36 protein-coding genes, 7 tRNA genes and 1 pseudogene are annotated in these 40,640 nt (G+C 59.4%); 9 read left to right on the top strand and 35 right to left on the bottom strand.

Annotation, left to right across the window (positions count from 1 at the left end; genetic code table 11):
- Positions 1-114 precede the first annotated feature (114 nt).
- The 5 genes from DWX63_RS10080 (at position 115) to DWX63_RS10060 (ending at position 5,510) form a co-directional block, all read left to right on the top strand.
- Positions 115-882: a mechanosensitive ion channel family protein gene (locus DWX63_RS10080; RefSeq protein WP_117635370.1), complete on the top strand. Its 768-nt coding sequence runs from the start codon at positions 115-117 to the stop codon at positions 880-882.
- Positions 883-976: 94 nt separating this feature from the next.
- Positions 977-2,899: a BMP family ABC transporter substrate-binding protein gene (locus tag DWX63_RS10075; protein WP_117843612.1), complete on the top strand. Its 1,923-nt coding sequence runs from the start codon at positions 977-979 to the stop codon at positions 2,897-2,899.
- The gene (locus DWX63_RS10070) at positions 2,896-3,606 is read left to right on the top strand and encodes a metallophosphoesterase (RefSeq protein ID WP_117639531.1); all 711 of its coding nucleotides are present in this window, start codon (positions 2,896-2,898) and stop codon (positions 3,604-3,606) included. Before DWX63_RS10075 ends, DWX63_RS10070 begins: the two co-directional genes overlap by 4 nt.
- Before the next feature lie 232 nt (positions 3,607-3,838).
- Positions 3,839-4,399 carry an RNA polymerase sigma factor gene (locus tag DWX63_RS10065; protein WP_117583099.1) on the top strand — a complete coding sequence of 187 codons (561 nt, stop codon included), beginning with the start codon at positions 3,839-3,841 and terminating at the stop codon, positions 4,397-4,399.
- Positions 4,380-5,510 (top strand): DUF4179 domain-containing protein, encoded by a 1,131-nt coding sequence (locus DWX63_RS10060; RefSeq protein ID WP_117635373.1) that lies wholly within the window; start codon positions 4,380-4,382, stop codon positions 5,508-5,510. The genes DWX63_RS10065 and DWX63_RS10060 overlap by 20 nt, the downstream gene beginning before the upstream one ends.
- A gap of 351 nt (positions 5,511-5,861) precedes the next feature.
- On the opposite strand, the gene DWX63_RS10055 is transcribed toward DWX63_RS10060, so the two are convergent.
- From DWX63_RS10055 to disA, 19 genes and pseudogenes are all read right to left on the bottom strand, one after another.
- Positions 5,862-6,512 (bottom strand): isocitrate/isopropylmalate family dehydrogenase, encoded by a 651-nt coding sequence (locus DWX63_RS10055; RefSeq protein WP_233502585.1) that lies wholly within the window; start codon positions 6,510-6,512, stop codon positions 5,862-5,864.
- A pseudogene (locus DWX63_RS10050) lies at positions 6,436-7,002 on the bottom strand (hypothetical protein). The gene DWX63_RS10055 and the pseudogene DWX63_RS10050 overlap by 77 nt, the downstream one beginning before the upstream one ends.
- Before the next feature lie 463 nt (positions 7,003-7,465).
- Complete coding sequence (gene rplA / locus DWX63_RS10045) at positions 7,466-8,173, bottom strand: 50S ribosomal protein L1 (protein ID WP_089572518.1); 708 nt, start codon at positions 8,171-8,173, stop codon at positions 7,466-7,468.
- Between the two features lie 117 nt (positions 8,174-8,290).
- Positions 8,291-8,719 carry a 50S ribosomal protein L11 gene (gene rplK / locus DWX63_RS10040; RefSeq protein WP_022093893.1) on the bottom strand — a complete coding sequence of 143 codons (429 nt, stop codon included), beginning with the start codon at positions 8,717-8,719 and terminating at the stop codon, positions 8,291-8,293.
- Positions 8,720-8,839: 120 nt separating this feature from the next.
- Positions 8,840-9,376, bottom strand: coding sequence for a transcription termination/antitermination protein NusG (nusG, locus tag DWX63_RS10035; RefSeq protein WP_006234984.1), 537 nt, complete (start codon positions 9,374-9,376; stop codon positions 8,840-8,842).
- Positions 9,377-9,379: 3 nt separating this feature from the next.
- Positions 9,380-9,718 (bottom strand): preprotein translocase subunit SecE, encoded by a 339-nt coding sequence (gene secE / locus DWX63_RS10030; RefSeq protein ID WP_089572519.1) that lies wholly within the window; start codon positions 9,716-9,718, stop codon positions 9,380-9,382.
- A 76-nt stretch (positions 9,719-9,794) separates the two neighbouring features.
- Positions 9,795-9,870: transfer RNA gene (locus DWX63_RS10025), tRNA-Trp, on the bottom strand.
- Positions 9,871-9,883: 13 nt separating this feature from the next.
- Entirely contained in the window at positions 9,884-10,033 is a 150-nt protein-coding gene (gene rpmG / locus DWX63_RS10020; RefSeq protein WP_022093895.1) for a 50S ribosomal protein L33, read from the bottom strand.
- 279 nt (positions 10,034-10,312) lie between these two features.
- A complete protein-coding gene (gene tuf / locus DWX63_RS10015) occupies positions 10,313-11,503 on the bottom strand; it encodes an elongation factor Tu (protein ID WP_117563790.1) in 1,191 nt (396 codons plus the stop codon).
- A gap of 96 nt (positions 11,504-11,599) precedes the next feature.
- Positions 11,600-11,676 (bottom strand) — tRNA-Met (locus DWX63_RS10010).
- Between the two features lie 3 nt (positions 11,677-11,679).
- Positions 11,680-11,755: transfer RNA gene (locus tag DWX63_RS10005), tRNA-Thr, on the bottom strand.
- 10 nt (positions 11,756-11,765) lie between these two features.
- Positions 11,766-11,847: transfer RNA gene (locus DWX63_RS10000), tRNA-Tyr, on the bottom strand.
- Between the two features lie 793 nt (positions 11,848-12,640).
- Positions 12,641-12,715: transfer RNA gene (locus tag DWX63_RS09995), tRNA-Thr, on the bottom strand.
- A gap of 224 nt (positions 12,716-12,939) precedes the next feature.
- Positions 12,940-13,617: an NYN domain-containing protein gene (locus DWX63_RS09990; protein WP_006234978.1), complete on the bottom strand. Its 678-nt coding sequence runs from the start codon at positions 13,615-13,617 to the stop codon at positions 12,940-12,942.
- Between the two features lie 3 nt (positions 13,618-13,620).
- On the bottom strand, positions 13,621-14,541 hold the full coding sequence (gene rlmB / locus DWX63_RS09985; protein WP_117843611.1) for a 23S rRNA (guanosine(2251)-2'-O)-methyltransferase RlmB: 921 nt from the start codon (positions 14,539-14,541) through the stop codon (positions 13,621-13,623).
- A 143-nt stretch (positions 14,542-14,684) separates the two neighbouring features.
- A complete protein-coding gene (gene cysS / locus DWX63_RS09980; protein ID WP_117843610.1) occupies positions 14,685-16,151 on the bottom strand; it encodes a cysteine--tRNA ligase in 1,467 nt (488 codons plus the stop codon).
- Positions 16,152-16,154: 3 nt separating this feature from the next.
- Positions 16,155-16,649 (bottom strand): 2-C-methyl-D-erythritol 2,4-cyclodiphosphate synthase, encoded by a 495-nt coding sequence (gene ispF / locus DWX63_RS09975; RefSeq protein ID WP_006234975.1) that lies wholly within the window; start codon positions 16,647-16,649, stop codon positions 16,155-16,157.
- Positions 16,639-17,367, bottom strand: a complete 729-nt coding sequence (gene ispD, locus DWX63_RS09970; protein ID WP_117843609.1) for a 2-C-methyl-D-erythritol 4-phosphate cytidylyltransferase — start codon at positions 17,365-17,367, stop codon at positions 16,639-16,641. Before ispD ends, ispF begins: the two co-directional genes overlap by 11 nt.
- Positions 17,367-18,407, bottom strand: coding sequence for a DNA integrity scanning diadenylate cyclase DisA (disA, locus tag DWX63_RS09965; protein WP_369831362.1), 1,041 nt, complete (start codon positions 18,405-18,407; stop codon positions 17,367-17,369). Before disA ends, ispD begins: the two co-directional genes overlap by 1 nt.
- A 376-nt stretch (positions 18,408-18,783) precedes the next feature.
- Here disA and DWX63_RS09960 point away from each other — a divergent pair, with 376 nt between their 5' ends.
- The 3 genes from DWX63_RS09960 (at position 18,784) to DWX63_RS09950 (ending at position 21,227) form a co-directional block, all read left to right on the top strand.
- A complete protein-coding gene (locus DWX63_RS09960; RefSeq protein WP_117769322.1) occupies positions 18,784-19,362 on the top strand; it encodes a manganese efflux pump MntP family protein in 579 nt (192 codons plus the stop codon).
- Between the two features lie 128 nt (positions 19,363-19,490).
- Complete coding sequence (locus DWX63_RS09955) at positions 19,491-19,922, top strand: helix-turn-helix domain-containing protein (RefSeq protein WP_158556873.1); 432 nt, start codon at positions 19,491-19,493, stop codon at positions 19,920-19,922.
- Positions 19,923-21,227 carry a type II toxin-antitoxin system HipA family toxin gene (locus tag DWX63_RS09950; protein ID WP_117843608.1) on the top strand — a complete coding sequence of 435 codons (1,305 nt, stop codon included), beginning with the start codon at positions 19,923-19,925 and terminating at the stop codon, positions 21,225-21,227.
- 125 nt (positions 21,228-21,352) lie between these two features.
- Here DWX63_RS09950 and DWX63_RS09945 read toward each other — a convergent pair whose 3' ends face one another.
- The 16 genes from DWX63_RS09945 to asnB form a co-directional block, all read right to left on the bottom strand.
- Complete coding sequence (locus DWX63_RS09945; protein WP_117563799.1) at positions 21,353-22,810, bottom strand: aminoacyl-histidine dipeptidase; 1,458 nt, start codon at positions 22,808-22,810, stop codon at positions 21,353-21,355.
- A 214-nt stretch (positions 22,811-23,024) separates the two neighbouring features.
- Entirely contained in the window at positions 23,025-25,667 is a 2,643-nt protein-coding gene (locus DWX63_RS09940; protein ID WP_117843607.1) for an ATP-dependent Clp protease ATP-binding subunit, read from the bottom strand.
- A 299-nt stretch (positions 25,668-25,966) separates the two neighbouring features.
- Positions 25,967-27,535 carry a threonine/serine exporter ThrE family protein gene (locus tag DWX63_RS09935; RefSeq protein WP_199411189.1) on the bottom strand — a complete coding sequence of 523 codons (1,569 nt, stop codon included), beginning with the start codon at positions 27,533-27,535 and terminating at the stop codon, positions 25,967-25,969.
- Positions 27,536-27,855: 320 nt separating this feature from the next.
- Positions 27,856-29,820, bottom strand: a complete 1,965-nt coding sequence (gene lysS, locus DWX63_RS09930) for a lysine--tRNA ligase (protein WP_117635963.1) — start codon at positions 29,818-29,820, stop codon at positions 27,856-27,858.
- A gap of 79 nt (positions 29,821-29,899) precedes the next feature.
- The gene (gene greA, locus DWX63_RS09925; protein ID WP_006234960.1) at positions 29,900-30,370 is read right to left on the bottom strand and encodes a transcription elongation factor GreA; all 471 of its coding nucleotides are present in this window, start codon (positions 30,368-30,370) and stop codon (positions 29,900-29,902) included.
- 106 nt (positions 30,371-30,476) lie between these two features.
- On the bottom strand, positions 30,477-30,752 hold the full coding sequence (gene tatA / locus DWX63_RS09920) for a twin-arginine translocase TatA/TatE family subunit (RefSeq protein ID WP_022094895.1): 276 nt from the start codon (positions 30,750-30,752) through the stop codon (positions 30,477-30,479).
- Positions 30,753-30,864: 112 nt separating this feature from the next.
- Positions 30,865-30,941: transfer RNA gene (locus DWX63_RS09915), tRNA-Pro, on the bottom strand.
- A gap of 49 nt (positions 30,942-30,990) precedes the next feature.
- Positions 30,991-31,887, bottom strand: a complete 897-nt coding sequence (gene ispE / locus DWX63_RS09910) for a 4-(cytidine 5'-diphospho)-2-C-methyl-D-erythritol kinase (RefSeq protein ID WP_221696324.1) — start codon at positions 31,885-31,887, stop codon at positions 30,991-30,993.
- Positions 31,888-31,889: 2 nt separating this feature from the next.
- Positions 31,890-32,186, bottom strand: coding sequence for a Veg family protein (locus tag DWX63_RS09905; RefSeq protein WP_006234957.1), 297 nt, complete (start codon positions 32,184-32,186; stop codon positions 31,890-31,892).
- A 183-nt stretch (positions 32,187-32,369) separates the two neighbouring features.
- Entirely contained in the window at positions 32,370-32,816 is a 447-nt protein-coding gene (dtd, locus tag DWX63_RS09900; protein ID WP_040358996.1) for a D-aminoacyl-tRNA deacylase, read from the bottom strand.
- 3 nt (positions 32,817-32,819) lie between these two features.
- Positions 32,820-33,461 (bottom strand): RdgB/HAM1 family non-canonical purine NTP pyrophosphatase, encoded by a 642-nt coding sequence (gene rdgB / locus DWX63_RS09895; RefSeq protein ID WP_117775889.1) that lies wholly within the window; start codon positions 33,459-33,461, stop codon positions 32,820-32,822.
- Positions 33,462-33,604: 143 nt separating this feature from the next.
- A complete protein-coding gene (gene rph, locus DWX63_RS09890; RefSeq protein WP_117775890.1) occupies positions 33,605-34,330 on the bottom strand; it encodes a ribonuclease PH in 726 nt (241 codons plus the stop codon).
- Between the two features lie 55 nt (positions 34,331-34,385).
- On the bottom strand, positions 34,386-35,270 hold the full coding sequence (gene murI, locus DWX63_RS09885) for a glutamate racemase (protein WP_117775891.1): 885 nt from the start codon (positions 35,268-35,270) through the stop codon (positions 34,386-34,388).
- Positions 35,271-35,323: 53 nt separating this feature from the next.
- Positions 35,324-36,235 (bottom strand): HAD family hydrolase, encoded by a 912-nt coding sequence (locus DWX63_RS09880; RefSeq protein ID WP_117775892.1) that lies wholly within the window; start codon positions 36,233-36,235, stop codon positions 35,324-35,326.
- Between the two features lie 107 nt (positions 36,236-36,342).
- Positions 36,343-37,905 carry a Mur ligase family protein gene (locus DWX63_RS09875; RefSeq protein ID WP_117843606.1) on the bottom strand — a complete coding sequence of 521 codons (1,563 nt, stop codon included), beginning with the start codon at positions 37,903-37,905 and terminating at the stop codon, positions 36,343-36,345.
- A gap of 112 nt (positions 37,906-38,017) precedes the next feature.
- Positions 38,018-39,898 (bottom strand): asparagine synthase (glutamine-hydrolyzing), encoded by a 1,881-nt coding sequence (asnB, locus tag DWX63_RS09870; protein WP_117563808.1) that lies wholly within the window; start codon positions 39,896-39,898, stop codon positions 38,018-38,020.
- A 187-nt stretch (positions 39,899-40,085) separates the two neighbouring features.
- On the opposite strand from asnB, the gene DWX63_RS09865 reads away from it, so the two are divergent.
- Positions 40,086-40,161, top strand: a tRNA-Val gene (locus tag DWX63_RS09865).
- The last annotated feature ends 479 nt before the right edge of the window (positions 40,162-40,640 follow it).

The raw sequence follows: 40,640 nt of genomic DNA, 5'->3' as shown, positions 1-40,640 counted from the left end.
GCGCATAAAGAAAGCCTCCCATTTCTCATGTCCAAGAAATGGGAGGCAGTTCATGATCGGACGGGCTTTTTGGTGGGTATCATGGTTGAATGATCATTAGGAGGTTTTCCCTACATGGAATTGTTTGAACCGATTCTTCATTTCTTTGAGCAGCGCTGGGTCCACAACATCATCTGGGCCGTCATCTTGGTAATAGTCACCGCCATCGCCGCCAAGGTGGCATCCAAGACCCTGCGCCACCTACTCAACCGAGACGACAACCCGCTTCCCGCATCGAGCATCTTCATCAACATCGCGCGTGCCGTCATTTGGATGATCGGCGGCAGCTTTATCCTCGACAACTGCTTTGGCATTAACGCAAACGCGCTCGTCGCCGCTCTTGGCGTCGGCGGCATCGCCATCTCGCTCGGCTTTCAGGACACGCTATCAAACCTTATCGGCGGCATGCAAGTGACCTTTATGGGCATCATCAAGCCCGGCGACAATATCGAGGTCGGCGGCGTGTCGGGCGTGGTCCAGGACATCACTTGGCGCCACACGACCATCGAGGACGCCTGCGGACAGACCATCATCGTCCCCAACTCCAACATCTCCAAGAACACACTCGTGCACCTCATGCCCTTTGGACGCGTTGTCGTTCCCGTCGCGGTGAAGGACACGTCAAAGTGGGACTCGCTCGATGCGCTGGCAGACGAGCTCGCCTGTGCCACCAAGGTCGCCGTTTCACCCATCTCGGGCTTTGACAAGGAACCCTACGTGCTCTTTAGCGAGATCGGCGACTTTGGCATTAAGGGTAAGATCATCTTTATCGTCAGTGACGACAGCACCACCTTTACGGCAGCCGACGCCTGCATCCGCGCCATCGCCCCCATCATCGCCTAAAACCACCGCAAAGGGGACAGGCACCTTTGTGGTGGTTTCGCATCGTGGTAACATGGTTCATATCGTTGTTTAAACGACTAAGGGAGTAGACACCATGGAAGAGGCCTATCGTCAAGCACGCAAGCGCGGCGAGCAGGGACGCCGTCGCGCCATTAGTCAAAGCGAGCATCCGTACCTCACGGACCTCGATAGCTTGGTCGCCCAGCTCCCCTTAGGTCAGCGAGAGAATGTCGGCCTAAGAGACATTCCGCTCGAAATGGTCGTCGGAACGGTTACCAAAGGTCGCCAGTCCGCCTTTTCGTGTAACTTTATGCCGCTGCTCCCCTGGAATACCGAATTCGCCCGCAAATGGTCCAACCTCTACGATATCCAAATCTCCGAGGGCTACCGCGACCCCATCATCGTCACCGAGTTCATGCACCGCTTTTACGTCCAAGAGGGCAACAAGCGTGTCAGCGTCCTTAAATTCCTTGACGCTCCGACGGTTTCGGCCAAGGTGACGCGTCTGTACCCCGGTAAGTGGGATTCCGTCGAGAGCCGCCTGTACGGTGAGTTTTGCGCCTTTTGGTACGTATGCCCCCTGTACGAGATTGAGTTTTCGCGCGAGGGCAGCTACGAGATGCTTGCCAAAATGCTCGGCCAAGATCTTGTCGAAAAATGGCCTCAAAAGAAGGTCGACTACCTACGTCACACCTTCCTGCTCTTTAAGCGCGCCTATCTTCGCGCGGGCGGCGACCACTTGGACATTACGCCTGCCGATGCCATGCTCGTCTACCTCAACGTCTACAACCAGGACCGTCTGCTGGATACGCCGACGGATATCGTCGTCAACCGTCTGTGCAAGATTTGGCGCGAGCTTGTCATTGCCGGCAAAAGCGACGAGGACAAAGTCGATCTTGTCGAAGCGCCGCAGCCCAACGAGAAAGAGGGCGCACCGACAAAAGCTACCTCGGGCGTGCTCAACTTCTTTATGAGCAAGACCGTCTACTCCACTGCCAATCCCATGCGAATCGCCTTTATCCACGAGTTTCCCTGTGCCACGTCGAGCTGGGACAGCCTACACGACCAGGGCCGCCGGTATCTTGATGAGCACTTTGGCGGCATCGTGCGCACCGAGGCGTTCGAGGACTGCCACGATTCGGACGTGTTCTACGCCGCCGTCGAGACAGCCGTAAAGCACGGGGCGAACGTCATCTTCTCGACCTCACACCGGCTCATGGAATACACGCTCAGGGCGTCAGTCGAGTATCCCCAGGTGCGGTTCCTTAACTGCTCAATCGGCCTTCCCCACCAAAGCGTCCGCTCGTACTTTGGAAAGATGTACGAGGCCAAGTTCCTACTGGGCGCCCTTGCCGCCAGCATGGCCGACAACCACCGTATTGGCTACCATGCGTCGGTCTTCGCCTCGGGCGCGCTGGGCGAAATCAACGCCTTCGCTATCGGTGCCTCGCTGCTCGACCCTCGTGCGCAGATTATCCTCACTTGGGGAGATGTTCCCGCCGGCGGTCTTGCCGAAGCCATGTGTCGCGAGAGCGTGAGCGTCATGACCGGCGCCGATATGTCCAAGTCTCTCGAGGACCCCACCGCCTACGGGCTTCACCGTCTGGTAAACGGCAAGGAAGTTACCGGTATTGCTATGCCGGTATGGAACTGGGGCCGTTACTACGAACTCATCGTACGCAGCCTACTGCACGGCACATGGGACGAGACCGCCGATGACCAGCAGGTGCGCGCCGTCAACTACTGGTACGGTATGAGCTCCGGCGTCATCGATATTCGCTACGCTCCGGGCCTACCCTATCAGACGCGTAAACTTGTGCAGCTGCTTCGCAACGGCATTGTCGAGGGCTCCATCAACCCATTTGGCGGCGAGCTCCACAGCCAGGACGGCGTGGTTCAGATTGAGGGCTTCCCTCCCCTGCCGAGTACGCAGATTGTCGAGATGAACTGGCTGGCTGACAACGTTATAGGCTCGATTCCGCAGCTCGATAACGAGCCGGAGGTCCGTGCCCTATGAATATCCTAGCCATTGCCGATGTAGAGGAGCGCTGCCTGTGGGAATGTTTTCGCAAGGAGCGCTTTGAGGACGTTGACCTGATTCTATCCGCAGGCGACCTGGATCCGGACTATCTTGAGTTTTTGGTCACTGTCATCAACAAACCGCTTGTGTACGTTCGTGGCAACCACGACGACCGCTACGCGCGCCATGCACCGGGCGGGTGCATTTGTGTTGAGGACAGCGTATATGTGTACCGAGGTATTCGCATTGCGGGTCTGGGCGGTTCCATGCGCTACCGCGACGGCGCGAACATGTATACCGAGCGCGAGATGGCAAAACGCATGCGCAAGCTATCGCGAAAAATCGCACTGGTAGACGGATGCGATATTCTACTTACCCATGCACCCGTCGCAGGCATGGGCGACCTGGACGACCTGCCGCATCGAGGATTCGAGTGCTTTAATGCGGCTCTTGAGTCTTGGGGTCCCGACTATATGATTCACGGGCATGTGCACCAAAGCTACGGCCCCAACTTTCAACGCGAGCGCCAACACCCATGCGGAACGAAGATTGTCAACGCCTGCGGCTATACCAAGATCGAAATTGACGAGGCGCGCTACCCCACGCGCGGTTGGAAGGCCGCTTGGCTCAACTCGCAAACCATGCGCCGCGAGCTCAAACGCCACGAAGCAATCGAGTCTTCAACCGCCAGAACCCCCTGGTAACTGCCAACAACCACCACGAAGGGGATAGGCACCTTTATGGTGGTTTTGCTGACTCGTCCGACCTGTCCATCACGGTGCTTGTGTAATTAACGAGAACACTCATTGTTTTGTAAGGACGGCGCTCACGTGCCGTCTTTTTTTGTCAACTTATGCAGTCTCGACCGTGTTGTATGTAGAGGGACCTCGCGAGACGCCTTCCCTATATCCACCACGACCAATTGGAGGTGACACTATGCCTGCACGCCGTAACCGCAATAGCACGCTCCGATGCGATGCCGATCAGATCGAGCGGGAAGCAAAGCGCTTGGTCGACACGTATTCCGACCTCATCCTTCGATTGTGCTATTCGGCCCTTGGATCCGCTGACGACGCTCAAGACATCTGCCAGGACACGCTGATCAAGATTCTCCAACGCACTCAACCGTTCGACTCGCTCGAACACGAACGTGCTTGGGTGATCCGAGTCGCACTGAACGCATGTCGCGATATCGGCCGTACGCACGCGAATCACCCGGTTGTCGACCTCGATTCGCTCCCCGATTTCTGCGCACCCGTAACACATACCGAGCAAGAATTCGCGCAACGCGACTGCGCCATTCTTTCCGCTGTCACGGCCCTGCCTCAAGCACAGCGCATCGCCATCTTTTTGCACTACTACGCAGGCATGAGCATCAGGGAAATCGCAGACGCCGTTCACGCGACGCCAGCTGCAACCGCCCAGCACCTTAGCCGCGGACGTGCGTCACTTCGGCTTTCCTTGAAAGGAGACCACAATGACTACGAATTCGAATGACTATCGCCACGCCCTGGAGCACATTTCGTTTACCGATAATGCGAAGCAGCACATGGCAAACTCGATTGCTCAGTCCGTCGCCTCGAGCGATGCGGCGACCGCTCAAAGCAACTTTAATGGCACGCGACGCAAGCCGCGCATCGCCCGCCATCCCGTAAGAACAGTCGCTCGCATTGCCGCTGTAACGGCAGTCCTCGCTATCGTCATTGGAGGCGCTGGCACGGCTATGGCAACAGGCGTCCTGCCGCTTCCTTCTGACATGCTTTCCGACATCTTTGACGGACCTGCTTCTCAAACCGAGATCATCGACCGTATTGGCCGGCCCGTCGGTGCTAGCTGCTCCAACAACGGAGTCACCGTGACCGCCGACGCCATCATGGGCGACAAGGATATGGTTACCATCGCCTATACGCTTACGTTCGACGATCCCGCTGCCCTGAAAAAGCTTTCCGAGCCGGGCGAGAACGGAACTATCGCCGGAAGTGTCGATGGAAACGTATACGTTGATGGCGAGCATGGCGGCCAAGGCCAATCATGGCTCATTGACAAGAACCCCAATGACTCCAGCATTCAATACTTTGCACAGTTCAGCGTTGAATCACCCGGCCTTATGGGCAGGACCGTCCGCACGCATATCAACTCTCTCGTTGTGCCACGTGCTGGCAAAGAGCTTCCCGAGTATAAGAAAATACTTACGGGCCCATGGGATCTTAAGTTCCAGCTGAATTACGAAGATACATCCGTTACGATTCCCGCGCCCAAATCGGTCAACTTTAACGGCACCAAGGCGACGATTCAAGAGGCCACCGTATCCTGCGTTGGCGTTTCAGTCCGCTACAACATAGATCGTTCCATCGAACACGACAACAACAGCGGCAAGATGTCTCAAAACATGGAGGAGTCTATGGATGCCGTTGGCAACATACCCCTCATCGTGACGTTCAAAGACGGTCATGTTGAGGACGCAACCAGCCACAGCGGCTATTTCGCAAATAAACTGGATAACGGCACCACTGATGTCCACAAGACCTGGCCGTTCTCGCAAGTTTGTGACACAGACAAGATTGCAAGCGTACAAATTGGCGATACGGTCATTCCCATGAATTCGTAACGCTACGCGGCTCGTATATGCACCCGGTTCCGCACTTCGCGTCTAAAGATGCGCCGTCATCGAGCAGCGTGAGCGCAAGGCCGCCCGTATGGTCGGCTGGGAACACCTCGTTGCGCTAAAAACCACCACGAAGGGGACCGGCACCTTTGTGGTGGTTTTGCTGACTCGTCCGACCTGTCCCAACGGTTTGTCTCAATCTGTAACAGGTAGGGCCCAAATAATCGGTTAGCTGTTACAGATCGAGACAGACCACGGATGCTCGGCCGAAAATCTCAATCTGTAACAGGTAGGAACGATTTTGCCCCTTAGATGTTACAGATTGAGATATTTGACAGCTTGAATCGGCATCGCCTACAGCGCGGCGACGACCTTGTCGCCCATCGTCGTGGTGCCGAGGATCTTATCTGCCGGGGTGTTGACATCGGCGATGTCACGGGTGCGCCAGCCCTCGTCGAGCACGCGCGCCACGGCGCTCTCGATCCACGCGGCTTGCTCGCCCATGTCGAGCGCGTAGGTCAGCAGCATCGCCACCGACAAGATTTGAGCCAGCGGATTGGCCACGCCGAGCCCCGCGATGTCAGGAGCGCTGCCAGCGCTCGGCCCAAACAGCGATACGCCATCATCCAGCGAGGCAGAGGCAAGCATACCGAGCGATCCGGTAATCTGAGCCGCCTCATCGGACAGGATGTCGCCGAACATGTTCTCCGTCACCACGACGTCAAAGTCTGCCGGTCGACTGATGAGCTGCATGGCGGCGTTGTCGACGAGCAGGTCCTCAAGCTCCACGTCGGAGTACTCCTCGTCTTGCACGCGATGCACGATCTCGCGCCACATGCGGCTCGTCTCCAGCACGTTGCGCTTATCAACGCTCGTCACCTTGCCGCGACGTTTGCGCGCCGCCTCAAATGCCTGGCGCGCAATGCGCTCAATCTCGTACTCGCGATACTCCATCACGTCGACCGCACGCTGACCGGCCGCACCCGCAGCGCCCGCGCAGGTCACGGATGCGGGCGCCAAAGTCCCACGGCATGTTGTAGCCCATCGTATCGGGGATGTTCACGACCGTGGCACCGGCCTTTACGGCCGCCTCGATAATGCGCACCAGAAACTCCTGATCGGAGCGGCCGGCATCCTCGGCATAAAACTCAACATCGTCAACGAACTTGCGAGCATGTTTGACGGCATGGATCGCTCACTCAATTGCCCTTTCCTCAGTCATATGGAGCTTGTCGCGCAGGTGACTGGTGCTCACACCCAGCCCTGTATGGATACGGGGCCTCTGGGCCGTTTTGAGCGCCTCTGCAGCCACTTCGATATCCCTGTCGACAGCGCGCGTCAGGCCGCATACCGTGCATCGGTCGCCCGCAATCTTGCCAATCTCCTGTACGGAGCGAAAGTCACCAGGACTCGAGATGGGAAAGCCCGCCTCGATAACGTCCACGTTCATGCGCACCAGCTGGCGGGCGATGAAGAGCTTTTCCTCGGTATTCATGCTGGCGCCCGGCGACTGCCCACCGTCGCACAGGGTGGCGTCAAAGATTGTGATTTTGCGGCTTATATGTTCCTCCTGATTGACCGTTTTATGACAGATGGCTTTCAGGAGAGAGAAGGCCTAGAGATAGAAAAATACCCGTGTCGCTCATCACGCCTGAAAGCGGCAGACGATAGCGCACCCGGGTACAACAAATCGTTATAGCGAGATTACAACCCTAGCGCGCTATCCAATCTAGTAGCGCTAGGCCTAGGAGCTGTTGCGTGTTCTTAAACATGTTGGGCTCCCTTCGGCCTCGGGTAGTACTACATCGCGCTAAAGTACAACACAAGTAAAACCACCACAAGGGTGCCTGTCCCCTTCGTGGTGGTTTCGTTGACTCAAAAGCAAGAGACCCGGTCCTGCACGAGGCAGAACCGGGTCTCTTTAGCAATGCTTGCTTTGCTCAGGCAGTAACTGTTAGTTACTCAGCCAGGAAGTCGCGCTGGATAGCGGGATCGACCTTGACGCCAGGGCCCATGGTGGAAGACACGGAGATGGACTTGACGTACTTGCCCTTAGCAGAAGAGGGCTTGACGCGCAGGATCTCGGTGTACAGGGCAGCATAGTTCTCGACGAGCTGCTGCTCGGAGAAGGACTTCTTGCCCAGGGGCACGTGGCAGATGCCGTAGCGGTCGGCGCGATACTCAACGCGGCCGGCCTTGAGCTCGGAGACCATCTTGGCGACGTCCATGGTCACGGTGCCGAGCTTGGGGTTCGGCATGAGGCCACGGGGACCAAGGATCTTACCGATGCGGCCAACCTTGGCCATCATGTTCGGCGTAGCGATAGCGGCGTCGAAGTTGATCTCGCCCTTCTGGATCTGGGCGACGAGCTCGTCGGAACCGATGATGTCGGCGCCGGCAGCCTCGGCCTCGCGGGCCTTCTCGCCCTCGGCGAAGACAGCAACACGAACGGTCTTGCCGGTGCCGTGAGGCAGGGAGATGGAACCACGGATGTTCTGGTCAGCCTTACGAGTATCGATGCCCAGACGGAAGTGGGCCTCGACGGTCTCGTCGAACTTGGCGGTGTCGAGCTCCTTGATGAGCTTGGCAGCCTGAAGGGGGGTGTAGAGCGTGGCGCGGTCGATCTTCTCGGCAGCGGCGTTATAGCTCTTACCATGCTTAGCCATGTGCATTACCTCCTGTGGTTAAACGGGCGTGAGCCCTCCCACATCGTATCGTGTGCCCTATTGCACACATATAACGGGCGCCCCGGTCGGAGCACCCGTCATTACCTAAAGAAATCGCTACTCAGCGATGGTGACGCCCATGGAACGGGCGGTACCGGCGATGATCTTCTTGGCGGCGTCAATGTCGTTGGCATTGAGGTCCGGCATCTTGATCTCGGCGATCTTGGTGAGCTGCTCCTGAGAGAGCTGACCAACCTTGTCGGCCTGGGGCTTAGCGGAACCAGACTTGAGGTTCAGCTCCTTCTTGATGAGGTGAGCCGCCGGCGGGGTCTTGGTGATGAAGGAGAAGGACTTGTCCTCGTAGACAGAGATCTCAACGGGGATGATGTCGCCCTTCTTGTCCTGCGTCTCGGCGTTAAAGGCCTGGCAGAACTGCATGATGTTCACGCCAGCAGCGCCCAGGGCGGGGCCGACGGGAGGAGCGGGGTTAGCTGCACCAGCAGGAATCTGGAGCTTAATGACGTTGGCAACCTTCTTCTCAGCCATGGTCATTCCTTTCGAATCACGAGTGTGAAGTACTTGCTATATCGTAAGCACGCACGTGTTAGAAGCACTCCTGAGATGAGCAGTCACAGAAGAAGCACGCTCGCGCGAACGGACGAAAACTTAAGCGATGACAGCGACCTGGTTAAAGTCGAGCTCGACCGGCGTCTCGCGGCCAAAGATCATCAGCGTGACCTTGAGCTTGCCAGCCTCGGTGTTAACCTCGGAGACCTTGCCATCAAAGTCGGTAAGCGGGCCATCGGTGACGCGGACGGACGTGCCGACCTGAATATCAACCGAGGTGCGCTTGGGCGAATCGCCCTTACCGGGACGACGAGTCATCTTGTTGTACTCGTCGCGGGAAAGCGGAGCGGGCTTGCCGTTGCCGCCCAGGAAACCGGTGACGCCAGGCGTGTTACGAACGCACGTCCAAGCATCGTCATCCATCTCCATGCGGACCAGGACATAACCCGGGAAGATCTTGGAATCCTTGGTCTCGCGCTTGCCACCCTCTTTGATCTCGGTGACGCGCTCCATAGGAATCTCGATATCAAAGATACGGTCCTGCATGCCCATGGTCTCGATGCGATGCTCGAGATCGGACTTAACGCGGTTCTCGTATCCAGAGTAAGTGTGAACGACGTACCAACGCTTAGACATGGTTTAGCCCCTCAATCCAGAGAACAGAGCAAGAGCCTCGCCAAAGCCAGCATCGAGCAGAGCGATGACGACGCCGACGACGATCAGAGAAGCGCAAACGACGACCGAGTAGTTCACGAGCTCCTTCTTATCGGGCCACGTGACACGCTTCATCTCGGACTTCACCGAAGCGAAATACTTCTTGGTGCGGGCGAAGAAACCAGGCTTCTCGTTCTTCTTAGACTTCGCAGCCTTCTCGCTCTTCTTGGCAACGGCCTTCTTGGCCTCAACCTTGGAGTTGGCGGCAGCGTTGTTGGCAGGCGCCTGCTGCTGTGCCTTCTTCTTGTTCTTCTTGTTGGCCATTTGGGTTACCTCCGCGCAATGCGCTTATACATGAGTAAACCGTAAGCCCCCAAGTGGGAGCTTACGGAATAATGACTGGCACGCCAGGAAGGACTCGAACCCTCAACACTCGGTTTTGGAGACCGATGCTCTACCAATTGAACTACTGGCGTATATGACTAGAGACTAGCGAGTCTCTTTGTGCAGCGTGTGGTGACGGCACCAGGGGCAATACTTCTTGATCTCCATACGATCAGGCATGGTCGACTTGTTCTTGGTGGTCGTATAGTTGCGGCGCTTGCACTCAGTGCACGCAAGAGTAACTAGAGTACGCATGTATCCTGAACCTTTCATTTCCGCCCCGTACGGGCACGAGTTATTACTTTATCAGCTCCACGTAAGTGCTGTCAATGAAAACCTCGAGTCAATTGGTTCTCGATGGATCCATTCATATTTGGAACACATCAATGAAGCCATCGAGATCTAATCGACGGTGCATCCAGGACCATTATCGATCCTCTCGACACCAGCAACGGCTGAATATCCATTGCAGAAAAGAACCCGGCACCCATATAAGTGCCGGGTTCTCTAAGTCAGCTATATCAAAGAGCTAATTTACTCAATGATCGTGGAGACGATGCCCGAACCGACGGTGTGGCCACCCTCGCGGATAGCGAAGCGCAGGCCCTCCTCCATGGCGATCGGGTGGATGAGGTCGCCCTCGATGGTGATGTGGTCACCAGGCATAGCCATCTCGGTGCCCTCGGGGAGCTTGACCGTACCGGTAACGTCGGTGGTACGGAAGTAGAACTGAGGACGATAACCATCGAAGAACGGGGTGTGACGGCCGCCCTCCTCCTTGGTCAGAACGTAGATCTCACCGGTGAACTTGGTGTGCGGGGTAACCGAACCGGGCTTGCAGAGAACCTGGCCGCGCTCGATGTCCTCGCGCTTGATGCCGCGGAGCAGCAGACCGACGTTGTCGCCAGCCTCGCAGAAGTCCATGGACTTACGGAACATCTCGATACCGGTAACGACGGTGTTCTGGGTATCCTTGATGCCGACAATCTCGACGGGCTCGTTGAGCTTGAGCTCACCGCGCTCGACACGGCCGGTAGCAACGGTACCACGGCCGGAGATGGTCATAACGTCCTCAACGGCCATCAGGAACGGGAGGTCGTTGTTACGAGCAGGCGTCGGGATGTACTCGTCGACAGCGTTCATGAGCTCGCGAATGGCGTCCATCCACTTGGCGTCGCCCTCGAGAGCGCCCAGAGCGGAACCACGGATGACGGGGATGTCGTCGCCGGGGAAATCGTACTCGGAGAGGAGCTCGCGGGTCTCCATCTCGACGAGGTCGATGAGCTCGTCATCGTCGACCATGTCGCACTTGTTCAGGAAGACGACGATGTAGGGAACGCCGACCTGACGGGCGAGCAGGATGTGCTCGCGGGTCTGAGCCATGGGGCCGTCGGTAGCGGCGATGACCAGGATAGCGCCGTCCATCTGAGCAGCACCGGAGATCATGTTCTTGACGTAGTCAGCGTGGCCCGGGCAGTCAACGTGAGCGTAGTGACGGGCAGCAGTCTCGTACTCGACGTGGGAGACGGAGATCGTAATGCCGCGCTCGCGCTCCTCGGGAGCCTTGTCGATGTTCTCGAACGCAGTGAAGTCAGCCTTGCAGCCCTCGGTCTCGGAGAGAACCTTGGTGATGGCGGCGGTCAGCGTGGTCTTGCCGTGGTCGACGTGACCAATGGTGCCGATGTTAACATGCGGCTTAGTGCGCTCAAACTTCTCTTTGGCCATAAAGCCCTCCTCTTAACAGGTCGTCCCCGGACGGGACTTTGCCTTTATACCATAGTGGCCTCTCAACATACTATTGAGAAGCCACCGTGTTACCTATGGTAGCGGTGACTGGATTCGAACCAGTGACGCCACGGGTATGAACCGTGTGCTCTAACCAACTGAGCTACACCGCCGGATGGAGCCTGCAACCAGACTTGAACTGGTGACCTCTTCGTTACCAACGAAGTGCTCTACCGACTGAGCTATACAGGCACTTGACGGGTGGGAGCTATAGGATTCGAACCTATGTAGGCAAAGCCAACGGGTTTACAGCCCGTCCCCATTAACCACTCGGGCAAACTCCCAATCGTTCAAGTATCCGCAGGTCCTTTGGTCTTTTGGACCGCCGCCCCCGCGAACGAAAAAGATAATACGATGCAACCTTGGGGGCTGTCAACGAAAACCTCTAGATACACGGTTCCGGGCGTATCTATATAGCCGTGACCTGCGGTTTTATTGAGTTTGGATATGAAGGACGGTGGTTTTGGATACAGAGGTGACATTTCCCAAGGTAACACTTTGGCGTAGTGGAGTACACCTTCAGGATCGAACTTCGATAACAGCCTATTTGCACCTATATATAGGTCGAGATCGGGCTTCCGTGGCAGATTCGAGCGTGGATTTTCTTCCGTTTGAAATCGAGCGTGGACAATCTCCCACTATTGGCGTGCCCCCAAGGCCAAAGTGGCAGATTATCCACGATCATTCACTAAGCGGGAGATTTTCCACGCTCGTACGTCCGATAATCCACGCTCAGGGGGGGGCAGCCGAGCTCGACACGGCTTTTGTCTCGATCTGTAACATATAGAGAACATTTTCTCCCCTATCTGTTACAGGTCGAAATATTACGCAGAGACCCCAGCTTACGTCTCAATCTGTAACAGTAAGAACGGTTTTCAGCCTCTTCGTGTTACAGACCGAGATGTTATCGTCCGTCCCTTGGCAATGTCTCGATCTGTAACAATAAGGAGGGTCTTCAGCCCGCCCGTGTTACAGATCGAGACAAACCTAAAGCCTGGTGGGAGTCAAACCCGCTGACATGTCAACATAAATAGAAACGGGCCCTGTCCCATATAGAGACAGAGCCCGAAACTCTCATGGAGCCAGTGACAGGAATCGAACCTGCAACCCACTGATTACAAATCAGTTGCGCTACCGTTGCGCCACACTGGCACACTTGGCGCTTTCGCGCGAAGCCAGTTAAGAATAAAGGAATTGCTGACGAGGCGCAACAGACCCTTTGACCGACCACATCTCAAAACTATTCGTCAGAACGAATAGTTTTATCTGTTCGCCAGAACCAAAACTATTCGTTTTGTCGATGCCAAGCCGCAACCCATTGATTACAAACCAGTTGGTTGGTCAATCGAGAAAGCAGCTCCCCATAGAAGGTTTACCTACCTCCCGCGCAGAGCCTTGAGCTTGGCCAGGGCATCGGGGCTCAGGCGACTGCCCAGAGTCATCTTGATCTGCGGAGCTTCCTCTGCCTCGTGAACGTCGTTATCGATCTGCTTGATCTCGTCCACCAGCATGCGGCTCGAGATGCGCGTAACACCTTTGCCCATGACGACGGCCTGGATCGTGCCGTCGCTCGATACCACGGAGCACGCGCGGCCCTCCTCACGTGCCTCGATGCAGAGCTTCTGCACCACGGTATCGGCAGAGACGCCCGTCGGCGAAAACTCGATGCGCACGCCGCGGGCCGGCAGGTTGGGGCGCTCGCTGGAGATATTGCCCGCGCCGTCAAACACGATTACGGCCTCGTAGCGGCCCTGGGCAAAGGCGGCGACGTCGTTGATGAGGGCGGTGCGCGCCATATCGTGAACGTCGCTGGAATACGGATCGTCGGAATGGTCGTACACGAGCTTTTCGTAGCGCGGCGTGCAGTGGATCACGTTGTAACCGTCGACCACCAGCAGCTCGGGCTTGTTGGAGTGCACCGTCGAGACCGGGTCGGCGATGGCCTGCGCAAACGCATTGCCGCCCACGCCATAGGTCGCGGCCGAAACAATCGGCTTGGCCGAGCCTTCGCCAAAGCGCTTGGCCTTGGACTTGGCGCGGTTCTTCTTGGACATGCGCTACTCCTCCCCCATGAGCTCGCCGGCGTTGCGGCGCAACCACTCAAAGCACAGCGCGGTAGTCGCCTGGGCAACATTGAGGCTCTCGGTCATGCCGCGTTGGGGAAGCCTGGTCAAAAAGTCGCATTTCTCGAGCACCAGACGCGAGATGCCGTCGCCCTCGGAGCCCATGACGAGCGCCACGCGGCCCTCGAAGGGAGCGTCCCAGCAACTGCCTTCGGCATGCTCGGAAGCGCCGCCCACCCAAAAGCCAGCGGCCTTGAGGTCGTCAAGCGCTCGGGCAATGTTGGGAACCTGCGCGATGGGCAGGTGCATGACGGCACCGGCAGAGGTCTTGTAGCTGCCCACGGTCACGCCGGCGGCGCGCTTGTTGGCGATGATGACGCCCGCCGCGCCCACGACCTCGGCGGAGCGCACGATGGCGCCAAAGTTACCGTCATCGGTCACATGGTCGAGCACCACGACGAGCGCCGGTCCATCACCCGCGCGATCGAGGATATCGGCAACATCGGCATAGGGGAAATTACCCACCTCGAGCGCAATGCCCTGGTGAGCGCCATGGCTCGACAGCGCATCGAGCTGCGCGCGCGGCACATACTTAATGCGGACGCCTGCGACGTTGAGGTCGTCGACCAGACGCGACAAGGCGGCATCGCGCTCCCCGCCCTCGGCGATGAGCGCGCACTTGACGGGAAAGCCGGTACGCAGTGCCTCGGCGGCAGCACGGCGACCTTCGATAAACTCGCCCTTGGGCACCTGAACGTTGTCGCGGTTGCGATCTCGCTGCGGACGCGCAGCCTGGGCATGGGAGCGCTCGCGCTGGCCCTTGGAAGCGGCAGCGCGGTCATTACGGCGAATCGGACGCGAGCCAGAAGCGACCTGCTTGCCGCCACGAGGCGCACGCTTGCGATTGTCGGCCATATAGCGACCTCCTTAAATAGATAACGAACAAGAATCGACCGTCCGAGCCACGGCACCTTGCCTTTCAATCGTCGGGCATGACCACCAGGTCTATGCCCTCCTCTTTCAAGGCAATCTGCCGCACCTCGAACGGTCGACAAATACTAGAGAGTCTTAATACGAGTGCCGGCGGCAGTATCCTCAATCGTCAGGCCCAGGTCCTTGAGCTGATCACGGATGGCATCCGCCAGATCCCAGTTCTTGGCGGCACGGGCCTCGGCGCGAGCCTCGAGAATCTTGGCAGCGGCCTCATCCACGTCGTCGCCCGTGTAGGCGACCAGACCGGCGGCAACGCCCAGCAGTCCCAGCGGCAGCTCGACCTTGGGCTCGGGAAGCTCGACGCCAAACGTATCGAGCAGCTCGGCCAGTGTATCGGCGGCAGCCAGGACTGCGGCCTTGTCGGCAGCGTCGCCCGCCTGCTCCAGGTACTGGTTGCACTCGGTCACAAAGCCAAAGACAGCGCCCATGGCACCGGCGGTGTTAAAGTCGTCGTCCATGCACTCCTTAAAGGTGGCGCGGGTCTCGGCGGCCTTGGCGGCAAACGCCTCGGATGCTGCCTCATCGGCATCGGCCGTCGCATGGTTCGCGGCCCAGCGCAGGTTCTCGACCGTGCCGGCGATACGCGTGAGCGAGTTCTCGGCACCCTCCAGGCGCTCCCAAGAAAAGTCGAGCGGTGAGCGATAGCTCGTCTGCAGCATCAGCAAGCGCAGAGCCGCGGCAGAGTGCTGCTCGAGCACCTCGGCCAGCGTAAAGAAGTTACCGAGCGACTTGGACATCTTCTCGCCGTCGACCAGCAGCATGCCCGTGTGCATCCAGGTGTTGGAGAAGCCCTGGTGCCAGGCGCAGGTAGCCTGGGCGCACTCGTTTTCGTGATGCGGGAAGGCAAGGTCGGAGCCACCGCCGTGGATGTCGATCGGGGTGCCCAGGTAGCGGTGCACCATGGCGGCGCACTCGGTGTGCCAGCCGGGGCGGCCCTCGCCCCAGGGGCTCGGCCAGCTGGGCTCGCCGGGTTTGGCGGCCTTCCACAGGGCAAAGTCGAGCGGGTCGTTCTTGTCCTCGTTCTCCTCGATGCGCGCGCCAACCATAAGGTCGTCGATGTTGCGGCCCGAGACCTGACCATAGTTGGGATCGCTGCGCACGGCAAAGTACACGTCGCCGTTATCGGCTGCGTAAGCGTGGCCCTGCTCGATAAGCGTCTTGATCATGGCGATCATGGGACCGATCTCTTTGGTGGCGCGGGGACGCACATCGGGATCGAGCACGTTGGCAGCGCGGATAACGCCGATGAACTTGTCGGAGAACTCCGTCGCGACCTCGGCGGCCGTACGGCCCTGCTCGTTGGCGCGCTTGATGATCTTGTCATCGACATCGGTGAGGTTCTGGGCGAACGTGACCTCGTAGCCGCTCGCGATGAGCCAGCGACGAATCACGTCAAAGCTGATGAACGTGCGGGCATTGCCGATGTGGATGTTGTCGTAGACCGTGGGGCCGCACACGTACATGCGGACCTTGCCGGACTCGATGGGCTGGAACTCTTCCTTTTTATGGGTAGCGCTGTTGTAGATACGCATTCGTTACTCCTTAACGGTTTTCTGTAGCAGGCAGACGGCCCAGGCACCGATTCCCTCGCCCTGACCTTCCCAACCGAGCTTTTCGGTCGTAGTGGCGGCGACGCCCACGTTTTCCACGTCAACGCCCAGGGCATGGGCAAGGTTGGCGCGCATGGCATCGCGGTGCGGGGTGATCTTGGGTTGCTGACAGGCAATGGTGCAATCGGCATCGACAAACTCAAAGCCCAGCTCGCGCGCATAGTCCATCACGCGAGCGAGCAGCACCATCGAATCGGCACCCTCGTAGGCGGGATCGGTGTCGGGGAATAGCTTGCCGATGTCTCCTCCGCGGCAGGCGCCCAGAATGGCGTCGGCCAAGGCATGCGCGAGCACATCGGCATCCGAGTGGCCCAGCAGGCCGCGCTCGTAGGGGATGTCGACCCCGCCGATGATACATCGACGCCCCTCCACCAAACGGTGGACGTCGTAGCCGTGGCCAATGCGCAGGTTACTGAACATGGGGAAGGTCCTCTCCCTCGGCCATGCGACCGAGCAGAATCGCGGTTACGGGACGCAGGTCCTCGGGCACCGTCACCTTAAGGTTATCGCGCGGGCTCTGGACGCAGCGAACGCGCCCGCCCATGCGCTCGACCAGCGAAGAATCGTCGGTACCGATAAAGCCCTCGGCGATAGCAGCGGCGTGAGCGCGCTTCATAGCGTCGACGCCAAAGATCTGCGGCGTCTGTGCAGCCCAATAGAGTTCACGCGGCGGCGTCTCCACGATATTATCGCCGTCGACGATCTTGAGCGTGTCGATCGCGGGCTGACCGCACACGACACCGTCGAGCGAGCGGTCGCCCACAAGCACGTCGATCGCATGATCGATGGCCTCGGTCGTGATGAGCGGACGGGCGCCGTCGTGGATGGCGACATATTCGAAACCCGCCGGAACCGCATGCACGCCGGCACGGGTGGAATCCTGGCGGGTATCGCCGGCATCGGCAAAACTGATGGGCGTGTCATACGAATACGGGCTGATGGCCAGGCGGCGCATCTCGGCACGGCGCTCGGCAGGGCACACCACCACGATGTGGCCGACCTTGTTGCTACGATCGAACGCGCGGATGGACCAGCTCATGAGCGGACGGCCCGCCACGTTAACGAGCTGCTTGCCGCCGGGATTTCCAAAGCGCTGGCCGCTGCCGCCGGCAACGACCACGGCGCATACGGGCGCCATTATGCGTTCCCCTGTTTGGTGCCCTTCATGCGGTACAGGGAGTCCGCAAGAATGGCAGGGTTGTTGACGCCAAAGTCGCCCAGGCGCTCCGGATCCTCGCTGATGTCATCCATGAGCTCCTGCAGCGAGCCGTACTCGTCGACGATCTTCTCGGCCACGCCGTCGCGCACAACAGACACGCGCGAAAGCGTGCGCAGGCCCAGCGGCGTCATGACGGAGTCCTCGTCCAGGTCGTCGTAACCCAGAACCGCCGCCACATGCTGTGGGTCGGACAGGTCCTTAGGCGTCATACGGCTCAGGTTGGCGCGGATCTTTTCGGCATTGGCCTCGGAGGAATCACTCGCATAGTCGCGAATCATCAGGTCGTACTCGGTATCCATGCTGGAGCCGGCGAGCTGCTCGAGCTGCATCTGCACGAGCTTGCCCTGGTTGCCCAGCTTGACAATGCAATCCTTAAGCTCAGTCTTTGCCTGCTGCATGATCTCGAAGCTCGAGAAAATCCCGGTGATATCGGCGAGCGTAACGTAGTCATCGAGCTCGAGGGCCGTCAGACGCAGCAGGGAGCGGTCGAGCGACTGACGGGTGGTCTGAAGCGTGGCGACGAGCTGGTTGACCGAGCTCATGATGGTGGTGACGGGCTGGATCTCATAGCTCTTGCCGTGAACGTACACGTTGACGACGGCACGACGGGCCGAGACCGAGATCACGATGGCATCGGTGAGCACCGACATGCGAGCGGCAGTGCGGTGACGCATGCCCGTCTCGCTCGTGGCAAGCGAGGGATCGGGATTGAGGTGGAAGTTGGCGCGCAGGATCTGGGTGAGGTCGCCGTCGATAACGATGGCACCGTCCATCTTGGAGAGCTCGAACAGGCGGTTCGAGGTGAACGAAATGTTGAGTGGGAAGCCGTCGTTACCGGCAGCGAGCACGTTTTCGGTGTCGCCGACGCAGATAAGGGCACCCAGGTGACCGGCGATGATCATGTCGAGGGCGGTGCGGATCGGCTGACCAGGTGCCGTCAGGCGGATGGCCTGTTCCATACGCTTTTGCAGCTCGTTCTTATCCAAGGCATCGCTCCCATCGCATACGCTCCATAAACGCTAAATAGTTTCTCACGGTTTGTCCCCGCGGCGCTCGCGAAATCCGATGCTTACAGAATGAGCGAACACCGCTGAGAGCCTCAACCCAAATGAGCTGTTCATGTGGTAGCATCGGGATTCACATGAATGAGGGAGTAGTCGCGTGACCGGGTTCGCCTCCGGTGGCGCGGCAAGTCAACATACTGGCCGATGCGGCCTGGCTTGCCTTAATGAACGAGACTCGTGGTTGTACGCGCAGCGCGTACGCCACGGGTCTTTTTTGTTGCTCCCCTGTCAGAAGTACACGCGGGTTCGCCCGCAAGGAGGGAGCCAAACCATGGGACTCGTAGAGCTCGTGCTGCTCGCCATTGGCCTTTCGATGGACGCCTTTGCCGTATCCATCTGCAAGGGCCTTGGCATGAAGAAGATCAACCTTAAGGTCGCCGTAGTGCTCGGCCTGTTCTTTGGCGGCTTCCAGGCCGGCATGCCCGTGATCGGATGGGCGCTTGGCAGCCAGTTTATAGGCATCATCGGCCCCATCGACCATTGGATTGCCTTTATCCTTTTGGCCTTCATCGGCGGCAAAATGCTGTGGGAGGCTTTTACCGAGGACGAGGATGAAGGCGACGGCAAGAATGCCGAAAAGATTGAACTGAGCGAGTACCTGATCCTCGCCATCGCCACCTCAATCGACGCCCTGGCCGTGGGCATCTCGTTCGCCGCGCTTTCGGTCGACATCGTTCCCGCCGTATCGCTTATCGGCGTCACAACGTTTATCTTCTCCGTCGCCGGCGTAGCGATCGGCCACACCTTTGGCGCGCGCTACGAAAAACCTGCCACCATCGTGGGCGGCATCGTGCTCATCCTCATCGGACTTAAGATCTTGCTTGAGCATCTGGGGATTTTGGCGCTGTAACGCCAAACACAATCGCTCAAAACTCAACGCCAGTATAAGGCCTCATGCAAAGTTTTGCATGAGGCCTTTTCGTGCAGACTTTTGCATGTCATACTGATATGCAAAAGTCTGCATGTTAGGAGATCGCCGTGAATACCCTTCCCATCACCACACCGCGCCAAGCTGGCATCTACGTGCGCCAGGCACGCGAGGCTCAGGGTCTCACCCGTGCCGCCCTCGCCAAAACGGCCAGTGTTTCGGAGCGCCTGCTCGCATCGCTCGAGCTAGGAGACGCCACCGGCATTCGACTCGACAAGTTGCTGTCCGTCTTTAACGCACTCGGCATAGGTCTCTTTGCGCAAAGCGATAACGACTCCATCGCATCGCCCTCCGAACATCCGACGACGAAAGCGGACCTCCCTATCGCGAACTCGAATGCCCTGCCAAAGCCAAGCGTAGGCAGACGACCCGCTCGACAGGGAACGCCATCTTCCTATGGTGCCTTGCTGGCCCAAATCGCAGCCGAGCAAGGCCTTTCCGACACTTCAGACCTCTCCTTTGGCTGTAAGGTTGTGAAATAAATGGCAGAGATGGAGCTTGCGACCCTCATTTGTGGCGAAATCGCAGGCACTCTCCGGCAAGACGAGCATGGACTCTGCAGCTTTGTATACGCCCCAACCTATCGCGGAGCACCACTATCGCTTACAATGCCGCTTTCCAATCGCACGTATGGCCATAACATCGTCCGCCCGTTCCTATTTGGCCTTTTGCCCGACAGCCAAGAGCAGCGTCGCGCTATTGCCGCCGAGTATGACGTTGCATCCAACAACCCCGTCGCCCTCTTGTGCCATATCGGTCTTGACTGCGCAGGGGCCGTTCAGTTTTGTCGAACCGATCAATTAGGCGCCGCCCGCGGCAGGGTCTCGGCATACCGCCCGCTTACCAATTCTCAAATCGCTCACAAGCTCAAAGCAATTCGCGATGACGAAAGAGAGACATGGATGGGCTCCAACGAAAGCTGGTCCCTGGGCGGCAACCAAGGCAAATTTGCACTAGCTTGGCATGATGGCCAATGGTGCGAATGTCTAGGGTCATCCCCCACTACCCATATCTTCAAAAATGGTGTCGTTGGGTTCAAACATCAGGCCTTAAACGAATTCGTCTGCATGAAAACGGCTCGGCGTGTTGGCATTCCAACTGCCAACGTCTCCTATTGCACATTTGAAGACGAAGCCGCGCTCGTCGTTGAACGGTACGACAGAATGGTCAATAGCAGCGGAAATATCGAAAGGCTGCATCAGGAGGACTTTTGCCAGGCGCTCGGTGTATTGCCAAGCCAGAAATACACCGCCGACGGAGGACCAACCACACGAGACATCCAAGAACGACTGATTAACACAGTCCCCCACCACATGAATCTTGTGCTTTTTACCTATATGTTGTTCTATAACGCCATTATCGGAGCGCCTGACGCACACGCTAAAAACTACTCGCTCATCCTAGGCAAAGGCACAAACGCAGCGCTCGCACCCATGTACGATGTCGCATCGGGCTTGGCGTACGAACGTATGCGCCGCCGGGCGCGCCTTGCCATGAGCGTTGGCGGCGAAAATCGAGTGGGGCGCATCGGTCCAGGCGCTATCCGCCGATACCACGGTATGGGCGACCCCGCGCTGGAGGCGGCGCTCACCGATGCCGGGCTATCCGAGAAGTTTTGCTTTGCGACCATGATGGACCTCGCCTACGAGGTGCCCATTTGTATGGAAGAGATCATGGACGAATACGCCGACCTGCCCGGCATGGCGGACCTGCGCGAGCACATGCTCGGCCCCGTCCGCGAAAACTGCCAGCGCACCCTCGACCTCATCAAGGCGGATATGGGCTAGGCGCCAATCAATCCACATTTCTTAAAAGAAGAGGGGGGCACCCGTCGCAAAAGTTCGGATGCCCCCTCTCGTAATGTCATTTGCAATCCGCTAGCACGTGGCTCGAACTGCTGCTAGCGCGACCCTTACGCGGCAAGGCGCTTGAGGACGTCGATGAGCAGCTCGTAGAAGCGCTCGGCAGAAGCGAGCTCCATGCTCTCGTCCGGGGTGTGGACATCGGAGAGCGTCGGGCCCACGGCGATGGCGTCCAGGCCGTGCAGGGCCTCAGCAAACAGGCCGCACTCAAGGCCAGCGTGAATGGACTCGATGCGCAGCTCGGAGCCAAAGAGCTCGCGATAGCTCTCGACAAAAACGTCGCGGACCGGCGAATGCTCGGCATAGCTCCAGCCGGGATACTCGAACTCGAACTTGGCGTCGAAGCCCAAGACATCGGCCAGCGTCTGCAGGCGGTCCTTGAACTCGTTCTGCAGCGAGGTGATCGAGGAGCGCGGGGACAGCATGATCTTGACCTGGTCGTCGGAAGTGGCGACCACGCCGATGTTGGAGGAAACCTCGACGGAGCCGTCAGTGGCGACGTTGCGGCGAATCACGCCGTTAGGGGCAAGACGCAGGGCGCGGATGAGGGCAAGCGCGGACTTCTGATCCATGGCCTCGACCTCGGCGTCGTCGGCAATCTCGACGGTGCAGGTAAAGCCGGGGTCGAAGACCTCGAGCTCGGCAGTGACGTCGGCGATGATGTCCTTTGCGATCTGGGCCGCGGCCTCGGCGGCAGCGTGGTCGGCGTAAACCAGCTCGGCCTTGCACTCACGGTTGATGGCGTTGTCCTTAGTGCCGCCGTTAAAGCTAACGATGGCGGGCTCGCCGGCGACCATCAGGCGGTCGATGATGCGGGCCATGATGAGGTTGCCGTTGCCGCGCTCCAGGTTGATATCGTTGCCGGAATGACCACCCAGTAGGCCGGAGATGTCGAGCGTGAGGGTGCTGCCGGTCTTGTGCTCGCGCACGATGGGGCAGGTGTAGGTAACAACGACGCCGCCAGCGCAGCTGACGGTGGCAACGCCCTCTTCCTCGGAGTCAAGGTTAATCATGGTGCGGGCGCTAATCTGGGACTTGTCGAGCGTCTCGGCGCCGACCAGGCCAGTCTCCTCATCGGTGGTGAATACGCACTCGAGGGCGGGGTGAGCAATCGAATCGTCGTTGAGCACAGTAAGCATCAGAGCGACAGCAATACCGTTGTCGGCGCCCAGGGTGGTGCCGTTAGCGGTGAGGACGCCGTCCTTCACGACCAGGTCGATACCGTCGGTCGTAAAGTCGTGCTCAACAGAGCCCAACTTGTCGCACACCATATCGATGTGGCCCTGCAGCATCACAGTCGGGGCATTCTCGGCGCCGGCAGAAGCGGGCTTGCGAATGATGACGTTGTAGACCTCGTCCTGGTACACATCGAGGCCGCGCTCCTTGGCAAACGCAACCAGGAAATCGCTGATGCCCTTCTCGTTGCCAGACCCACGGGGGATCGCGCTGACCTCCTCAAAGAAATGGAACAGCTGGGCGGGCTCGTAGCCGGTGATCTTGTAATCCATGGTGCCTCCTTGGCGCAACTGGTTAGACAGTAAGACATGCGCCTTGTATATTCCCAGACTTTGCGTGCATAAACCAGTCGAAAACGCCGAGCGCCCTCGCATCATCGGCTAACGGTGGACCGTATAGCGTAACGGTCACAACTTCCGCAGCTCTACAAATCGAGGCGCCCTTTCCGGAGCGCCTCGATTGCGCGTATCAAATTGTCGCCACGCCTTACAGCGCGCCGGAACCGGCTTGCATCATGCCGCCGGGGCCCGAGGTCACGCCGCCGCTCACGGGCGCGGCGTTGCCAGTGCGCGGTGCCGCCGGGGCGGTATCACCACCGAGCGTGCCCGCCGGACGCGGTGCCGGGATCTCGCCCGTGCCGTGGCTAAAGACAAACTTGCCATCGGCCACGTCGCACAGGACGGTATCGCCCTCGCCCCACTCGCCGGCCAGCAGCTCCTCGGACAGCGGGTCCTCGATGAGCTTTTGAATAGCACGGCGCAGCGGACGCGCACCGTTGGTGAGGTCGGTGCCCTCGGCCACGATCTTGTCATAGGCCGCATCGGTGAGCTTGATGTTCATGCCGTTGGCAATCAGACGCTGGCGCAGGTCGTCCACCAGCAGGTGCGCGATCTTGGTGAGATTCTCGCCCGAGAGCTTCTGGAACACCACGATGTCGTCGATACGGTTGAGCAGCTCGGGGCGGAACAGGCGCTTGAGCTCGCCCATCGCGCGACCACGGATCTCACTCGACGTGAGACCCTGCTCGCCGGTGGTGCCAAAGCCCACGCTCGCATCCTGCGCAATCTCGCGGGCGCCCACATTGGACGTCATGATGATCACGGTGTTGCGGAAGTCGACCGTCTTGCCCTGGCTATCGGTCAGGCGGCCCTCCTCCAGCACCTGCAGCAAGATGTTGAAGATATCGGGGTGCGCCTTCTCGATCTCGTCGAACAGCACGACCGAGTACGGGTGGCGACGAACGGCCTTGGTGAGCTGGCCGCCCTCGTCGTGACCGACGTAGCCCGGAGGGCTACCGATGAGCTTGGAGACCTCGAACTCGCTACCGAACTCGGACATGTCGAAGCTGATGAGCGCGTCTTTGCTGCCAAAGAGATACTCGGCGAGCGTCTTGGCGAGCTCGGTCTTGCCCGTGCCGGTGGGACCCAGGAAGATAAAGCTGCCGCCGGGACGACGCGGGTCCTTGAGCGGCGAGCGGCTGCGGCGCACGGCCTTGGCGACGGCCTCGACGGCCTCGTCCTGGCCGATAATGCGGGTCTCGAGCACGCTTTCGGTCTGCAGCAGGCGACGGCTCTCGCTCTCGGTGAGCGAGGAAACCGGCACGCCAGAGGTCACGGACACGATGTCGGCAATCTGACTCACGTCGATGGTGAGCGGGCTGGCGTCGAGCTCGGCGGTCCAGGCGGCCTTGGCTTCGGCGAGTTCAATCTCGGCGGCCTTCTGCTGCTCGGTGATCTCGGCGGCCTTGTTCATGTCATCGCTCTCGGTGGCCTCCTGCGCGGCGGCCTTGAGCTCCTCTATACGATGCTCGGCCTCGCGCACCGGCTCGGGCGCGCGATTCGCGGCGATGCGAGCGCGGGCACCGGCCTCGTCGATGAGGTCGATGGCCTTATCGGGCAGGAAGCGATCCTGGATGTAGCGGTTGGAAAGGTTCGCGGCGGCCTCGATAGCACCCTGCGTATAGCGCACATGGTGGTGCTCCTCGTAGCGCGGCTTGAGCGCGGTCAGGATCTTGACCGTGTCCTCGACGCTCGGCTCCTCGACATCGATGGTCTGGAAGCGGCGCTCAAAGGCCGGATCTTTAGTGAGGTACTTACGGAACTCCTCAGCCGTGGTGGCACCAATGATCTGGAAAGCACCGCGCGCGAGCACGGGTTTGAGCATAGAGCTCGCATCGATAGAACCCTCGGCAGAACCGGCACCGATGATGGTGTGCATCTCGTCGATAAACAGGATGACGTCGTCGGCTTCGGTGGCCTCTTGGATCACGTTCTTGAGGCGCTCCTCAAACTCACCGCGATACTTGGCGCCCGCCACGAGGCCCGGCAGGTCGAGCGTCCAGATATTCTGGTTCATGAGGTTCTCGGGCACGTTGCCAGCAGCAATCTGCTGCGCCAGGCCCTCGACGATAGCCGTCTTGCCCACGCCGGGATCGCCCAAGATAAGCGGATTGTTCTTGGTGCGGCGCGAAAGGATCTCCATCATGCGCTGGACTTCCTTTTCGCGGCCAATCACGGGATCGAGCTCGCCGTCGCGCGCCTTTTGCGTGAGGTTGGTGGCGAACTGCTTGAGCGTGTCGGTGCCGCCCCCCTTTTGCTGAGAGGCATCCGAGCCGCTAAAGAACGGCAGGCCCGCACCGGGACGACCAGCGCCAGCGCCAGCGAGCGGACGCTTCTTGTCCTGATCCTTGGCAGTGAGCTTTTCGATGGCCTTTTTAATGGAAGCAGACGACACGCCCAGGCGCATGAGGATGTCCATGGCCATGCCGTTGCCTTCTTCGACGATGCCGATCAGCAAGTGCTCGGTCGAAACGTAGGTCTGGTTGTTCTCGCGTGCCACGCGGAAGGAGCGCTCCATCACGCTAATGACGAGCGGCGTAAAGGCAAGCTTGGCAGCCTCGGTCTCCTCGCTGGGCTCGGGAACCGTGGTCTGGACCTCTTTGAGGGTATCCATGATGTCGTCGTAGGAGATATCGAGCGAGCGCAGCGCCTCAGCGGCAATGCCCTCGTCCTCCTTGGCGAGCGCGAGCAACAGATGCTCGGTACCCACCTTATTTGAATGAAGATCGAGCGCCTCCTGCTTGGCCATGGACATGACCTTGCGCGCGCGATCGGTAAAACGGTCTAACATGCTAGTTCCTCTTAGACGAGCTAGTTTTTTTCAAACGCAAAGCGCCACTCGTGGCGGCGCTTTGGTCTCTTTACCCATATGGAGTATATGTTAATCGCTGGGGCCTTTTCCGCATGCAGCCATACGACAACGTCTACAAAAAAGGAATTGCCAGGTGCGTCTGCATCGGCCCAACGAGCGTGGATTTTCGGACACCCATTCCACGAGCGTGGATAATCTCCCGTTTTGAGCCCGTAAACAAGCCAAAAACGGGAGATTATCCACGTTCATGTTTTGCGGATCAGTTTCATTTGCTCCAATTAGCTGGTGTGGCGCCAGCGAGGGTCGGTGAGTGTACGCGCCACACCCAGGCCAACGGGCAAAAACGCCACGATGAGCACTGCACGCACAAACCAGCCGAGCATATTGACCGTGTCGAATGTGCACATGTAATACATCGAGCGATACAGATACAAGCCCGGCACCATAATGACAATCGATGGCACCGTGAGGGCGATACGTGGGTAGGTGAGCTTGATTTCGGCTAAGCTCGCGAGCAGCCCCGATACCAGCGCGCCGATAAACGCTGCCGCCTCGGGAGGCATACCTACGCTCAGGCCCAGAAAGGGAAACAGCGTCGGCGCATCGACGAGCGTAAGGCGCAAGGTATTGGACACGGCGCCGATCAGCCCAGCTGCCGCGGCCATCTTTACCGGGCTGTTGAACATCACCGAGAAGCCGAATACGCCAACGAAGCTCATCACCACGCGCAGGAGCGTAAGGGCAAGCGGCGAAAGGCCGAGCGGAGCAAAATCATCCGGTGCCAGCCCCACACACTCGGCAACCATCCAGCCCACAAGGGTCGCCATCACAATAATCGACACGGCATACGAAAGACGCTCAATGCCGCTTCGCATATCGAGCTTAGCGATGTCGAGGCCTGCCGTAATGAGGGGAAAGCCGGGAATCACAAAGAGCATGGCGCCGATATAGCCTTCTTGGTGCGACATTGCCCCCGGTACGACCTGGCCAAGGCCGAGCAATGCCAGCAGATACGAAACGCAAGCGAGCGCAACGCCAATCGTCAGCGCGCTAAACTGGCCAAGACCCTGCTTGAGAATATGAGAGCGAGCAAAGTTGCCAACACCAGCGCCTACGAATGCGCAGGCCATCTCGATAGGGCCGCCGCCGAGCAAAAAGACGAAGGCGCCGCAAGCACAAGCTGCCGCAAGGCCCTGTTGCCAGGGAGAGTAATCGGGTTTTGAACTCTCAACGGTCTTGAGCATCTCGTGGTATTCGTGCACGGTAAACCGGCGCCCATACGTCTCGATTTCCTTTAGGAAGCTCTCCATCATCCAAATGCGATGGGTATTGACTCCCGTTGTGGGCAGGCTGACAACCTCGTTAAAGCAGTGGCCATCTTCGATGCAGGTGCACTCAAACGACAGAAGACTTAAGTCAACGTGGACGGTGACACCGAGTACGGCGGCAACGCGATTCATGGTATCGCGTACACGCCAGGCACCCGTTCCGCTCGCGAGCATAAGCATACCGGTGCGGCAGATGATGGATGACTTATCGGTGAGCGGCGCATCGACGGCAAGCTCATCGCCTGCCGTCACGATCTGGTGCCAGTCTGTTTTCATATGGAGTGCGCCGGCACGAACACCGTGGTGCATGGGGGCTCTCGAAAGCAGCGAGTCAAGGCGCGAAGACTGTGGGGGCTCCGTTGATTCGTCCTCAACCTCATCAGTCTCTTCATCGACCAGATCAAATGAGTCAAGCGATGCCGGCTCGCGACGATCGATTAGCTCCTCATCCTCATCGTCAAAGTAATTGAACTGATCGAGCATGTCCTCTTCGATTGCACGCTCGCTTGCGTCGTCCATATAGACGCTCCCTTCCTACCGACTAACCCCCATCCTAGGCAGCAACGGCTAAAGGAAACATAAAAGAGACGGCTGCCATGCGAGCCATGTGCTCAATAGCCGTTGGGTAGTCGTTTAAGAACGTCCCCAATGACTATTGACGGCCAAGGCAACGCCGATGTATTGGCGACGTCAGCGAGCGGGTCGCATTTGAGACAAGGTGACGTGAAACGAAAGGGCGCTGACCTTCTGGTCGCGCCCTTGAAGTTGAGCGTCAGATTGTCCAAATGCGGCCCGCGCAGCGTCGAGCCGTTACGCGGTTCGTAGAACCGCGTAACTAGTTAGTACATCTTTGCGCCGGCGGGGATGGAAGCGTCGAGCTGGATCAGATTGAGACGCTCCTCGCCCTCCTCCTCGTGGATAGCGCTGATGAGCATGCCGCAGCTGGGAATGCCCATCATCTTGCGCGGAGGCAGGTTGGTGATAGCGAGCAAGGTCTTGCCGACCAGGTCCTCGGGCTCATAATAACCGTGAATGCCGGAGAGGATGGTACGATCGGTGCCGGTGCCGTCGTCGAGCGTAAAGTTCAGCAGCTTCTTGGACTTCTTGACGGCCTCGCACGCCTTGACCTTCACAGCGCGGAAATCGCTCTTGGAGAAGGTATCAAAGTCGACGAACTCCTCAAACAGCGGCTCGACGGCAATCTTGGAATAATCAACCGTGGGCTTGAGCGGCTTGACGAACGGGCTCGCGGTGTTGCCGGCCTCGGCAGCCTTGGCGGCAGCGGCACCGGACTGGAAACCCTTCTCGGGCTTCATGTGCGGGAACAGCAGCACGTCGCGGATGGAAGCCTGGTTGGTGAGCAGCATGACCACGCGATCGATACCGATGCCGATGCCGCCCGCAGGAGGCATACCGTACTCGAGGGCGCGCACGTAATCCTCGTCGTACTCCATGGCCTCGTCGTCGCCGCCAGCCTTCTCGGCCATCTGGGCGGCAAAGCGCTCGGCCTGGTCGACCGGGTCGTTGAGCTCGGAGAACGCGTTGGCGTACTCGTGACCGGCGATAACCAGCTCAAAGCGGTGCGTCAGGCGCGGGTCGTCCTCAAAGCGCTTGGCAAGCGGGCTGACCTCGATGGGGTAATCGCACACGAACGTGGGGTTGACGATGGTGTCCTCGCCCAGCTCATCGTAGATCTCGGCGATAATCTTGCCGGCGGTCCACTCGGGCTTAATCTCCAGGCCCTTCTCGCGCGCAGCAGCAGCAAGCTCCTCGACCGGCGTATCGATGGTGACCTGTTTGCCGAGCACGTCGGAGACGATGTCGGTCATGGGACGGCTGGCCCACTCACCAGAAAGGTCGATGGTCTGACCCTGGTACTCGATGACCTCGGGGTTGCCGATGGCCTTGTTAGCCGCCTTAATGACACCCTGGGCGAGCGCCTTCATGCCCTCGAGGTCGGAGAAGGCACGATAGGCCTCCATCGTGGTGAACTCGGGGTTGTGGGTAAGGTCCATGCCCTCGTTACGGAAGATACGGCCGATCTCGAACACGCGCTCAAAACCGCCGACGATGCAGCGCTTGAGGTGCAGCTCGGTAGCAATGCGCAGGTAGCACTCCTGATCGAGCGCGTTGAAGTGCGTGATGAACGGCTTAGCCGTAGCGCCGCCCTGGATGGTCTGCAGGATGGGGGTCTCGACCTCCATGTAGCCGTCGGACTCCATAAAGCGACGGAAGGTGGAGAGAATCTGCGAACGCTTACGGAACGTCTCGCGAACGTCGTCGTTGGCGATCAGGTCAACATAGCGCTGGCGATAGCGGGTCTCCTTATCGGAAAGACCGTGGAACTTCTCGGGCAGCGGACGAACGGCCTTGGCAAGCAGGGTCGCGCTCTTAGGGGCAACGGAAAGCTGGCCGCGCTGGGTGCGCACAACCACGCCGGTCACGCCCAGGATGTCGCCAAGGTCGAGGGACTTGAGCGTATTCCAGGCAGCCTCGTCCATGTCGTTGATGCGGCAGAACAGCTGAATCTCGGCAGTCGCATCGCGTACGACGATGAACATGATCTTGCCCTGACCGCGCTTGGCGACCACACGGCCGCCGATCTTCACGACGTCCTCGGTGTCCTCGCCATCGGCAAGCTCGGCGTACTTAGCCTCGATATCGGCAACGTAGTCCTCAAGCTCAGAGTGCTCGGGATAGGGGTTCTGGCCCGCCTCGAACAGGGCGGCGCGCTTGGCCAGGCGGGTGGCGCGCTCGTCGTTGAGCGTCGATGCCTGATCTGCGGCGTTCTGGTTCTCTGCCATAAGTTAGCTCCTCAAACTAAAACGCTCCCCAGGATTCGGTCCCAGGGAGCGAAAACATACCTTTACGCGGGACCGTGGTCTAGCGTGCAATCTTGGCGATGGTGTAGACGCGAGTCTTGCCGGAAGGCGTAACGACCTCGACGGAGTCGCCCTCGCCGTGACCGATGATGGCGTGGCCGACCGGAGACTCGTTGGAAATCTTGTGCTCGAGCGAGTTGGTCTCGGTGGTACCGACAAGCGTGACTTCCATGACCTCACCGTTGGGATCAATCAGAGAAACGGTGGAACCGATGGAGACGGTCAGATCGCCCGTGGTGGCAGCAACCTGAGCGTTGGCGAGGATGGCCTGGATCTCGGCAATACGAGCGGCGTTCTGGGCCTGCTTGTCCTTAGCGGCGTCGTACTCGGAGTTCTCCGAAAGGTCGCCGAACGCGCGGGCTTCCTTGATGTCCTCGACGATCTCCTTGGCGTAATCGCCCTCACGCCAAGCGAGCTCCTCGACGAGCTTCTGGCGGCCCTCAGCGGTCAGTACGATCTGGCTTGCGTCCATACGGATATCTCCCCAACTCTGATCAAACAATCAACTGTCAACAAAACGAAAAAGACCGGCTAGCCTGCGGGCAAGCCGGTCAGGTGCTCACCCCAAAGGGATGGGACTACTCTGCGTCCGCGTCGCTGTCCTCTGCCTGCTTCTTCTTGGCAGCAGCGAGCTTGGCCTCGAGCTCAGCGATCTCCTTGTCCTCCTCGGACTGCTCGACCACGACCTCCTCGGCCTGCTTGGTCTCGGCCTTATCGTCGCCCTCCATACCCTCACGGATATTCTTGACGGTAGAGCCGAGGGACTTGCCGAGCTTCGGCAGGTTCTTGGGCCCGAAGATAATCAGGACAACGACGAGAATAATGATGAGCTCAGGAGCCCTCAGTCCAAACATGTAGACCTCCACAATACAGCGAGACAAGCTCGAATGAGTATACCGCGGGTATCGCGGTATCACAACAATAGCTAAAAAAAGGGACCGCAAGAAGCGGTCCCTCCTCATGCTCTGGTCGGGTTGACTGGATTTGAACCAGCGACCCCTGCGTCCCGAACGCAGTGCTCTACCAAACTGAGCCACAACCCGTTAGCTCGACTATAGTAACAAAGATTTTCGCCGCGTGCTAGATAAATTTTTATTTCTTTGGCGCTTCAATGCGAACCGTGTCGGAAACGAGCTCCGTTGCATAAGCCCACCAGCCGTTTTGTTGAGCCGTCGCCGCAAGATTGGCTGCCGTGGCGGCGCTATCGCAGAGAGCAAACGAGCAGGCACCCGAACCGCACACGTTTGTGGCAATGGTACCGTCCTGTGAACGAAGCCAGTCGAGCACCGTTTGAATCCGCGGCTCCATCTGCGCGGAAATGACACCCAGGTTGTTGTGGACGAGCGCGTAGGCCGCCTCTGCGTCTCCCGAGCGAAGGGCAGATGCGATCGCTCCGGGCTTGTCCGCAGGCGCTGGGGTCTCGTCAAAACGTCGATAGGCTTCAATTGTTGAAACGCTTGCCTCGCGCGGCTTAACCAGCACGACGGGTGTCGCGGGAAGTGCGGGGTACTCGGTTGCCAGCACGTCTCCCCCACCCACGTAAAATGCAGGGCTGGCATGCAAAAAGAAGGGAACGTCGGCGCCAATGCCGCGCGCGATGTTGTCCAGCGCGGGATCGGCACGGTCGATACCCCACAGCTCTGCCAAGGCGACAATGACCGCCGCGGCATCCGTCGAAGGACCGCCCAGGCCGGCACACAACGGGATGCACTTCTCGATCGTGATGCAGACGTTGGCTTCACGACCATAATGCTCGGCCATAGCGAGCGCAGCACGATACGCCGTATTCTTTTGCATGGGAAAGTCGGATGTCGGAATCGTCTGGACGGTCAGCGCCTGTGCCGGCGTAACCGTCACGGTATCGACAAGACCGACGGCTGCCATCAGGGAATCGACCTTATGGTAGCCGCGGTCGTCACGCTCGGTATGAACCCCCAGATAGAGGTTGATCTTTGCCGGCGCGGAAAGGGTCAGGGACCAATCGGTCACCGCTAGTGCTCCTCGAGCTGATTGCCGAGCGGGGTAAAAATGTGCTCGCCGCTCTCGGGGTCGAACAGCTCGACCTGGCCGGTGAGAACATCAATATACTGGTAGGACTGACGCGACTTGCGGCCACGGCGCTCGTCGACCTCGACGATAAAGACTGCCGGATGGACGCTCTTGATGGTGCCCATGCGCTCGACGACGCGGGTGCGGCCCATGTTGGCCTTCACCTTAACGCGATCGCCCACCATATCGGTCAGCTTCTCGTGGATGTCGTCGACGTGATTGACTTCCATCTCTTCCATGAACAGGGCCTCCAGAAGATGCAATTCAAAAAGGGGATAATACCCCTAAGATAGACAAAACTCTAATACTATAGCACCCTGCTGCCGCCATACGCAAGTAGCTAAATAAACCCCGTCCCAAATACGTACCAGACGACAACCTCGCATGACCAGTTGTTACGCGGTTTGGTAAAACCGCGTAACCTAAAGACTATCGGTGTCCAAGACGATGGTGAATGGGCCGTCGTTGACCAAGTCGACTTTCATATCGGCGCCAAAGATGCCGTGCGCCACGTGTTCGACATCTTGACGAACGAGCGTCAGGAAGTACTCGTAGAGCTCGTTGGCAACATCGGGGGCGCCTGCATCGGTAAACGACGGACGGCGGCCGTGGCGGCAGTCGGCGAACAGCGTGAACTGTGACACCACGAGAACCTCGCCGTCGACATCGGCAAGTGCCAGGTTGGTCTTGCCGTTCTCGTCCTCGTTAATACGCAAGCCGCGGAGCTTGCCCCACAGCTTATCAGCCTCGGCGCGCGTGTCGCCGTGGCCCACGCCCAACAGCACCAGATAGCCGCGCCCAATTTTGCCCACGCACTCGCCGTCGACTGTCACGCCGGCATTGAGTACGCGCTGCACCACCGCACGCACGGCTTACTCCTCGCCCGTCAGTTTGGCGGATAGGTGCTCGAGCGCATGGAATCGATGGCTGATGGCGTTCTTCTCGTCCGCCGTGAGCTCGGCCATAGTCTTGCCCGGCGTATCGACCGGCAGGAACAGCGGGTCGTAGCCAAAGCCGTGATCGCCGCGACCCTCGTGCGCGATAACGCCCTCGCAGGCGCCCTCGCCATAGGTGACCAGGCCGTCCGTATCGATGAGCGCGACGACGCTCATAAAGCGCGCAGTGCGGTCCTCGTCGGCCACGCCCTCCAGATTCACGAGCAGCTTGGCGTTGTTGGCGGTATCGTCGCCGTGAACGCCCGCGTAGCGCGCGCTATACACACCGGGCTCACCGTCCAGTGCGTCGACGACCAGGCCCGAATCGTCGGCAATGGCCATGAGCCCCGTCTCCTCGACCGCAGCCTGCGCCTTGATGATGGCGTTCTCCAAAAACGTCGTGCCGTTTTCCTCGGGGTCCTCAAAATCGCCCAGCTGGCCGAGCGCCACAAAGCGCACCTCGGGCATGACCTTGCCCAAAATGGCCTCGATCTCGGTGAGCTTATGAGCGTTTCCGGTTGCCACGACGATGGTCGCCGCCGGGTCGAGGGTGTCGATGTCGATCTTCTCAAGTGCCATGAGTGGTCTCCTTGTCTCTATAGCAATGCCGCGCCGAGGGCGACGAGGGCCTCCGCCTCTCCCCTCTCAATCAACGGCAGTCTTATACTTCGACGTTTTCCCAGATAAAACCTGCCAAAATAAACCTGTCCCTTTTTGGCAGGTTAGGCGATGGCTTGGCGCTGAAGCTCGATGAGCTCGGCGATGCCTTTGTCGCCCAAGTCGAGCAGGGCGTTGAGGCGCTTACGGTCAAAGGGCGCCTGCTCGCCAGTGCCCTGGAGCTCGATCATCTCACCGGTGTCGGTGGCGACGAGGTTCATGTCGACTTCGGCATGGCTGTCCTCGGAATAATCGAGGTCAAGCAGCGTATTGCCGTCGACAACGCCCATGGAGATTGCAGCCACCTGGCCGGTAAGCGGGATGCGCTCGATCTTGCCCGCCTCGACCCACATGGCGAGGGCGTCGTGCAGCGCCACCCAGGCGCCGGTGATGCTCGCTGTACGCGTGCCGCCATCGGCCTGAATCACATCGCAGTCGACGGTGACGGTGTACTCGCCGAGCGCCTTCATGTTGACGACGGTACGCAGGCTGCGGCCAATGAGGCGCTCGATCTCCATGGAGCGACCCTTGCGGTTGGCGTGCTCGCGCTTGCAGCGCTTGCCGGTCGACGCCGGCAGCATGGCATACTCTGCGGTTACCCAGCCGGCCTTAGCTCCCTTTCGCCAGCCCGGCACGCCCTCCTCGATTGTGGCGGCGCACAACACGCGCGTGTCACCGAACTCGGCAAAACACGAGCCGTGGGCGTGCTTCATGACGCCACGGGTGAGCTTGACGGGGCGCAGTTCATTGGCGGCACGGCCGTTGGCGCGGTTGACCTGCATGTACTCCATAGAAATATCCTTTCGGCAGAAGAAGAGGGCAAGTCTTTGGACGGTAACCCTACATCTATTTCAGTTCGTCGATATCAATATGTTCGATGCTCTTGAGCGGCTGGCCAAAGATAAAGCTACCCGCCACCGCAAACTCGGCAATGTTATCGGCCGTCGTCGCAAAGCGATGCTGAGGCTCGGCAGCGTCGCCCGCCAGCTGCTCGCGGCGCGTGAGGATATCGGTCAGCTCGCGCGTAGTCTCCTCGGCGGAACTCACCACACGCACCCCGGGCCCCAGCGCATGGCGAATAGGCCCCACGAGCAGCGGAAAGTGCGTACAGCCGAGCACCACGGTATCGATTCCGCGATCGCGCAGCGGCTCAACCGTTGCGCCGACCAGCGCTCGCACGGCTGGCGTATCGAAGATGTCCTCGTTCTCGAGCCACTGCTCTTGCAGATGCGCGCCCGAGGCGAGCTCGTGTTCGACAACCTCGACAAAGCTCGAGGCAGGACAACCGTATACATCGACGCCGGCATCTAGATCCTGAATGGCGCGCGTGTAGGCGCCCGAGCGAATGGTGAGGTTGGTGGCGAGCACGCCCACGCGACGCGAACGGGTGCTGTTGATTGCCGCACGGGCACCCGGCGCGATCACGCCGATCACGGGAACGTCGAGCACCTGCTGGGCCAGACGCAAGGCCGCAGCTGTCGCCGTGTTGCAGGCGATGACCATAATCTTGACGTCGTGCTTCGACAGCCAACGGCCCGCCTGCAACGCAAACGAGCGCACCTCATCCTCGGTGCGCGTGCCGTAGGGACAGCGTTTGGTGTCGCCGAAGTAGTAGACGGACTCGTGCGGCAGCGCCGTCGCGATGGCACGTGCAACCGTCAGACCGCCCAAACCAGAATCGAACACGCCAATCGGGCGCGTGTCGCCTGCCGGATTCTCGATATCGGACATTACCTCACCAGATTCTCTCTCGAAAAGATATGGCTCAGCGCGATAGGACCGCGCTACGAACGAGCCGCGACCAGCAGCTCGGCCGTTGCCACCCAGCCGTCGACAATCTTGCCGCGTGTGACGTAGGCGTTATCGCAAGCGTCCAGGAACTCGGGCGCGCCGGCGCTCGTCAGGCCATTCTCGACCAGGCAGAACGTGCCCACGTGATCGGCCATGTAGAAGTCGGACTCGGAATCGCCGAGCGCGAGCGTCTCCTCGCGCTCGATCCCCAGGTGCTCGCAGAAGCGCGCGATGGCAACGCCCTTGTTGAGGCCGGCGGGATTGATGTTAAACGCGCGACCGTCCTCGACGCGATCGAGCTCGAGCGTCGTCGGCTTGGACAGATGCGTCAGGTGACCGTTACAGGCCCACACCAGGCCGCAGCCGGCCTCGTCCAGGATGGCCTGGACCTCATTGTCGGGCACATCGCCGCGCATGCCGACGGTGACCTCGCGGTACTTGTAGCCGGTCGACATGTCGTTGTGATACTCGATCTTGTGCGGCCAGCGGGCAAGAATCTTCTCGCACACGCCGGTCTGCTCGATCACCTGGTGCGGAGTAAGGCCGCAGGCGGGGTCGTAAGGCATGTCGCCAGTCAGATACTCCCAATCGTTGGCTTTGAGGTCGTACATGACCAGGCCGCCCATCTCACCAATGTAGGAGTTGAGGCCGAGCACGCGCGCGTCCTCGTGGATCATGGTACGGTTGCGGCCCGAGGTGGGAACCACCTGAATGCCAGCGCGAGCGAGCGCCACGACGGCCTCGACGAGTTTGGTCGAGGGGTTGCCGTCGTTGTCGCGCAGCACGCACGAGCCGGGCGCGAGCATCGTGGCATCCAGGTCGGTAAAGACGTACTTGACCTTGGCCAAGCGCTCGCGCATCTCGCCCGAAAGCTCGGCAACGGTCGGCAAGGTGTTGTGGGACATGGTTACTCCGTTTACGTAGAAGGGTTTGGACTTGGACGGCATGTTTTGATTGAGGGAACACGCTTATGGCGACAGCGCACTCAGGGCGCCGCCGCCATCATGGTTCATTAGTCAAACTGGGTAACATCGATCAGGCGATTGGCCAGCGAAAGGTCGCTCTCGATGGGCACGAACTCGTCGCCCACGTGCATGAGCTCCTCGTCACCCTTTGCCAGCAGCAAGACAATGGTGGGGGCATCGGGGTTGACGTACTCCTCGCGCGCCGCCTTGAACGCCGCATGCACAGCGGCTTCACGGTCGAGGATGATCTCGTTCGGCGTATCGTCGGGAACATGCTCGGCAAGCTCGCGACAGACCTTCATCGGGTCCTCGTGAGCCGGGTCCTCGTTGGCAAAAATCATCAGGTCGGAATATGGTGCGGCCTCGCGCGGAAGCTGCTCGCGGCGCTCCTGCGCCTTGCCGCCGGCAGCACCAAACACTGCAATGACTGGACTAGTGGGAAACGCGTGCTTGACCGACGAGAAAAGCGAACGGAACGAAAGCTGGTTGTGAGCGTAGTCAACAACACAAATCACGCGGCCATCCTTCGACTCCACGACCTCCATGCGGCCCGGCACACGAAGCTTGGAGAGGCCCTTCTTGATAGCCTCGATACCGATGCCGATCTCGTGCGCAGCGGCGATAGCGACCAGCGCGTTTTCCACGTTAAAGTTGCCCGCGATGCCCAGCAGGACCTTCTCCCCCGCCTCGGACTCGTCGGCACACAGGCCATGCAGGTTAAACTCAATGTTAAAGCCGACCACGCGGACATCGCTTGCCCACAGGCTTGCCTCGGGATGCTCGACGCCAACGGTCACCAAGCGCTCGGCCGTCGACGCTGCCTCCAGCACACGGTCAACCTCTTCGGTGCCCAGATTCACCACGGCGGTCTTTGCCTGGTCAAAGATCCTGAGTTTGCTCTCAAAATAATCCTCAAACGTGGGGTGTTCGATCGGTGAGATGTGGTCACGGCCGATGTTGAGGAAGCACGCCACGTCAAACGGCAGATTCTCGACGCGTTGGTACTTGAGTGCCTGGCTCGAGACCTCCATGACCATGGACTGGCGACCGGACGTGCGGCAGTTGGCGATATGGCGCCAGACCTCGGGGGCCTCGGGCGTAGTATTGGTGCTCTCGTAGCACTCGATACCATCGTCGGTACTCACCGAGCCGATCATGCCGCAGGACTCGCCCGCCGCTTTGATAATCGACTGGAGCATAAAAGCGGCCGTGGTCTTTCCCTTGGTGCCGGTGATGCCCACGATCTTGACGTCGTGGTCGGGACGGTCGTAGACCTCCGGCGGCAACAGGGCCATGGCCGTGCGGACGCTGTCCACGACCAGCATCGCCGCGCCGTTCTCCTTCGCCAGCGGCTCCAGAGACTCGACCAGCGACTCCTCGCACACAAATGCGACGGCGCCCGCATCGAGCGCCATACTCAAAAACGCGGGCTTAAAGGCAGCGCCTTTGCAAAAGAACACGTCACCTGCCGAGACCGCGCGCGAATCAAACGAGCAGCCGGTCACGGCACGCTCGTCAACCTGCTCTGATGCGCGCAGCTCGCCGCACACATCGAGAAGCTTGGCAAGCGTATCGACCGTGGTCACGGTCGCGGAATCCGAATGGTGCATCTTTCGCCTTTCTCAGCCATTTGGCAGGGACGGTTTTTATAGTAACTGAAACGCACCCACGCAAAAACGGCTCCCGGAGGAGCCGTTACGCGCAGGCGTTCGTAAGCCGAGGCTAGGCAGCCTGAACAGCGGGCTGGTCCTCGTCGATAAAGAAGCGCTTGTACCACACCAGGAACACGAGCGGCGTATAGATCTTGCGCTGGAAATCGCCCTTGCCCGCAAAGTGCAGATCGAGCAGGTGCATGAGCTCGTCGGTATCGAAGAACTCGCTTGCCCACGGCGCGGTGAAGTACTCCTTGACATAGTCGTACCACTTTTGCTCGCGCAGCCAGTAGACAATCGGCACCGGGAAGCCCACCTTGGGACGGGTGGCCCACTCATCGGGCAGCGACTTGTTGGCAGCGTGGCGGAGTACCTGTTTGTTGCCGTTCTCGTTGATGCGGTAGCGGTCGGGAATGTGCTCGGCGAACTCCATGACTTTGCGGTCCAGGAAGGGCACGCGCAGCTCCAGCGAGTGCGCCATGCACATCTTGTCGGCCTTGAGCAGAATGTCGCCCGGGAGCCACATGTTCATGTCCAGGTACTGCTTCTTGACCAGCTCGGGCTGACCCTTCACGCGCGCATAGATGGGAGCGGCAAGCTCGAAGGCGCCATCGCCGGTGTTGTACTCGGGCTTGAGCACGCCGTCGACCTCGCGCTCCGGCCATACCAGAGCCTGTCCCAGGAACGACTTCTCGGGAATCTCGGCACCCTTGACCAGGAAGTTATGTCCCTTGAAGTACGGCATATGCAGCGCCAGGTTACCGAGCGCGCGACGGATGGGCAGCGGCACCATCTTTTTGTACTTGCGGACTGGGACCGTGTCCTCGTAGTAGGCGTAGCCGCCAAAGAGCTCGTCGGCGCCTTCGCCCGAAAGCACGACGGTGACGTCCTTGCGGGCCATCTCGGCCAAGAACCACAGCGGCACGGAAGACAGGTTGGACTGCGGCTCGTCCATGTGATACTGGATGTCCTCGAGCGCACCGAAGAACTCGTCGGCGGTTATCATCTTGCGGACATTCTCGACGCCGAGCTTGTCAGAAAGTTCCTTGGCGTAGTTGGTCTCGTTGAAGTTCTTGTAGTCAAAGCCCACCGAGAAGGTCTTGTCGGGCATGAGGCAAGCGGCGATGTAGCTGGAGTCGACGCCGCCGGAGAGGAACGACGCGACCTTAACGTCGGCGATGCGATGGGCCTCGACGCTCTCGTGCACGACCTCGTCCAGCTCGTCGACGTACTCCTCGAACGGCTTCTCGACGGCAGAGTAATCGCAATCCCAGTAGCGCTCGATGTTCATCTTGCCGGTCGGGATGTCTACGGTAAAGTAATGCGCCGGCGGCAGCTTGTAGACCCCCTCGAAGAAGGTCTCCTCGGTTGCCGAATACTGCAGCGTCATGTACGGACGCAGGGCCTTTTTGTTGACCGCCTTGTGGAAGTGCGGGTAGTCTAGGAAGCTCTTGATCTCGGAACCAAAGAGCACGCCCGGAGCGCCGTCGCCCGCATCGGCCATGGGATAGTAGTAGAGCGGCTTGATGCCAAAGATATCACGGGCGCCAAAAAGCTTGTTCTTCTTCTTGTCCCAGATGACGAAGGCGTACATACCGCGCAAGCGATCGAGTACTGCCTCGCCCCACTCCTCGTAGCCGTGCAGAAGGCTCTCGGTGTCGGCGCCGCAGTGGAACTTGTAGCCCTTGGCCTCGAGCTCGGAACGGAGTTCTTGGAAGTTGTAGATCTCGCCGTTGAAGACAATGACGACGCTACCGTCCTCGTTGGCCATAGGTTGGGCGCCAGCCTCGGTCAGGTCGAGGATCGACAAGCGGCGGAAGCCGAGGGCAACGCGGCCGTCGATAAACTGACCGCCCATGTCGGGACCGCGATGGACGATGCGGTCCATCATCTTGGTGAGCACCTCGGATTGGTTATCCGTCCCACCGACAAAACCGACAAAACCGCACATATACTATCCCCTCTGCTGTTGCTGGGCATCAAATCGAATCAGTAGCTTTTGAGTATACCCGAGGGCGTAAAGAGGGGCGGAATGTTCAGGCAATCTCAACTGAATCAGCTCCGCTGTGACACGCGTCGGTTACCTTTAATGGATATGAGGTGAATGAGGCGATTGTTTTGCTATACTCTCTCCGCACGGGCGATTGGCGCAACGGTTAGCGCAGGTGCTTTACACGCACAAGGCTGGGGGTTCGAATCCCTCATCGCCCACCATTGAATTGGAAACGGTCCTCGCAAGTGGACCGTTTTTGTTTGGGCCCAGCGCATGGGATTCGAACCCGAAAGGGTGCGGAGCTGAGGAAACGCGAAGCGTTTTCCAGCGCAGCACGCGAGGGCCGTAGGCCCGAAGCGAGAGCGGACGGCGTCAGCCGCACGCGACATCCCTCATCGCCCACCACTGAATTGTTAGGCCTCCAGCGATGGAGGCCTTTCTTTTTTTCAGGCCCAACGCATGGGATTCGAACCCACCAGCACGTCTGTCACAAAGGCCGTGGCCAGAAAATGGCAAAAATGAGTACTGCCACCTTGCTTACAACATATCAAAAGATAGTATTTGCTTAAGTTACGCAACATATGTCCATTATAAGGACTAACAATTGGATCAAAATCGTACATTCATCGCCATTTCGGCGGTAGCGCGCAGAGATGTGGTGTAAGAGGCGGGGCATGCCCCGCCTCCGCCCTTTCTTGAA

Source organism: Collinsella sp. AF20-14LB, assembly GCF_003459505.1.
In the GTDB taxonomy this organism is placed as follows: domain Bacteria; phylum Actinomycetota; class Coriobacteriia; order Coriobacteriales; family Coriobacteriaceae; genus Collinsella.
The sequence above is the reverse complement of the archived record's forward strand: the minus strand, read 5'-3'. Positions and strand labels throughout refer to the sequence as shown.

Excerpts from the sequence above, each read along its gene's own strand:
- DWX63_RS10080 (WP_117635370.1), top strand. The coding sequence starts at position 115 with ATGGAATTGTTTGAACCGATTCTTCATTTCTTTGAGCAGCGCTGGGTC.
- DWX63_RS10075 (WP_117843612.1), top strand. The coding sequence starts at position 977 with ATGGAAGAGGCCTATCGTCAAGCACGCAAGCGCGGCGAGCAGGGACGC.
- DWX63_RS10070 (WP_117639531.1), top strand. The coding sequence starts at position 2,896 with ATGAATATCCTAGCCATTGCCGATGTAGAGGAGCGCTGCCTGTGGGAA.
- DWX63_RS10065 (WP_117583099.1), top strand. The coding sequence starts at position 3,839 with ATGCCTGCACGCCGTAACCGCAATAGCACGCTCCGATGCGATGCCGAT.
- DWX63_RS10060 (WP_117635373.1), top strand. The coding sequence starts at position 4,380 with ATGACTACGAATTCGAATGACTATCGCCACGCCCTGGAGCACATTTCG.
- rplA (WP_089572518.1), bottom strand. The coding sequence starts at position 8,173 with ATGGCTAAGCATGGTAAGAGCTATAACGCCGCTGCCGAGAAGATCGAC.
- rplK (WP_022093893.1), bottom strand. The coding sequence starts at position 8,719 with ATGGCTGAGAAGAAGGTTGCCAACGTCATTAAGCTCCAGATTCCTGCT.
- nusG (WP_006234984.1), bottom strand. The coding sequence starts at position 9,376 with ATGTCTAAGCGTTGGTACGTCGTTCACACTTACTCTGGATACGAGAAC.
- secE (WP_089572519.1), bottom strand. The coding sequence starts at position 9,718 with ATGGCCAACAAGAAGAACAAGAAGAAGGCACAGCAGCAGGCGCCTGCC.
- rpmG (WP_022093895.1), bottom strand. The coding sequence starts at position 10,033 with ATGCGTACTCTAGTTACTCTTGCGTGCACTGAGTGCAAGCGCCGCAAC.
- tuf (WP_117563790.1), bottom strand. The coding sequence starts at position 11,503 with ATGGCCAAAGAGAAGTTTGAGCGCACTAAGCCGCATGTTAACATCGGC.
- DWX63_RS09990 (WP_006234978.1), bottom strand. The coding sequence starts at position 13,617 with ATGTCCAAGAAGAACCGCGCCAAGTCCAAGGCCAAGCGCTTTGGCGAA.
- rlmB (WP_117843611.1), bottom strand. The coding sequence starts at position 14,541 with ATGGCCGACAATCGCAAGCGTGCGCCTCGTGGCGGCAAGCAGGTCGCT.
- cysS (WP_117843610.1), bottom strand. The coding sequence starts at position 16,151 with ATGCGTATCTACAACAGCGCTACCCATAAAAAGGAAGAGTTCCAGCCC.
- ispF (WP_006234975.1), bottom strand. The coding sequence starts at position 16,649 with ATGTTCAGTAACCTGCGCATTGGCCACGGCTACGACGTCCACCGTTTG.
- ispD (WP_117843609.1), bottom strand. The coding sequence starts at position 17,367 with ATGGCGCCCGTATGCGCCGTGGTCGTTGCCGGCGGCAGCGGCCAGCGC.
- disA (WP_369831362.1), bottom strand. The coding sequence starts at position 18,407 with ATGGAACAGGCCATCCGCCTGACGGCACCTGGTCAGCCGATCCGCACC.
- DWX63_RS09960 (WP_117769322.1), top strand. The coding sequence starts at position 18,784 with ATGGGACTCGTAGAGCTCGTGCTGCTCGCCATTGGCCTTTCGATGGAC.
- DWX63_RS09950 (WP_117843608.1), top strand. The coding sequence starts at position 19,923 with ATGGCAGAGATGGAGCTTGCGACCCTCATTTGTGGCGAAATCGCAGGC.
- DWX63_RS09945 (WP_117563799.1), bottom strand. The coding sequence starts at position 22,810 with ATGGATTACAAGATCACCGGCTACGAGCCCGCCCAGCTGTTCCATTTC.
- DWX63_RS09940 (WP_117843607.1), bottom strand. The coding sequence starts at position 25,667 with ATGTTAGACCGTTTTACCGATCGCGCGCGCAAGGTCATGTCCATGGCC.
- DWX63_RS09935 (WP_199411189.1), bottom strand. The coding sequence starts at position 27,535 with ATGGACGACGCAAGCGAGCGTGCAATCGAAGAGGACATGCTCGATCAG.
- lysS (WP_117635963.1), bottom strand. The coding sequence starts at position 29,820 with ATGGCAGAGAACCAGAACGCCGCAGATCAGGCATCGACGCTCAACGAC.
- greA (WP_006234960.1), bottom strand. The coding sequence starts at position 30,370 with ATGGACGCAAGCCAGATCGTACTGACCGCTGAGGGCCGCCAGAAGCTC.
- tatA (WP_022094895.1), bottom strand. The coding sequence starts at position 30,752 with ATGTTTGGACTGAGGGCTCCTGAGCTCATCATTATTCTCGTCGTTGTC.
- DWX63_RS09905 (WP_006234957.1), bottom strand. The coding sequence starts at position 32,186 with ATGGAAGAGATGGAAGTCAATCACGTCGACGACATCCACGAGAAGCTG.
- rdgB (WP_117775889.1), bottom strand. The coding sequence starts at position 33,461 with ATGGCACTTGAGAAGATCGACATCGACACCCTCGACCCGGCGGCGACC.
- rph (WP_117775890.1), bottom strand. The coding sequence starts at position 34,330 with ATGGAGTACATGCAGGTCAACCGCGCCAACGGCCGTGCCGCCAATGAA.
- murI (WP_117775891.1), bottom strand. The coding sequence starts at position 35,270 with ATGTCCGATATCGAGAATCCGGCAGGCGACACGCGCCCGATTGGCGTG.
- DWX63_RS09880 (WP_117775892.1), bottom strand. The coding sequence starts at position 36,235 with ATGTCCCACAACACCTTGCCGACCGTTGCCGAGCTTTCGGGCGAGATG.
- DWX63_RS09875 (WP_117843606.1), bottom strand. The coding sequence starts at position 37,905 with ATGCACCATTCGGATTCCGCGACCGTGACCACGGTCGATACGCTTGCC.
- asnB (WP_117563808.1), bottom strand. The coding sequence starts at position 39,898 with ATGTGCGGTTTTGTCGGTTTTGTCGGTGGGACGGATAACCAATCCGAG.